This is a genomic window from Microbacterium mcarthurae (genome assembly GCF_046064585.1).
Lineage (GTDB): Bacteria > Actinomycetota > Actinomycetes > Actinomycetales > Microbacteriaceae > Microbacterium > Microbacterium mcarthurae.
Genome location: NZ_JAROCE010000002.1, coordinates 685,154 through 727,966, shown reverse-complemented (window position 1 = coordinate 727,966; position 42,813 = coordinate 685,154). Strand labels below are relative to the sequence as shown.

The 42,813-nt window shown below is 70.8% G+C and carries 37 protein-coding genes and 1 pseudogene (1 of these 38 running past the window's edge); 21 read left to right on the top strand and 17 right to left on the bottom strand.

What is annotated here, in order from left to right; genetic code table 11:
• The first annotated feature begins 214 nt into the window (after positions 1-214).
• The gene (gene purD / locus P5G46_RS10020) at positions 215-1,486 is read left to right on the top strand and encodes a phosphoribosylamine--glycine ligase (protein WP_408905615.1); all 1,272 of its coding nucleotides are present in this window, start codon (positions 215-217) and stop codon (positions 1,484-1,486) included.
• Positions 1,487-1,766: 280 nt separating this feature from the next.
• Here purD and P5G46_RS10015 read toward each other — a convergent pair whose 3' ends face one another.
• From P5G46_RS10015 to P5G46_RS10005, 3 genes are all read right to left on the bottom strand, one after another.
• The gene (locus tag P5G46_RS10015) at positions 1,767-3,305 is read right to left on the bottom strand and encodes a DHA2 family efflux MFS transporter permease subunit (RefSeq protein WP_375094877.1); all 1,539 of its coding nucleotides are present in this window, start codon (positions 3,303-3,305) and stop codon (positions 1,767-1,769) included.
• Entirely contained in the window at positions 3,302-3,919 is a 618-nt protein-coding gene (locus P5G46_RS10010; protein WP_239276019.1) for a PadR family transcriptional regulator, read from the bottom strand. The genes P5G46_RS10015 and P5G46_RS10010 overlap by 4 nt, the downstream gene beginning before the upstream one ends.
• A 351-nt stretch (positions 3,920-4,270) precedes the next feature.
• The gene (locus P5G46_RS10005; protein ID WP_239276018.1) at positions 4,271-5,974 is read right to left on the bottom strand and encodes a BCCT family transporter; all 1,704 of its coding nucleotides are present in this window, start codon (positions 5,972-5,974) and stop codon (positions 4,271-4,273) included.
• Positions 5,975-6,066: 92 nt separating this feature from the next.
• Between P5G46_RS10005 and P5G46_RS10000 the strand changes: the two genes are divergently transcribed.
• The 4 genes from P5G46_RS10000 to nhaA all read left to right on the top strand — a co-directional run bounded on the left by P5G46_RS10000 (position 6,067) and on the right by nhaA (position 10,316).
• Complete coding sequence (locus P5G46_RS10000; protein WP_408905614.1) at positions 6,067-7,023, top strand: phosphoribosylaminoimidazolesuccinocarboxamide synthase; 957 nt, start codon at positions 6,067-6,069, stop codon at positions 7,021-7,023.
• Positions 7,024-7,115: 92 nt separating this feature from the next.
• Positions 7,116-8,453, top strand: coding sequence for a uracil-xanthine permease family protein (locus tag P5G46_RS09995; protein WP_408905613.1), 1,338 nt, complete (start codon positions 7,116-7,118; stop codon positions 8,451-8,453).
• Positions 8,454-8,608: 155 nt separating this feature from the next.
• On the top strand, positions 8,609-8,812 hold the full coding sequence (locus P5G46_RS09990; protein WP_239276015.1) for a hypothetical protein: 204 nt from the start codon (positions 8,609-8,611) through the stop codon (positions 8,810-8,812).
• 160 nt (positions 8,813-8,972) lie between these two features.
• Positions 8,973-10,316, top strand: coding sequence for a Na+/H+ antiporter NhaA (gene nhaA, locus P5G46_RS09985; protein WP_408905612.1), 1,344 nt, complete (start codon positions 8,973-8,975; stop codon positions 10,314-10,316).
• 23 nt (positions 10,317-10,339) lie between these two features.
• On the opposite strand, the gene P5G46_RS09980 is transcribed toward nhaA, so the two are convergent.
• The 6 genes and pseudogenes from P5G46_RS09980 to P5G46_RS09955 all read right to left on the bottom strand — a co-directional run bounded on the left by P5G46_RS09980 (position 10,340) and on the right by P5G46_RS09955 (position 16,971).
• The gene (locus P5G46_RS09980) at positions 10,340-10,918 is read right to left on the bottom strand and encodes a hypothetical protein (protein ID WP_408905611.1); all 579 of its coding nucleotides are present in this window, start codon (positions 10,916-10,918) and stop codon (positions 10,340-10,342) included.
• A gap of 91 nt (positions 10,919-11,009) precedes the next feature.
• Positions 11,010-12,023 carry a LacI family DNA-binding transcriptional regulator gene (locus P5G46_RS09975; RefSeq protein ID WP_408905610.1) on the bottom strand — a complete coding sequence of 338 codons (1,014 nt, stop codon included), beginning with the start codon at positions 12,021-12,023 and terminating at the stop codon, positions 11,010-11,012.
• Positions 12,024-12,149: 126 nt separating this feature from the next.
• Positions 12,150-13,613 (bottom strand): GH1 family beta-glucosidase, encoded by a 1,464-nt coding sequence (locus tag P5G46_RS09970; protein ID WP_408905609.1) that lies wholly within the window; start codon positions 13,611-13,613, stop codon positions 12,150-12,152.
• Positions 13,614-13,642: 29 nt separating this feature from the next.
• Complete coding sequence (locus tag P5G46_RS09965) at positions 13,643-14,548, bottom strand: carbohydrate ABC transporter permease (RefSeq protein ID WP_239276010.1); 906 nt, start codon at positions 14,546-14,548, stop codon at positions 13,643-13,645.
• Positions 14,545-15,601, bottom strand: a pseudogene (locus P5G46_RS09960) (carbohydrate ABC transporter permease). Before P5G46_RS09960 ends, P5G46_RS09965 begins: the two are co-directional and overlap by 4 nt.
• Before the next feature lie 98 nt (positions 15,602-15,699).
• The gene (locus P5G46_RS09955; RefSeq protein WP_408905608.1) at positions 15,700-16,971 is read right to left on the bottom strand and encodes an ABC transporter substrate-binding protein; all 1,272 of its coding nucleotides are present in this window, start codon (positions 16,969-16,971) and stop codon (positions 15,700-15,702) included.
• A gap of 206 nt (positions 16,972-17,177) precedes the next feature.
• Between P5G46_RS09955 and purS the strand changes: the two genes are divergently transcribed.
• The 7 genes from purS to P5G46_RS09920 all read left to right on the top strand — a co-directional run bounded on the left by purS (position 17,178) and on the right by P5G46_RS09920 (position 23,577).
• A complete protein-coding gene (gene purS / locus P5G46_RS09950; protein ID WP_239276007.1) occupies positions 17,178-17,426 on the top strand; it encodes a phosphoribosylformylglycinamidine synthase subunit PurS in 249 nt (82 codons plus the stop codon).
• A complete protein-coding gene (purQ, locus tag P5G46_RS09945; protein WP_239276006.1) occupies positions 17,423-18,130 on the top strand; it encodes a phosphoribosylformylglycinamidine synthase subunit PurQ in 708 nt (235 codons plus the stop codon). Before purS ends, purQ begins: the two co-directional genes overlap by 4 nt.
• Positions 18,131-18,368: 238 nt before the next feature.
• Positions 18,369-19,811 carry a helix-turn-helix transcriptional regulator gene (locus P5G46_RS09940; RefSeq protein ID WP_408905607.1) on the top strand — a complete coding sequence of 481 codons (1,443 nt, stop codon included), beginning with the start codon at positions 18,369-18,371 and terminating at the stop codon, positions 19,809-19,811.
• 25 nt (positions 19,812-19,836) lie between these two features.
• Positions 19,837-20,565 carry a GntR family transcriptional regulator gene (locus P5G46_RS09935; RefSeq protein WP_275438134.1) on the top strand — a complete coding sequence of 243 codons (729 nt, stop codon included), beginning with the start codon at positions 19,837-19,839 and terminating at the stop codon, positions 20,563-20,565.
• A 63-nt stretch (positions 20,566-20,628) separates the two neighbouring features.
• Complete coding sequence (locus tag P5G46_RS09930; protein ID WP_239276004.1) at positions 20,629-21,117, top strand: ureidoglycolate lyase; 489 nt, start codon at positions 20,629-20,631, stop codon at positions 21,115-21,117.
• Positions 21,118-21,119: 2 nt separating this feature from the next.
• Positions 21,120-22,568, top strand: coding sequence for an FAD-dependent oxidoreductase (locus P5G46_RS09925; RefSeq protein ID WP_408905606.1), 1,449 nt, complete (start codon positions 21,120-21,122; stop codon positions 22,566-22,568).
• An 85-nt stretch (positions 22,569-22,653) separates the two neighbouring features.
• Positions 22,654-23,577 carry a 2-hydroxyacid dehydrogenase gene (locus P5G46_RS09920; protein ID WP_239276002.1) on the top strand — a complete coding sequence of 308 codons (924 nt, stop codon included), beginning with the start codon at positions 22,654-22,656 and terminating at the stop codon, positions 23,575-23,577.
• A 4-nt stretch (positions 23,578-23,581) separates the two neighbouring features.
• Here the strand turns inward: P5G46_RS09920 and P5G46_RS09915 are convergent, their stop codons facing one another.
• From P5G46_RS09915 to P5G46_RS09890, 6 genes are all read right to left on the bottom strand, one after another.
• The gene (locus tag P5G46_RS09915) at positions 23,582-24,373 is read right to left on the bottom strand and encodes a lytic transglycosylase domain-containing protein (RefSeq protein WP_408905605.1); all 792 of its coding nucleotides are present in this window, start codon (positions 24,371-24,373) and stop codon (positions 23,582-23,584) included.
• 615 nt (positions 24,374-24,988) lie between these two features.
• Entirely contained in the window at positions 24,989-26,200 is a 1,212-nt protein-coding gene (locus P5G46_RS09910) for an ROK family protein (RefSeq protein ID WP_375094895.1), read from the bottom strand.
• An 84-nt stretch (positions 26,201-26,284) separates the two neighbouring features.
• Positions 26,285-27,505, bottom strand: coding sequence for a multiple monosaccharide ABC transporter permease (gene mmsB / locus P5G46_RS09905; RefSeq protein ID WP_239277677.1), 1,221 nt, complete (start codon positions 27,503-27,505; stop codon positions 26,285-26,287).
• 5 nt (positions 27,506-27,510) lie between these two features.
• On the bottom strand, positions 27,511-29,040 hold the full coding sequence (mmsA, locus tag P5G46_RS09900) for a multiple monosaccharide ABC transporter ATP-binding protein (RefSeq protein ID WP_408905604.1): 1,530 nt from the start codon (positions 29,038-29,040) through the stop codon (positions 27,511-27,513).
• Between the two features lie 99 nt (positions 29,041-29,139).
• Entirely contained in the window at positions 29,140-30,258 is a 1,119-nt protein-coding gene (chvE, locus tag P5G46_RS09895) for a multiple monosaccharide ABC transporter substrate-binding protein (protein WP_239277673.1), read from the bottom strand.
• 247 nt (positions 30,259-30,505) lie between these two features.
• The gene (locus tag P5G46_RS09890) at positions 30,506-31,102 is read right to left on the bottom strand and encodes a nucleotidyltransferase family protein (protein WP_408905603.1); all 597 of its coding nucleotides are present in this window, start codon (positions 31,100-31,102) and stop codon (positions 30,506-30,508) included.
• 51 nt (positions 31,103-31,153) lie between these two features.
• On the opposite strand from P5G46_RS09890, the gene P5G46_RS09885 reads away from it, so the two are divergent.
• From P5G46_RS09885 to P5G46_RS09870, 4 genes are read left to right on the top strand one after another with little or no spacing between them, the layout of a single operon-like run.
• The gene (locus P5G46_RS09885; RefSeq protein WP_408905602.1) at positions 31,154-32,131 is read left to right on the top strand and encodes an XdhC family protein; all 978 of its coding nucleotides are present in this window, start codon (positions 31,154-31,156) and stop codon (positions 32,129-32,131) included.
• Entirely contained in the window at positions 32,128-33,426 is a 1,299-nt protein-coding gene (locus P5G46_RS09880) for an amidohydrolase family protein (protein WP_408905601.1), read from the top strand. The genes P5G46_RS09885 and P5G46_RS09880 overlap by 4 nt, the downstream gene beginning before the upstream one ends.
• On the top strand, positions 33,423-34,049 hold the full coding sequence (locus P5G46_RS09875; protein ID WP_239277662.1) for a helix-turn-helix domain-containing protein: 627 nt from the start codon (positions 33,423-33,425) through the stop codon (positions 34,047-34,049). The genes P5G46_RS09880 and P5G46_RS09875 overlap by 4 nt, the downstream gene beginning before the upstream one ends.
• A complete protein-coding gene (locus P5G46_RS09870) occupies positions 34,046-34,993 on the top strand; it encodes a PDR/VanB family oxidoreductase (protein ID WP_239277659.1) in 948 nt (315 codons plus the stop codon). Before P5G46_RS09875 ends, P5G46_RS09870 begins: the two co-directional genes overlap by 4 nt.
• A gap of 35 nt (positions 34,994-35,028) precedes the next feature.
• Here P5G46_RS09870 and P5G46_RS09865 read toward each other — a convergent pair whose 3' ends face one another.
• Positions 35,029-36,039, bottom strand: a complete 1,011-nt coding sequence (locus P5G46_RS09865) for a glycosyltransferase (RefSeq protein ID WP_239277656.1) — start codon at positions 36,037-36,039, stop codon at positions 35,029-35,031.
• Positions 36,036-37,259 (bottom strand): glycosyltransferase, encoded by a 1,224-nt coding sequence (locus P5G46_RS09860; RefSeq protein ID WP_239277654.1) that lies wholly within the window; start codon positions 37,257-37,259, stop codon positions 36,036-36,038. The genes P5G46_RS09865 and P5G46_RS09860 overlap by 4 nt, the downstream gene beginning before the upstream one ends.
• Positions 37,260-37,508: 249 nt before the next feature.
• On the opposite strand from P5G46_RS09860, the gene P5G46_RS09855 reads away from it, so the two are divergent.
• From P5G46_RS09855 to P5G46_RS09835, 5 genes are all read left to right on the top strand, one after another.
• Positions 37,509-38,693: a glycosyltransferase gene (locus P5G46_RS09855; RefSeq protein WP_408905600.1), complete on the top strand. Its 1,185-nt coding sequence runs from the start codon at positions 37,509-37,511 to the stop codon at positions 38,691-38,693.
• 194 nt (positions 38,694-38,887) lie between these two features.
• Positions 38,888-40,165 carry an amidohydrolase family protein gene (locus P5G46_RS09850; protein ID WP_408905599.1) on the top strand — a complete coding sequence of 426 codons (1,278 nt, stop codon included), beginning with the start codon at positions 38,888-38,890 and terminating at the stop codon, positions 40,163-40,165.
• Between the two features lie 7 nt (positions 40,166-40,172).
• Positions 40,173-40,952, top strand: a complete 780-nt coding sequence (locus tag P5G46_RS09845; RefSeq protein ID WP_408905598.1) for an ABC transporter ATP-binding protein — start codon at positions 40,173-40,175, stop codon at positions 40,950-40,952.
• A complete protein-coding gene (locus P5G46_RS09840; RefSeq protein WP_239277635.1) occupies positions 40,949-41,845 on the top strand; it encodes an ABC transporter permease in 897 nt (298 codons plus the stop codon). The genes P5G46_RS09845 and P5G46_RS09840 overlap by 4 nt, the downstream gene beginning before the upstream one ends.
• 146 nt (positions 41,846-41,991) lie before the next feature.
• Positions 41,992-42,813 carry the 5' portion of an ABC transporter substrate-binding protein gene (locus P5G46_RS09835; RefSeq protein ID WP_239277633.1) on the top strand. It continues 354 nt past the right edge of the window, so only the first 822 of its 1,176 coding nucleotides appear in the window; its start codon is at positions 41,992-41,994; its stop codon lies off the right edge, out of view.

The following is a 42,813-nucleotide window of genomic DNA, read 5'->3' as shown; positions in this document are numbered from 1 at the left end:
TTGTCCAAGACACGCGGGGGGGCCGGGGCTGCTTCCGCGGTTCCGGGACCCACTACGGGGCGGGACGCGGCCGCGGGAGGCGGGCCGCGGCCGCGGGAGGCGGGACGCGGCCGCGGGAGGCGGGACGCGGCCGCGGGAGGCGGGACGCGGCGGCGGGAGGCGGTGCGTTCGGCCCGCGGCGGCGGGCGCGACAGGCGGTCGATAGGCTGGCGGCGTGAGAATCCTGGTCCTCGGTTCGGGCGCGCGCGAGCACGCCATCATCCTCGCCTTGCGCTCCGAAGAGGTCTCGCACGCGATCTACGCCGCCCCGGGCAACGCCGGCATCGCCCGCGACGCGCACGTCGTCGAGCTCAACGCCAACGACCCCGCCGCCGTCACGGAGTTCGCGCAGACCGAGTCGATCGACCTCGTCGTGATCGGCCCCGAGGCTCCCCTCGTGGCGGGCGTCGCCGACGCGCTGCGCGACCGCGGCATCCCGGTCTTCGGTCCGGGCAAGGCGGCGGCGCAGCTCGAGGGTTCGAAGACGTACGCCAAGCGGATCATGGATGCCGCGGGCGTGCCGACCGGACGAGCCGTGCGCGCGCACGATCTCGCCGGGGTCGAGGCGGCGCTCGACGAGCTCGGCGCCCCGCACGTGGTCAAGGCCGACGGGCTCGCCGCGGGCAAGGGCGTCATCGTCACGTCCGACCGCGCCGCCGCCCTCGCGCATGCCGAGGCGTATCTGCCGACCGGTCCCGTTCTCATCGAGGAGTTCCTCGCCGGCCCCGAGGTCTCGTTGTTCTTCCTCAGCGACGGCGACAGCGTCCTGCCCCTCAGCCCCGCGCAGGACTTCAAGCGCCTGCGCGATGGCAACGAGGGCCCGAACACCGGCGGGATGGGGGCGTATTCACCCCTGCCCTGGCTGGCGCAGCGCTTCGGCGGCGAAGAGGAGTTCGTCGACCAGGTCACCCGCGAGATCGCGGAGCCGGTGATCCGACAGATGGATGCCGAGGGCACCCCGTTCATCGGACTGCTGTACGCCGGGCTCATCCTCACCGAGGCGGGTGTGAAGGTCATCGAGTTCAACGCCCGCTTTGGCGACCCCGAGACTCAGGTCGTGTTGCCGCGCCTCATCGACCCTCTGTCGACGCTGCTCATGGCCGCGGCGTCCGGCACCCTGGAGGACCAGCCGCGTCCCGCTTTCGCCGAGGCGACCGCAGTCACCGTGGTGCTGGCGAGCGAGGGGTACCCCGAGGCGCCGATCACCGGCCGCCCCCTCCGCGGTCTCGACGACGCCGAAGAGGTCGACGGGGTGCACCTCGCGCACGCTGCGACCATGCTGCGCGGCGGCGAACTCCACGCAACCGGGGGCCGGGTGCTCAACGTCGTCGCGCTGGGGACGACGTTCCGCGAGGCCCGCACCGCCGCGTACGAGGCCCTCGGTCGCATCGGTCTCGAGGGCGGCCAGTACCGCTCCGACATCGCCGCACGCGTCGTGGAGGACTGACCCCGCCCGTTCTGGCCCGCGAGACGTCATCGCGCCGACGAAACCCCCGCAGACTGCGCGGCGGGCGTCAGCGCAATGAAGTCTCGGCGACCCCGGGGCGCCGGAGAGACGTCATCGCGCCGACGAAACGCCCGCAGACTGCGCGGCGGTCGTCAACGCGATGAAGTCTCGGCAACTCCGGGGGCGCCCGCGAGACGTCATCCCGCCGACGAAACGCCCGCAGCTGTCACGGCAGTCGTCAGCGCAATGAAGTCTCGTCCAACCCCGGGGGCCGGCGGGCTCACTCGCCGGCGGATGCCGGGGCGCCCTGTGCCGCGGCGGGCGCGGCGTCCCGCGGCGAGCCGTGCGGCCGGATCACCGACGGGCGCCGCATGAACAGCACCGCGATCAGCCCCAGGCAGATCACCGCGATCGGCAACAGCAGCGCCTGACCCATGGCGGTGGAGAACCCTTCCACCACCGGGGCCGGGAGCGTTCCGGAACCGAAGCTCTCCGCGGCATCCCCCGCCCCCGGCAGGTTCACCTCGAGGCGCGCCTGCATGAAGGCGGCGATGGATGCCGAACCGACCACCGACCCGACGGTACGGGTCGTGTTGTAGATGCCTGCGCCGGCACCGGCTTGACGAGGCGGCAGGTTGCGGGTCGCGGTGGTTGCGAGCGGACCCCACATGCCGGCGTTTCCCACACCCATCAGCGCGGACGGGATGAGGAACGCCCAGATGGGCGCATCGCCGAAGATGAGCACGGCGTACAGCACCAGCGAACCGCCCACGAGCAGCAGCCCCGGCACGAGCAGGAAGCGCGGGTCGGTGCGGTCGAGCAGCTTTCCAGCGGACGGGGCCAGCGCGCCGGAGAGAATCGCCAGCGGGATCAGCAGCAGCGCCGACTCGGTCGGCGTCAGTCCGCGCGCGAGCTGCAGGTAGAACATCTGTGGGAGCGCCATGCTGGTGACGGTGAAGCCGACCGCGGCGATCGCGAGGTTCGCGATCGAGAAGTTCCGGTCACGGAACAGGTCGAGCGGCACGAGGGGCTCGCTGGTCGTGCGGGCCTGCGTCCACACGAACAGCCCCATCACCAGCACGCCGGCGACGACCATGACCCAGATCCACGCGGCCCAGTCGAAGTGCTCGCCCTCCTGCAGCCCGAAGACGATGAGGAAGAGACCGACGGCGCTGAGGGCGACCCCCAGAAGGTCGAACTTGTGCGTCGACGTGGGCAGCTGCGGCACGAGCACCAGCGCCGCGATGAAGCCGATGATCCCGACGGGGATGTTGATGAAGAAGATCCACTCCCACCCGAGTCCGTCGACGAGCAGACCGCCGGCGAGAGGGCCGACGAGCGTCGCCACCCCGGCGGTGGCTCCCCACAGCCCCATGGCCGCCCCGCGGCGCTGGGGCGGGAACGTGCGGGTGATGACGGCCATGGTCTGCGGCGTCATGAGCGCGGCGCCGAGTCCCTGAACGGCACGCGCGATGATCAGCGTCTCGAGCGAGGTCGCGAGACCGCACGCGAGCGAGGCGAGGGTGAAGATCGCCAGGCCCACGAGGTAGATGTTCTTGGGGCCGAAGCGATCGCCGAGGCGTCCGGTGACCAGGAGCGGGACGGCGTAGGTGAGCAGGTAGGCGCTCGTGACCCACACGACGTTGTCGAGGTTGTTGGTCGAGGGGTCCAGGGCCGCCTTGATGGCCGGGTTGGCCACCGAGACGATCGTCGTGTCGACGAGGATCATGAAGAAGCCGATGACGAGCGCCCAGAGGGCGGGCCACGGGCTGCGTTCGGGCGGAGCGGATGCCACGGATGCGGCGCGGGAGTCGGTCATGCGGGGGTCTCCTTCGAGACGCGGAATCGTTCGGGGTGAGAAGGGCCGTCGACACCCCAGGGGAGGGTGCCGTCGGTAAGGCTCCGGTGCAGCGCGTCCTGCCACGCGAGCTCGGCGTCGAGGAGAGCGGCCTGCCGCTCCACCTCGACCATGTACTGGCGCGCGACGGCGCGCTCGCGCGCCCGGGCGAGCCCCGCACGGTGCTCCGCCAGCGAAGCGACGAGGAGTTCCCGGCGCCGGTCGAGGAGGGCGACGACGTCGTCGCGATCGAGGTTGTGGGCTTCGGCGAGCGCGACCCGGAAATCACTCGGCCGGTCGATCTGCGGCAGCTCCGCCCGCACCCAGGCCTCCACGGCATCCCGGCCCGCGTCGAGCAGCGTGTACGTCGTGCGCTCGGGACGGTTGCCCTCGCGGTCGACGCCCACCTCGGCGATGAGGCCGTCCCGTTCGAGGCGGGCGATCGTGTGGTAGGTCGTACCCTTCTGCAGCGGGACCAGGCGGTCGTCGCGGCGATCGCGCAGCAGTCGCAGCATCTCGTACGGATGCATGTCTCCCTCGCGGAGGGTCGCCAAGAGCATGACCGCGAGCGGCGTGAGACGCGTGCTGTCCGGCATCCACCCCTCCATGGTCCTTGACGACTAGTCCACATGGACTATAACGCATTGCGCGCGCGTCAAGGGCGGTGCGGGAGACGCGAGCGCGCGGCGGGCGCGGCGCCCGGCCGGACCCCCGTTCGGTGTCCACAACACGCGGACAACCCCGCGAAGCATCCGCGTGTCCTGGACACTCAACACCCACACGGGCGCACGCACGGCACCGGCCCGCACGACCCCCGACTCAGTGTCCACAACACGCGGACGACCCCACGAGGCATCCGCGTGTCCTGGACACTCGACACGCCACACCGGCGCACGCACGACACGGGCGCGCGGGCACGCCGCGAGCGCCCGTGTCACGCGGGGGCGTTACGACCCGTCGGCGTCGGTCGCGGACGCGCGGCGCTGCCGCCACCACGCGGGTAACCCGAAGATGCCGCGTTGGTTGGCCTCTTCGACCTCGAGGCCGTAGTGCTCGCCGATCTGGTCGCGGAACCGGGCCCGCTGGACGCGGTCGTACGCCTTGATCTCACGCCGGAACGCCACGACCGTGGCCCAGCAGATGGCGAGCAGCACGAGACTGAAGGGCAGCGCGATACTGATCGCCGCGGTCTGCAGGGCCGTCAGTCCGCCCGCGATCAGCAGCGCGAGCGCGATCACCGACGTCGCGAGCGTGAAGAAGATACGGGTCCACCGCGGGGGCGTCTCCTCCCCGCCCGTGGCGATCATGCTCATCACCAGCGCGCCCGAGTCGGCCGAGGTGATGAAGAAGATCCCGATGAGGATCAGGAATCCGACGGTCAGAATCGCCGAACCGGGCACCGTCTCCAGCAGCTGGAACAGCGCCGTCGAGACATCCACCGTTCCGTCCTCGCCGACGAAGGTCGCCGATCCCGTCAGCTCTGCGTAGATCGCCGATCCACCGAGCACCGTGAACCACAGGATGCCGACGAGCGTGGGCACCAGGATCACGCCGGTGACGAACTCCCGCACCGTGCGTCCGCGGGAGATGCGCGCGATGAAGATGCCGACGAAGGGGGCCCACGAGATCCACCAGCCCCAGTAGAACGCGGTCCACGCGCCCTGCCAGGCCACGCCGGCTTCGCCGGAATACGCGCTCACGGTGAAGGACAGACCGATGAAGTTCTGGATGTAGTTGCCGATGGACTGCACGACGTCGCGCAGGAGGAACTCGGTGGGTCCGACGAACAGCAGGAACAGCATGAGCAAGCCCGCGAGCACGAGGTTGATGTTCGACAGCCACTTCATTCCGCGGCCGACGCCGGACAGCACGGAGAACAGCACGAAACCGGTGATGATGCCAATGAGGATCGCCTGACTGACGATGGTGGTGGGCACCACGTTCAAGAACTCGAGGCCGGCGCTGATCTGGATGACGCCGAGACCGAGCGAGGTCGCGACGCCGAAGAGCGTGCCGACGAGAGCGGCGACGTCGATGGCGTTCCCCCACGCGCCCTGCACGAGCCGCGCCCCCAGGATCGGCTCGAGGGCCCAGCGGATCGTCCGGGGGCGCTTTCGCCGATGGAAGGCGTAGGCCAGCGCGAGTCCCAGCACGACGTAGATCGACCACGCGTGCACGCCCCAGTGGAGGAACGTCTGCGACATGGCTTGCTGCGCGAGCTCGGTCTCGGTTCCCTCCACGCCGGGCCGGGGCGACGCGAAGTGGCTGAGCGGCTCGCTCACCCCGTAGAACACCAGCCCGATACCCATGCCCGCGGCGAAGAGCAGCGCGAACCACGACATCGTCGAGAACTCCGGCTCGTCGTCGTCCGCGCCGAGCTTGATGCGGCCGAAGCGGCTGAAGCCCATGGTCAGCGCGAACACGACGAAGAACGCCGCGATGAGCACGTAGTACCAGTTGAACGCCGAGACGATCGCGGTCTGCAACGTACCGAACGCCGCTTCCGCGGCGGAAGGGAACAGGAGCGCGAACGCGATGAACACGAGCGCGATCGCGGCGGCGGGCCAGAAGACCCACCCGCGGAGGGTGCGGTGCGTGCTTCCGGCGTGCGGATCGACGGATGCCTCGGTGTCGGGTTTCGCCTCGGTCATTCTTCGACGGTACCTACTTGCCGTGGGAGGACAGGGGGGCGGGCGCCGCACGCCCCGATGTGGCAAAATCTGTGTCCTCACGGCCATCGGCCATGCGAACGACCCGCGATAATGAGCGGGTGATCCCCGCTCCCCCTCCCGCCCTCGACGGCTGGCGCCACGTCTACTCGGGCAAGGTCCGCGACCTCTACGTCCCCGCCGACACCGCCGAAGGGGGCCAGCCGGCGCACCTGCTGGTCGTCGCGAGCGACCGGGTCAGCGCCTTCGACCACGTCCTGAGCCCCGGCATCCCCGACAAGGGCGTGCTGCTGACGACACTCAGCCTGTGGTGGTTCGATCAGCTGGCGGGTGCTGACGGGGAACGTGGCATCCCGAACCACCTGGCGGCCGACCACATCCTCGTGGGCGACGAACCGCACGAGCTGATTCCGGATGCCGTGCGCGGACGCGCCATGATCGTGCGGTCGCTCGACATGCAACCGATCGAATGCGTCGTGCGCGGCTACCTCACCGGCTCGGGCTGGGCCGAGTACCAGGCGACGCGCACGGTGTGCGGCATCCCGCTTCCCGAGGGTCTTCGCGACGGCGACCGTCTGCCTGAGCCGCTGTACACGCCGGCGTACAAGGCTCCGATGGGAGAGCACGACGAGAACATCACGTTCGAGCGTTCGGTCGAGCTCGTCGGCGAAGACACTGCGGCTGCGCTGCGCGACGTGTCGCTCGAGATCTACCGGCGGGCTTCCGCGACGGCCGAGGAGCGCGGGCTGATCCTCGCCGACACGAAGTTCGAGTTCGGGTTTGACGCCGAGGGCGTGCTGACGCTGGCCGACGAGGTGCTGACGTCGGACTCGTCGCGCTATTGGGATGCCGAGTCCTGGCGCACGGGCACGACCCCCGCCGCGCGCATGGCGAGCTTCGACAAGCAGATCGTCCGGGACTGGCTGGCCGCCCACTGGGACAAGCAGGGCGAGCCCCCCACCCTCCCCGACGACATCGTGACGCGCACGCGCGCCCGCTACGCCGAACTGCTCGAGCGCCTGACGTCCTGAGGCCCCGGGTTCGCCGGGGCCACACGGCGGCGCACGGCGGCGCGTCGCCCGGCGAGCGCACACGCCCCCACCCCCACCGCGAGGAGAAACACATGTTCCAGTGGAAGCTGCACGGAAACGGGCGCACCGTGGCACCGGGCGCGGTCGTCGCCCCGGGCGAACGACTCAACTGGGGCGCCACGATCGCGATCGGCCTGCAGCACGTCATCGCCATGTTCGGTGCGACGTTCCTCGTGCCCGTGCTCACCGGGTTCCCGGTGTCGACGACGCTGCTGTTCTCGGGCGTCGGGACGCTGCTGTTCCTCCTCGTCACCCGCAACCGGCTCCCCAGCTACCTCGGCTCGTCGTTCGCGTTCATCGCGCCGGTGACCGCGGCGACCGCGACCGCCGGATTCGGTTCGGCTCTCGCGGGCATCGTGGCCGTCGGCATCCTGCTCATGGCCATCGGCTTCGTCGTGCAGTTCGCCGGGCTCGGCTGGGTGGACCGGGTCATGCCGCCCGTCGTCGCGGGGGCGATCGTTGCCCTCATCGGCTTCAACCTGGCGCCCGTCGCGTGGCAGAACTTCCAGGTGCAGCCGGTGCCGGGGACCGTCACCCTCGTCGCGGTGATCCTGTTCAGCGTGCTGTTCCGCGGGTTCCTCGGCCGCATCTCGATCTTCCTGGGGGTCATCGTCGGGTACGTCGCGACGGTGCTGATCCAGGTCGGGACGGGCGAGCAGCTCATCGACTTCGACGCCGTCGAGGCGGCCCCCTGGGTCGGTCTCCCCGAGTTTCAGATCGCCGACTTCGCCTCGCCGCAGACGTGGTCGGTGATCGCGATGTTCCTGCCCGTCGTGCTCGTGCTGGTCGCCGAGAACGTCGGGCACGTGCGCGGCGTGGCGGCGATGACGGATGCCACGGCCAACCGCTCCACCGGGCGCGCGCTCATCGCCGACGGCGCCGCCACCACGCTCGCGGGCGCGTTCGGCGGGTCGGGCACGACGACGTACGGCGAGAACATCGGCGTGATGGCGGCGACGCGCGTCTACTCGACCGCCGTGTACTGGGTGGCCGGTCTGACAGCGATCGTGCTGAGCCTGTCGCCGAAGGTCGGGGCGGTGTTCAACACGATCCCCGCCGGAGTGCTGGGCGGCGTGACGACAGCCCTCTACGGCCTGATCGGCATCATCGGCATCAAGATCTGGGTCGACAACCGCGTCGACTTCTCCCGTCCGGTCAACCAGTACACGGGTGCGGTTGCGCTCGTGCTGGCGATCGCGGGCTTCACGGTGCAGTGGGGCGACTTCCAACTCGGCGCGATCGTGCTGGGCTCGGCCGCCGCCCTGGTCATCTACCACCTCGGGAACGCCATCGCCCGCGCCCGCAAGACCGGCGCCGACGACGGCGGCCCGATCCCCGCGGTGGGCCCCCTGGGCGGCGACCCGTCCTGAGCCGGGGCCCTGGCATCCCCCGAGAACCCCGCACCGACCCACCACACCCGGCGCGCGGCCGCAACCGGGTTCGCCGGTGTTGCCCTCCCGGGTAGCGTCGGCCCACACGGCGACGGCGGCTCGCGCCTCGCCACCGACGACGAGAAAGGGACGCCATGGCATCCGGAAACGACCCCTCGCAGGCCGCAGCAGACGAGAACTCCTACGAAGGCGCCGACGTCGAGGTCTCGCCGTCGGACACCGACGGGGCACCCAAGCCCGGCGGTCTCGGCACCGACGGCACCATCCCCGACACGGAGACCGGTGTGGCCGCAGGCCACTCCGACACCGCGTCGAACTTCAACCCCGAAGAGGACTGACCTCGACACGACGGGACGGGGCGTCCACGACACGGACGATCCGCACGGACGCCCCGCGTCGTGTCGGCACTCACGAGCCGCCCAGTCACGCCCCGGTAGAATGGTCGAGGCGTGTCGGGAAGTCTGGTCGACGATCAGTCGATCGACCCCGAAGGATGCCATGACCGAGAACGACGTCCGCGCGCCGCGCTGGCCGGGCTACGCCGAAGTCCACCGCGTCACGACGCTCCTCCGCCGCGAAGCGGTCGGCGGAATGCTGTTGGTGATCGCCGCGATCGCCGCGATCATCTGGGCGAACTCGCCCGCCTCCGACGCCTACTTCGCCGTGCGCGATTTCCGCTTCGGCTATGAGCCGTGGCACCTCGAGCTGAGCGTGGGCGCCTGGGCGGCTGACGGTCTGCTGGCGATCTTCTTCTTCCTCGTCGGCCTCGAACTCAAGCGCGAGATCGTCGTGGGGAGTCTCCGCCGCTTCAGCACCGCGATCGTTCCGATCACCGCGGCCGCGGCAGGCGTCGCGGTACCGGCGCTCATCTATGTCGTGATCGTGGCGTCGCAGCCGAGCCTGCTGGCCGGATGGGCGATTCCCGCGGCGACCGACATCGCGTTCGCCGTCGCGGTGCTCGCGCTCGTCGGCTCTCATCTGCCGGGTCCGCTGCGCATCTTCCTGCTGACGCTCGCGGTCGTCGACGACCTCATCGCGATCGCGATCATCGCGCTGTTCTACACCAGCGACATCTCGCTCCTGCCCCTCGCGGTCTTCGCCGTGCTCGTTGCGATCTACGGCGTCATCGCCCATCGGGGTCGGGCCTGGTTCGCGCGCCACCGCTGGGCCGCGTGGGTGGTTCTGCTGCCGATCGGTTTCGCCGCGTGGGCGTTCCTCCATGCCTCGGGCGTCCACGCCACGATCGCGGGTGTCGCCCTGGCGTTCACGATCCCGGTCGCCCCTTCGCGCCGACGCCCCGAGACCAACGGCATGGACCTCGCGGAAGAGTTCGAGCATCGCTTCCGCCCCCTCTCGGCGGGTATCGCGGTGCCGATCTTCGCGTTCTTCGCCGCCGGTGTCTCGGTCGGCGGGGGCGAGGGCCTCGCGCGGGCGATCATGGATCCCGTGACGATCGGCGTCGTGGCCGGTCTCGTCCTCGGCAAGCCCATCGGCATCCTGCTGGGTGTCCGCGTGCTGACGCTCGTGACGAAGGTGCGGCTCGACCCCGCGCTGAAGTGGATCGACCTCGCCGGTGTCGGCCTCCTCGCCGGCATCGGGTTCACGGTGTCCCTGCTGATCGCCGAACTGAGCTTCCCCGCGGGCTCGCCGCACACCGACGACGCCAAGATCGCGATCATGGTCGCCTCGCTCCTGGCATCCCTGCTGGCGGCGAGTGTGCTCCTCGTGCGCAACCGTCGCTACAAGCAGCTCGCCCTCGCGGAGGACCTGGATGCCGACGGCGACGACGTCCCCGACGTGTACCAGCAGCCGATCCCGCCGAAGGGGCGCCCCTCGGCGTGATCCCCGCGTCGCGGGAGTGAGCGTCAGGCGAAGATCTGCGCGGCGATGTCGGACAACCACGCGCGCGCGTTGACGTTGACGGTCTCGAGGTAGATCCAGACGTCGTCGCACGCCACGACGACGTCTTCGCTGTCGCCCGCGTCGCCCGGGCGCGTGCAGAAGTGCGCGCCGAAGTCCTGCGCGGCCTGGCATTCGTACCCCTCGGATGCCAGTGCGCTCAGCCCCTCGGACACGTCGGTGTCGGTCGCGGTGCTGACGATCAGCAGGACCGCCGCCTCCTCCTGGATCCAGTTGCACGACAGCACGGCGGTGGCGTTCGCGGGCGCGGGGCGCACGAAGCCGTCGGCGTGCTGCGCGGTCAGACCGCCCACGGTCTCGGCACGGCTGCTCGCGGTGCCGAGCTCGTCGCAGGAGCCCGGGACGTTCGCGGCGAGGCTCTCCGCCGACACGGACGGTGTGGGGGTCGCGTTCGGGGTCGCCACGGTGATCGACGGCGTGGATGCCGCCGTGGCCACCGGCTCCGCCGTCTCCGAGGCGCAGCCGGTGAGACCGGCGACCGCCAGCACCGCCGCCGCGAAGACAGCGCTTCTCCGTCGACGCATGGTCGATCCTTCCGACACCGACGCGGATTCGGGTTCGCCCGGTGTTCCGCTCAGGCTAGCGGTTCACCTCGTCCGTGTCGTCCGACGTGCATCAGGCCGACGCGCGCTCGATGATCTCCGTCGGCAGGATCGCGGTGTTGGTGGTCGCACGCCCGGCGAGCACATCGAGCAGCATCATCGCCATGTGCCGCCCCTGATCATGTGACGGCTGCCGCACCGTCGTCAGGGCCGGGACGAGCGACGTCGCCACCGCGGAGTCGTCGAAACCGATGACCGCGACGTCGCGACCCGGTTCGTACCCGTGCTCGCGGAGCGCCGTGAAGGCCCCCCGCGCCATGAGATCGCTCGCCACGAACACCGCCTCGGGCGCTTCTCCGGATGCCAGGATCCGGCGCATCGCGTCGGCGCCACCGGCTTCGGTGAAGTCGCCGTCCTCCACCGCGACCGGCGTGAGCCCCACGTCGGCGAGCGCGTCGCGGAAGCCCTGCAGGCGGTCGATGCCGGCGGGCATGTCGGCCGGGCCGGCGATGGTCGCGAGGCGGCGGTGTCCGCGGTCGAGGAGATACTGCGTGGCATCCCGCCCGCCGCGGAGGTTGTCGACATCGACGTAGTGGTCGGTGGCCCGCACGCGCGCGGGGCGACCGCCGTAGACCACGGGCACGGCATCCGCGAGTCGATCGACGAACGTGTCGCTGGTGTGGTGGGAGGCCACGATCGCGCCGTCCACGCTGCCGCCGCGCAGATAGCCCAGCGCCTTGGCGCTGGCGTCGTCGCTGGCGATGAGCATGTTCATGACGTAGTCGGACTCGCCGATGACCTCGCCGATCCCGGCGACGATCGATCCGAAGAAGGGGTCGCCGAAGAACCGGTCGGTGTCTTCGGGGATGACGAGGGCGATCGCCCGCGTCTGCCGGCTCGCGAGCGAACGGGCGGCCCGGTTGGGCACGTACTGCAACTCCTCGATCGCGCGACGCACCGCTTCGAGCGCGGCCGGCGAGACCGCGGTCGAACCATTGACCACGCGCGACACGGTCGAGCGCGAGACGCCGGCTCGCGCCGCGACCTCTTCGATGGTGGCGGCACCCCGCGCAGGAGCGAGATCCATCGGTCTCCTCCCGGGTTCAGATGCGACCGTGCGCCGGGTCAGTCACGGCGTGGTTGTGAGCGTACTCCTTCGCGCTGATTCGGACTCGTCGTGAGATCGGGCGATGCCCGGGACGACTGGATCGCGTCAGGCGGGAACGACCGGCGCTGTGACGGACAACGCCCGCTCCGCGATGACGCGGGCGTACGACAGACCCGAGTCCTTCACCGTCCGCTCCTGCGTCGCGTAATCCACGTGGACGATGCCGAATCGCTTCTCGTACCCCCATGCCCACTCGAAGTTGTCGAGCAGCGACCAGTAGAAGTACCCGCGCACGTCGATGCCCTTGTCCAGGGCGTCGAGGATCGCGGCGAGGTGCGCCTCCACGAACTCCACGCGCTCGACGTCGTGCACGCGGGTCTCGCCGCCCTCGATCACGGGCACGTCGTCGTAGGCAGCGCCGTTCTCGGTGACGTAGAGCGCGACCCCGGCCGCCGCCGAGTACTCGTCGCTCACACGACCGAGCAGCTGAGTGAGACCCTCGGGCTGGACCTCCCAGCCCATGGTCGTGCGCGGCAGACCGCGGTCGTGCCAGAACAGGTTCTCGTGCGCCGGGAACGGGGAGGAGGTCGCTCGGACCGTCGGCGCGTCGCCACCCGGGGGGTTCACCCGGGGCGCGGTGCCACCGACGAACTCGCCGTGGTAGTAGTTCACGCCGAGCGTGTCGATCGGTGTCGAGATGACGTCGAGGTCGCCCGGAAGGACGGCCTCCTGCCAGCGCGCCACCGCCGCGGAGTCCACGTCGCGGAAGTCCTGGATGATGTCCGCCGGGTAGCTGCCGCGGAACACGGGGTCGAGGAACCACCGGTTGAACTGCCCGTCGACGCGCCGTGCGGCGTCGAGGTCGGCGGGGTTCGCCGGGTCGACGGCATCCGCCACCGTCAGGTTCAGCGTCAGCCCCAGGTTGAGCGAGGCGTCGCGGGCGCGGAGCTCGCGCACGGTCTGGCCGTGTCCGAGGAGCAGGTGATGGGCGGCGAGCATGCCCTCCGCCTGCGAGTAGTGCCCGGGAGCGTGGGCGCCGGCGGTGTAGCTGAGGAACGACGAGCACCACGGTTCGTTGAGCGTCGTCCACACGTCGACCCGATCGCCGAGGGCGTCGTGCATGTCGAGCGCGTACTCGGTGAAGAGGTCGCTCGTCTCGCGCACGGTCCAGCCGCCGCGGTCCTGCAGGGCCTGGGGAAGGTCCCAGTGGTACAGGGTCAGCCACGGCAGGATGCCGGCATCCAGCAGCTCGTCGACGAGACGCTTGTAGAAGTCGACGCCCTTCGGGTTGAGGGCACCGCCGTCGGGGCGCACGCGCGACCACGACGTCGAGAAGCGATAGGTCTGCAGCCCCAGGCGCTTCATGACCTGCACGTCGTCGCGGTACCGGTGGTAGTGGTCGCACGCGACGTCGCCGTTGTCGGCGTTGTTCACGGCGTCCGGCACGCGGCTGAAGGCGTCCCAGATCGAGGCGGTGCGGCCGTCTTCGAATGCCGCCCCTTCGATCTGGTACGCGGCCGTGGCGGCGCCGAAGAGAAAGCCCTCGGGAAAGGCTCGGGTGTGCGACATGGATCGGGTTCCTTCCGCGGGCGCAAGTGTCATCCCTTGACCGCCCCTTGCATGATGCCACTGACCAGCTGCTTGCCCGCGAAGACGAACAGCAGCAGCAGCGGGATCGTCGACAGCAGCACGCCCGCGAGGACGATCGAGTAGTCGACGAAGTAGTTGGACTGCAGCAGCGAAAGGGCCACCGGCAGCGTCGGATTCTGGCGGTCGAGGACGATGAACGGCCAGAAGAAGTTGTTCCACGCGCTCACGAACGTGAACAGCGCGAGCATCGCCGCGGCCGGCCGCGCCGCGGGCACGCCCACGGTGAGGAAGGTGCGGAACGAGCTGGCACCGTCGACGCGCGCCGCCTCGATGAGCTCGTCCGGCACGGCCTGGCGCAGGTACTGCGTCATCCAGAACACCCCGAAAGCGCTCGTCAGAGCCGGAATGATGATGGCGCCGAGCTGCCCGGTCCAGCCGAGCTCGCTGAACAGGATGTAGAGCGGCACGACACCCAGCTGCGTCGGGACGGCCATCGTCGCCACGACGAAGACGAGGAGCCACGGTCCGCCGCGGAATCGGAGCTTGGCGAACGCCCACCCCGCGAGCGTGGAGAAGAACACGACGGATGCTGCGATGAGCCCGGAGCTGATGATCGAGTTCAGCAGCGCCGGCCAGAAGTTGACCGCGGGGTCGCCGATGACGGCGGCGGCGTTGGCGAAGAAGTTCCCGCCGGGGAGCCACGACCGGTTCGCATCCCGGATCGTCGACGAGTCGCCCGAACCGATGAGGAGCGACCAGTAGAAGGGGAAGATGCTCGCCAGCAGAACGGCACCGAGCGCGGCGTACACGAACCAGCCCGGACGCGAGCCACGCACCGGGCGCGGACGACGCCGCGGCTTGGCGGGGAGATCGGGATCGATGACGGGGACGGGAACGGCGTTGACGGAGCTCATCGTGCCGCCTCCTCTCGTGCGAGCTGCTTCTGCGCGGCGCGCGCCTGGGCGCGGACCTCGCGGCGGGAGCGCGCGTCGCGACGGCCCTCGTCGCGGACGAGGGAGCGCGTGATGAACAAGTTGATGACGCCGATCGCGAGGATGATGAGGAACAGGATCCACGCCAGCGCGGCCGCGCGCCCGAAGTTCCACTCGCCCCACCCGACGTTGTAGAGCCACAGCGTGACGGTGAGCCACTGATTGTCGGCCGCCGGTTCCGTACTGGTCGTACATGCGCGGCTCGTCGAAGATCTGCAGGCCGCCGATCGTCGAGGTGATGATGACGAAGATCAGGGTGGGCTTGAGGCTCGGCAGCGTGATGGAGAAGAACTGTCGAAGCTTCCCGGCGCCGTCGACGGTGGCCGCTTCGTAGTACTCGCGCGGCACCGCCTGCATCGCGGCGAGGAGGATCAGGGTGTTGTACCCGGTCCAGCGGAAGTTGACCATCGTGGCGATCGCGATGTGGCTGGCGAACGCGTCGGAGTGCCACGGCACGGCCGGGAGTCCGAGGTTCTGGAGCGTCGTGTTCACCACGCCGTACTGGTCACCGAACATGTTGCTGAAGATGAGGGCGACGGCCACGGGAGCCATGACGTAGGGGATCAGCACGCTCATGCGCCAGAACGTCTTCGCGCGGATGTTCTGGTCGAGCATCGCCGCGATGAAGATCGCGAGGATCAGCTGCGGGACGCTGGAGAGCAGAAAGATGCTGAAGGTGTTGCGCAGGGCGATCCAGAACTTGGGCTGGCTGAGCACCCAGGCGTACTGGTCGAAGCCGATGAACTCGCCCGAGTTGCGGACGAGATCCCAGTCCATGAACGAGATGACCGCGGTGTACGCGATCGGGAACAGGCCCGTGATCGCGAACAGGATGAAGAACGGCGAGATGTAGAGGTAGGGCGAGAGCTTCAGGTCCCACGCGCTGCGGCGCTGGCTGAAGCCGACGCGCCGCGGCTCGCGCGCGCGCGCCTCCGGCGCCGCGCCCCGCGTGGGTCGTTCGAGTGTGCTTGTCACGGTCTGTTCTCCTGTTCTGACGCGTGAGGTGCCAGAAACTGTCGCTTCGCGAGGTCGCGAAGCGACGTTTCTTGGCACCTCACGCGGGAATGGATCGGTCAGGACAGGGCGTCGACCTCGGTCGCCCACTGCTGCCACGAGGACGCGGCATCCTGGGTTCCGTCTTCGACGCGCGTCAGGGCCTTCTGCATCGCGTCGTTGATCTGGAAGTAGAAGGTGCCCTTGTACGGCGACACCTCCACGGCCTGCGCCCGCTCGGAGAGCATCTCGCCGACCGGTGCGTCGTTGAAGTACGCGTTGGTGCTGCTGAGCAGGGCGTCGGCTTCGAGCGCCTCGGTCTGGCTCGGGAACGTGCCGGCGTTCTCAAACGCCTTGACCTGGGTCTCGGGGTCGGTCAGCCAGTCGGCGAGCTCCTGCGCGGCCTCGACGTTCGCGCCGTTAGCGGGGACGGTCAGGTACGACCCACCCCAGTTGCCGGCACCGCCGGGGAAGACGTTGGCGATGTCCCAGCCGGTGACGTCGGGGGCGTTGCCCTCGATGACGCCGAGCATCCATCCCGGGCACAGCATCGTGGCGAAAGCGCCGTTCGACAGGCCGGCGAACCAGTCGTCGGACCACTGGCCGAGGTGCGCCGACTGCGTGGCGCTGGCCTGGAGCACCTCGTCGTAGATCTCCTTGACCTCGGGGTTGCTCGTGGCGATGATCTCGCCCGTGTCGGGGTCCTCGTAAGCCGCCTCGACCTGGTTGATCGCACCCTGGTAGGTGCCGCCCGCGGAGTCGAAGAAGGCCTTGCCGGTGGCGGCGACGTACTGGTCGCCGACCGCGAAGTAGGTGGACCAGTCGCCCTGCAGGAGCTGGGCGACCTCTTCGCGGTCGGTGGGCAGGCCCGCCGCGGCGAACAGGTCGGAGCGGTAGCAGACACCCTCGGGTCCGATGTCGGTGCCGTAGCCGACGAGGTTGCCCTCGGGGCTCGTGGCGGCCTCGACCTTGTAGTCGAGCCAACGGCTCTTCAGGTCTTCCGGCACGGGAGCGAGGAGATCGGCGTACTCCATGACCTCGGGCAGCCAGTCGACCTCGATCGCCTCGATGTCGGCGAGGCCGGTCTTGCCGAGCTTCTGGAAGTAGTTCTCGCGGGCCTCGTTGCTGGTCGCGGCCTTGTTGTGGACGATCTTCACGTTCGGGTGCGCGTCCATGTACTCCTGCAGGAGCGCGTCGGTGTAGCCGAAGTCGTTGAAGGTGGCGATGGGGAGCGTGATCTCGCCGTCGCCTGAGGCGGAGCCCCCGCCGCCGGAGCATCCGGCGAGCACGAGGGCGGAGGTGGAGGCGACGGCCGCGACGACGGCGGCACGGCGCAGGGCACGTGATTTCACAGAACACTCCTTCGTGATGGTGGACCGGTGTGCTCCTGTGCGCGGCGCCCCTCGACCTCTGAATCGTGGGAGCGCTCTCACCAGTCGGGTCGACAGTATGGGATCGCTCCCACGGTGTCAAGAGAGCGCTCCCACACGATGTGGGAAGGAGCCCGGACCGGCCCCGTAGAATGGCATCCACTGCCCTTCCGACACCTGGAGCTGGAATGCCCACCATCGTCGTCGACGTCATGCCCAAGGCCGAGCTTCTCGACCCGCAGGGAAAGGCCGTCGCCGGTGCACTGTCGCGACTGGGCGAGAGCCGGTTCTCGGATGTGCGGATCGGCAAGCGCTTCGAGCTCACCGTCGACGGCGAGGTCGATGAGGCCACGCTCGCCCGCGCCCGCGAGCTCGCCGACGAGATGCTGTCGAATGCCGTCATCGAAGACGTCGTCAACATCGAGGTCGTCGAGTGACCGCTCGCATCGGGGTCATCACCTTCCCCGGATCGCTCGACGATCGCGACGCTCAGCGCGCCATCCGCCTCGCCGGCGGCGAGCCCGTCGCGCTGTGGCACGGCGAGCACGACCTCCAGGGCGTCGACGCCCTGGTCCTCCCCGGAGGCTTCAGCTACGGCGACTACCTGCGCGCCGGTGCGATCGCCGCATTCGCGCCGATCATGTCCGAGGTGAAGGATGCCGCGGCCAAGGGCATGCCGATCCTCGGCATCTGCAACGGCTTCCAGATGCTCGTCGAGGCCCACCTGCTGCCCGGTGGCTTGATCCGCAACGCCCACCAGCAGTTCATCCGTCGCGACCAGCGCTTGCGCGTCGAGAACGCCGCGACCGCGTGGACGACCTCCTTCGCCGAGGGCGACGAGATCGTCATCCCCCTCAAGAACGCTGATGGCGGGTACATCGCGGATGCCGAGACCCTGGCCCGCGTCAACGGTGAAGGCCTCGTGGCCTTCCGCTATCTCGGCGTGAACCCGAACGGCTCGCTCGACGACATCGCCGGCCTCACCAACGAGCGCGGGAACGTCGTCGGACTCATGCCGCACCCCGAGCACGCCGTAGAACCGGGATTCGGTCCCGGCACCGTCGCGGCCATGCGTTCGGGCGTCGACGGGCTCGGATTCTTCACCTCGGCGATCTCCGCCGTCGTCACCGCCGCCGCCTGATACGGCCGCCAGCCCGGCAGGAGCCTCCCGGCGTGGGGGACCCCGGTGCAGATAAACGTACCGCCGCGGTTGCGATTGGCTTATCCTCCCTGTGGGGGCTCGGCAATGGGGACGTTGCCTCCGCGGCCGGACGTGAACCCGAATGAGCGTCTGACCGCCCGTCCGGGGTGCTTGTCATTCCACGACGTGACCTCCTGGCGCCCGAACCAGGAGGTCGGGGTCGTGCCGCGGAGGTCACATGAGCGATTCCGATGGTTCCATCGAGCCCAGCGCAGCGCTGCGCGCTGCCGCCGCGCACACGTGGGCGCGGCTCGAGCCGGGGCGCGGTCAACCGCTCGGGCGACACCTGTCTCTGCTGGCGGAGGCCGAGCCCGGACCCGCCCCCGCGCTGTGGACGGACGCGCGCGCAATGCTTCTGTCCGCCATGCTCGTCGCGCGCGCCCGCCACGACGCCCTCGGCGACGGGGTGGAGCTGGTCTCGCGGTACTTCGACTCGGGACGTCTCATCCGGCCCGCGGCGCTCTCGGGAGCCGCACGGTCGGGACTCTTCGCCGCCGCCGCCGAGTACTGTGCAGCGGTCGGCTGGCCGCAGGTCGGCGGACATTACGCCGCGGAGGCACTGCTGTTCGCGGAGACGCCCGGGCAGAGGTACCGCGCGCTCAGCGTTCAGGCGCTCAGTCTGGGCCTCAACGCCGAGTACCCCGCAGCGTCGCGCGCGATCGACGAAGGGCGGCAGCTCTTTCGGACGCAGAGGTGGGGGCGGGAAGACACGTCGCACTGCCTGTTGCTCGGTGACGGGATGTTCGCGGTAAGCCGTGCGGATTCCGTGCAGCTGCGAATCATCGCCGACGAGCTCGAGCACGCGCAGCCCCTCGACCCGTACTGGCTGTACAGCGCCCGAATGCTCCGGGTGGGGGCATCGTTCCTGGAGCGCGATATCGCTGCAGGGCTGGCCGAGACACGGGAGATGCTGCACGGATCGATGCGCAGCCGCAGCTTCCGCATCGCACGGGATCTGGCCCTGGGGCTGCACGCCGACATGTTGACCACGTTCGGCGAGTTCGAGGAGGCGCTGGCCGTCCTCTCCCACGCGGTCACCCACCCGGGGCATGTCGTCTGTTTCCCCATGCAGCGCGCGGGAACCCTCCTGCAGATGGGTCGGGAACGCGAGGTCGTCGAGTCCACGAACGCCTGCGTCGCTCTGCACGATGAGCATTGCCTGCGCACGCTCACGCCGTTGCTGACGCGGCGCGCCGTCGCCTTCCTCCGGCTCGGAAGCGAGAAACGCGCGGTCCAGAGCATGGAGGCAGCAGTCCTTCTGATTCAGCGCACAGGTCGTTCGGTGACCCCGTTCCTCATGATCCCGTTCGGCGACACCGAACGGCTCTTCGACCTCGTCTCGGCCCGCAACGCCGATCTTGCACCGGCCATCGCGCTGATCCGTCAAGCACTGCCGGACCTCGCGGCCCGCTCGACAGCCGCCGGGCACCTCGCTGCCCTCACCTCGACGGAACGTGAACTCGCCCACCTGCTCACCTCGACCCTGGGTCTGCCGGAGATCGCGCGTGCCCGCAACGTCTCGCTCAACACGGTCAAGACGCAGGTCCGCTCGATCTACGGCAAGCTGGGGGTGTCGAGCCGGGAGCACGCCGTCGAGATACTGCGGCGGTCGCACGAGTGAGTCGAGCCGACGCGAGCGAGGGGCCATGCGCAAGACAGACCAGGATGGCGTCATCGATCGGATCCTCGCCCTGTGGAGCGATGCCGGCCAGACGTTGCCCTCCGAGCCTCGGCTCGCGGAGCTGACCGGAGCCAGCCGCGCGTCGGTACGCGAGGCACTGGTCCGGCTCGAGGAACGCGGGTATGTGCACCGCACGCAGGGCACGCGCACGTCCCCGAACCGGCGCCTCCCCCAAGCCGGACGCCGCATCGACGAACAATTCGACCACTCCCTGTCCATCCGCTCGGCCGGGTACGAACCACGCCTCGAGCTCGCGGCATCCGGTGTCCGTGTCCTGGAGGCGGGTAACCCGAGCCGGTTCGACGATCTCCCGGACGGGACGCGGGTGTTCCGCACGGTCAAGGTGTGGAGTGTCGACGGGGCGCCCTATGCGCTGGCCGAGGACCTTATCCCCCTCGACCGCGACGTCGAGCTCGACCCGCAGCGGCCGGTGTTCGAGCTGGCCGAGGAAGCCAACGGCATCCGGGTGGCGTGGGAGACGATGTGGGTGGATGCGGTGGCTCTGGATGCCGAGCGAGCGGCGCTGCTGGCGGCCGCCCCGGGCGCGCCGGTGGTCGAGATGACCTACTGCGGGTACGGCACGGGCGACGGCGTCGGGTATTGGTCACGCGAAGTGCAGGTGTCGGCTCCCCCGGGTCTGCGGAACGCGCTCATCCGCAGGGTGCGGCACGATCGGGGCGTTTCCGAGGCGTAACAGGACCGTGAACATGTCAGACAAGTTGCGCGAACGCCCGCCCTGCGGGCATATCGTCGGGGCATGACCGAGCCACTCGCCACGCATTCCCTGCCCGTCGAGACCGTCACGGCCGAGACGTTCGCCCCGTTCGGCGTGATCCTCCGGCCCATGGCCGACGGCACCCCCTTCACCGCCGAGGAGGCCGTGCTCGACGTGTCCGGCGGCATCCCCCGGTTCTACTTGATGTCTCTCGACGACAAGGCGCCCGAGTTCACCCGCGTCACGAGACACCTCGAAACGACACAGACCCTCATGGCCGTGGGCGATGTCGAGTGGACCATCGCCGTCGCCCCGCCGGGCATCGACGAACCCCGTCTCGACGACCTGCGCGCGTTCCGCATCCCGCCCCGCACCGCCATCACGATGCGAAAGGGCACGTGGCACGCGGGACCGTTCTTCGCCGAGCCGAGCATGGACTTCGTCAACCTCGAACTCGACGACACGAACGTGTCGGACCACCACAACTTCCGCCTCGACGACGCCTACGGCGTGCGCGTCGTCGTCGCCTGATCATGCGGCAACCGCTCCCCGACGCGGCCGCGCGCCTGGCCGTCCTCGAACGCGACGCCGCGCGTCAGGAGGCACTCAGCGCCGGCGACGGCCGCGCGTGGGTCGGCGAACGCGACGGTGAGCACCCGGTCGTCATCGTGGGGGCCGGTCAAGCGGGCCTCGTCCTCGCGCGCGGACTGCGGCGCCGCGGGATCGACGACCTCGTCGTGCTCGACACCGCCCCGGCCGACGCTACCGGGCCATGGTCGACGTACGCGCGCATGCACACGCTCCGCACCCCGAAGGACATCGCCTGGCCCACGTGGGGCGTGCCCGCGGTCAGCCCGCGCGCGTGGTTCGAGGCCGTGTACGGCGAGACCGCGTGGGAGGAGATCGCCTTCTTCCCGACCGTCGCATGGCAGGGTTTCCTGCAGTGGTACCGCGCGGTGTGCGGTATCGAGGTCATCGGGTCGACGGCGGTCACGGCGATCACCCCGACGGATGCCGAGGGCCCCCTGCGGGTCGACCTGGACGGCCCCGACGGCTCGTGGACGCTGCTGGCTCGGCACGTCGTGCTCGCCACGGGCATCGAGGGTGCCGGTGGTCGCCACGTCCCCGCCCTGTTGTCCGAGCTGCCGCGGGACCGGGTGCACCACACCCACGACGCGATCGACTTCGCCGCGCTCGCCGGGAAACGGATCGGCGTCCTCGGGGCGGGAACCGGAGCGTTCGACAATGCCGCGACGGCACTCGAGAACGGCGCTCTGTCGGTCGACGTGCACATGCGGCGTCCCGCCATGCCGCAGGTGAGCCCCTACCGGTGGATGGAGTTCGCGGGGCTCATCGAGAACTACGGGTCGTTCACGGACGCGCAGAAGTGGGCCTTCAACGTCCATCTCTCGGCGGTGGACCAGCCCGCGACGCAGAACGCGATCTGGCGCGCGCACGCCTTCGACGGCTTCCGGTTCCTGACGTCGTCGCCCTGGCACCGCGCCGAATGGGACGAGCGCGAGATCGTCGTGACGACGCCGCATGGCATCCATCGGTACGACGTCGTGATCGCCGCGACGGGGATCGTCGCGGACCTCTCGCGGCGCCCGGAGCTGGCGACGGTGGCCCCGGATGCCATGGTGTGGAGCGACGTGCTCACCCCCGCGCAAGTGTCAGAGAACCCCGGTCTCGCGCGGTTCCCCTACCTCGACGACGACTTCGGCCTCGTCAGCCGAGGCGGATCCGGCGGGTCGGCGTTGTCGCGCATCCACCTTTTCAACCACGGCGCCCGGATCAGTCAGGGGATGCTGAGCCACCAGATCCCCGGGCTCGTCGGGGGTGCGACCAAGCTTGCGGCGGCGCTGTCACGTCGGCTGTTCGCCCGCGACGCGGAGGACCTGCTGGCGGAGTACCTCGCCTACGACATCCCCGTCGGGGTGCACATCGGCCGCCGCCCAGAATCCGCGGCCGTCGCCGGATAGGGGCGCAGGACCGCCCGATCACCGCTGCGGGTCCGCATCGCGCCCGGCGGCCCCGCACCGCGACCGCGCGACTAGCGTGGACCGGGTGACTGCCTCCCTCGTCGTGTCCGTCCCGACCGCGCAGCTGCGCGATGACCTGCTGCCCCTGCCCGAGGGGGTGGAGGTGCTGGTGTGGGACATGACCGACGCGGCACCGCGCCCGCACATCGACATCGTGGTGCCACCGTACATGTCGATGAACGGGGTCGTCGCTCGACTTTCCGAGGTCTCCACCCGACTCGTGCAGGGACAGTCGATCGGCTACGACGACGTCGAAGGGCGCCTCCCGGAGGGCATCGTCTTCGCCAATGCCGCGAGCGTCCACGAGACCGCCACCGCCGAACTCGCCGTCGCTCTCACCCTGGCCGCGCAGCGCTCGCTGCCCGATTTCGTGCGCGCGCAGGACCGCGCCGAGTGGAAGGGTCACGGCACGCCCGGGCTCGCCGATGCGCGCGTCGCGCTGCTCGGCTTCGGGGGCGTCGGCCGGGCGATCGCGGCCCGCCTGAAGCCGTTCGAGGTCGACATCCGCGCGGTCGCCTCGCACGGCCGCCTCCAGGACGACGTCGAGGTCTTCCCGCTCGGGAAGCTGCGGGAGGTGCTGGCCGAGACCGATGTTCTCATCGTGTCGCTGCCCGGCGGCGACAGCACCCAGGGCCTCGTCGACGACGACGCGCTCTCCGCGCTGCCCGACGGCGCCCTGGTCGTGAACGTCGGCCGCGGCCCCGTCGTCGACACGGACGCACTCGTCGATCACGTGCAGCGCGGGCGGCTGCGCGCCGCGCTGGATGTGACCGATCCCGAACCGCTCCCCGCCGACCACCCGCTCTGGAGGCTCGAGGGCGTGCTGATCGCACCCCACGTGGGCGGTGCGACCGACGCCATGCGGCCCCGCATCGCACGTCTGGTCCGCCGCCAAATCGATCACCTGCGCGCGGGGGAAGACCCCGAGAACGTCGTGCTCGGCGGCTGAGGCCTCACCCCGCGGCGCGAGCCGCGTACGCGTTCGCCGCCGCCGCGACGTCGTCGACGTAGCTGTCGAGGTGGTTGTAGGAGAACACCGCCCGTCGCCACCCGGTCGCGCTCGACATCTCGCCGGAAGCGCAGAGGTAACGTGCGGCGGCGAGGGCCGCGTCATCGATCTGGTTCGGGTCGTTCGTGCCGTCACCGTTTCCGTCGGCACCCCACCGCTGCCACGTCGCGGGAATGAACTGCAAGGGCCCCACGGCGCGATCCCAGATGGCATCCCCGTCCCATTCGCCTCCGTCCGTGTCGGCGATCGCGGCGCTCGCCCTGCCGTCGAGGGGGATGCCACGGATCGCGGGCTGCGGATACCCGGCGTCGTCCAGATGCCCGCCGGAGTGCGTGCCGTGCGCGGATTCGATCGCGCCGATCCCGGCGAGGGTGTTCCATCCGAGGCCGCAACCCGGCTGCTCGACCCGCAGCGTGAGAGCCGCCGCGGCGTAAGCGCGGAGAGCCCGCTCCCGGATGCCGGTCGCGGCCGCCGTGCGGGTGGTCCACGCCGGATCCGCGGCAACGACCGTGACGCGAGGCGCGGGAGCGGCTGTGGGCGTGGGCATGGGGTCGAGTGCGGGGACATTCGACTCGACCGCCGGCGCTTGCGCGGCCGCCCTGCTCTCGAGCGAGCGTTCACGCCCGACGGCCTGCGACGACACGACGAGAACCACGGCGATGCCGACGAACAGCACGGCCGCGACGGCGGCGAGTATCGAGGACCACGAGCGAGCGCGGTCGGCGTCGAGAGGCACGCGGACCCTTCCCGGGCGCCCGCCCGGGCAGCGCGCGCCCGCGTGACGATAGCCCCCGCCGACGACGACCGGGTGAACGAGCGGCGTCGATTCGGCATCCGCGCCTGCTCCTCCGCCGGCCTGCGCCCGCGACGCCCCGCCCCCGCCCCGGCCCCGGCCCGGTCCGTGACCGCGGCGCCCCGCTCCCGCCCCCGCCCCGCTTCAGTGTCCACAACACGCGGACGCAACACCCCGGCATCCGCGTGTCCTGGACACTCAACGCTCAGACGGCGCCCCGGCGCCCCGCCCACGCCCGAGCGACCCGCCGCACCGCGCCGCCCCCGCTCCCGCCCCGCCCCGCCCCCGGCCCCGCCTCGCTTCAGTGTCCACAACACGCGGACGCGACCCCACCGCATCCGCGTGTCCTGGACACTCAACGTCCAGACGGCGCCCCGGCGCCCCGCCGCTCCGGCGCCCCGCCGCTCCGGCGCCCCGCCCCGCCGCTCCGGCGCCCCGCCGCAACGCCCCCTCCCGCCCCCGGCCCCGCCTCGGTTCAGTGTCCACAACACGCGGACGCAACACCCCGGCATCGGCGTGTCGTGGACACTCAACGCCCCGACCGCGCGCGGCCCGGGGTCAGCCGCGGAAGCCCGCGGGGTTGGCCAGGAGGTCCGCGAAGGCCAGTTCCGCGGGGCCGATGAGCATGAGGCGGGAGCGCAGATGCGCGCGTTCCAGGCGGATCGCCCGGCCCTCGGCGCCGAGCGGGTGAACGCGCACCGCCTCGGCCAACCGCTCACGACTCACCGAGAGCAACGCACCGAGATAGCCCGACAGCACGACGGTCTCGGGGCTGAAGGCGTTGACGAAGTTGGTCAGGGCGAGCGAGAGCACCTCCACCTGACGCGTGACCTCGGACAGCACTCGCGGATCGCGGGCGACTCCGAGCTCGACGTCGAGCTCGTCCTCGTCGAGCTTGCGGCGTCCGAGCAGCGGCTCGAGAAGGTCGAGGCGGACCTCTGCTTCGAGGCATCCCCGGCGCCCGCACACGCACGCGCGACCGCGCGGATCGATCACGGTGTGGCCCAGTTCGCCGGCGTAGCCGGAGGTTCCGCGCAGCAGGGTGCCGTCGATGATGAGCCCCCCGCCGATGCTGTGCATCGCGCCGCCGAGGTAGAGCAGGTTGGACACGCCCACGCCGACGCCGAACCGCGACTCGGCGAGCGCCCCGATGCTCGCGTCGTTGCCGGCCGTCACCGCGAGACCGAGCTCGTCGCTCAGGCGCGCCGCCACGGGGTCGCGCTTCCACCCGAGCGTCGGCGACACCAGCACGGAACCGTTCGCGTTGACCAGACCGGGTACGGCAAGGCCCGCCCCGACGACGCGGTAATGGCGGTCGATGTCGGCGCGCATCGCCTCGACCGACGACGCCACGATCTGCACGAAGCGGCGGGGAGACGGAGCGCTCGCGGTGTCGTGTCGCAAGCGGGCGTGGACGACACCACCGAGTCCGACCAGGGCCACGGTGACGGCGTGCGGCTCGGCGCGCACGCTCAGCGCCGAGACGTGATCTTCGGGCTCGATGTCGAGTGTCGGGCGCCCGACCCTCCCGGTGCGCTCCCCCGCGGCGACCTCGCGCACGAGCCCCAACTCTGTCAGTTCCATGACCAGACCGGTCACCGTCGATCGGTTCAACCCGATCGCGGCCCCCAGCTGCGCGCGTGAGAGCGCTCCCCGCAGATGCAGGAGCGACAGCACGGACGCGAGGTTCTGCTGCCGGATCAGGTCGTTCGTCGTACGACCGGAGGGCGGTGCGAGCGGCGTCGCTGGCTCGAACACGGCAGGGGTCATGAGGGAGGCACCTCCCCTATTCTCGCATCACCCGGGGGTTCACCATGGAGTGGGGGCACGGACGGATGCCGCGCCCCCACCCCGTCAGACACCGCCGTTGCGTCGCTTGTTGAAGATGTCGAACGCCACCGCCAGCAGCAGCACGATGCCCTTGATGGCCATCTGCCACGCCGCGTCGACGCTCAGGATGGACAGCCCCATGTTGAGCACGCCCATCACCAGGCCGCCGACGACCGCCCCTACGACCGTCCCGATACCGCCCTGGACGGCGGCGCCACCGATGAACACCGCGGCGATGGCATCCAGTTCGTAGTTCTGACCGGCGGATGCCACGGCGCTTCCGGCGCGCGCGGTGCTCACCACCGCGGCCAGCCCCGCGAGCACACCCATGTTGACGAAGATGAAGAAGGTGACCCACTTCGTCTTCACGCCGCTCATCACCGCGGCGAAGAGGTTGCCGCCCATCGCGTAGACGTGGCGACCGAAGGTCGTGCGGTTCAGGACGAACGTGTAGGCCAGAACCAGCACCGCCAGGATGATCAGGACGATCGGGGTCCCGTTGTACGTGGCGAGGGTGAACGCGACGGCCAGGATCGCCACGACCGCGACGGCGTTCTTCAGCCAGAACGACCACGCGACCTCGCGGGGCAGTTCGAGGCGACGCAGGGTCGCGCGAGTGCGGAGCTGCTGCGCGACGAGGGCCACGCACGCGAGGGCGCCGAGCAGCAGGGTCAGGCTGTCCCAGTTGCCCAGGTAGCCGAGCACGGGCGGGAGCCAGCCGGCACCGATCGCGGTGAAACCGTCGGGCAGGCCGCTGATGGTTCCACCGGTGAGCAGCACGAGCGTGAGACCACGGAACAGGAGCATGCCGGCGAGGGTCACGATGAACGCCGGGATGCCGATGAACGCCACCCAGAATCCCTGCCAGGCGCCGATCACCGCACCCACGACGAGGGAGAGCAGCACCGCGATGTACCAGGGCAGCCCCCATTGGTTCATCGCGATCGCCGCGATGGCTCCGACCATGGCCACGACCGACCCGACCGACAGATCGATGTGGCCGGCGATGATGACCATGACCATGCCGATCGCGAGGATCAGGACGTAGGCGTTCTGCTGGATGAGATTGTTGACGTTGCCGGGGAGGAGCAAGCGCCCGCCGGTGAGCACCTGGAACAGCACGATGATGATGACCAGAGCGGCGAGGATGCCGAACTGGCGGAAGTTGATGCGGGCCAGCAGGCCGCGGCGGCGGGGTCCGGGTTGCGTCGGAGCCTCGACGGTCTGGGTGGATGCGGTGGCCATTGCTGTCAGTTCCTTCCGGCGGTCATGTGCCGCATGAGCGTCTCTTGCGTGGCGTCGTCACGGCTGACCTCGGCCGTGATGCGCCCCTCGGAGATGGTGTAGATGCGGTCGGAGAGCCCGATGACCTCGGGCAGCTCCGACGAGATGACGATGACGGCCTTCCCCTGGGCCGCGAGTTCGTTGATGATGCCGTAGATCTCGTACTTGGCCCCGACGTCGATGCCGCGGGTGGGCTCGTCGAGGATCAGCACGTCGGGACCGGTGAACATCCACTTGGACAGGACGACCTTCTGCTGGTTCCCCCCGGACAGGCGCCCCGTGATCGCGGCGACGCTGGGCGCCTTGATGTTCATCTTGTAGCGGTAGGAATCGGCGACCTTGTACTCGCGATACCGGTCGACCACCCCGAGGCGCGCGAGACGCGACAGTGCGGAGGCCGACACGTTGACCTGGATGTCGCCGATGAGGTTGAGACCGTAGCGCTTGCGGTCCTCGGTGGCGTAGGCGATGCCGTGCTTGATCGCCGCGTCGACCGTGCGCACGTCGATCTGCTGGCCGTTCTTGTACACCTCGCCGGAGATCCCGGTGCCGTACATGCGACCGAAGATGCTCATCGCCAGCTCGGTGCGGCCCGCGCCCATGAGGCCCGCGAAGCCCACGATCTCGCCCGCCCGCACCATGAACGACGCGTCGTCGATGACCACGCGCTCCGTGTCGACCGGGTGGTGCACGGTCCAGTGCTCGACGCGGAACAGCTCGTCGCCGATGTCGGGCTCGCGCGGGGGGAACAGGCTGTTGAGATCGCGTCCCACCATGGCGCGGATGATCCGGCTCTCGTCCGTGTCGGGATCGTCGCGCAGCATCGTCTCGATGGTGCGACCGTCGCGGATGATCGTGATGCGGTCGGCGATGCGCAGCACCTCCTTCAGCTTGTGGCTGATGATGATGCAGGTGATCCCCTGGTCGCGCAGCTGGTCGATGAGGTCGAGCAGGTGCGCGGAGTCGTCGTCGTTGAGGGCGGCGGTGGGCTCGTCGAGGATGAGGAGCTTCACTTCCTTGGCCAGCGCCTTGGCGATCTCGACCAGCTGCTGCTTGCCGACGCCGAGTTCGTAGATCTTCGTGGCCGGGTTCTCCCGCAGACCCACGCGCGTGAGCAGCTCGGCGGCGGCGGTGTTGGTGGCGTTCCAGTCGATGACGCCGCGCTTGGCCTTCTCGTTGCCGAGGAAGATGTTCTCGGCGATCGAGAGGTACGGGCTGAGCGCCAGCTCCTGGTGGATGATGACGATGCCGGCGGCCTCGCTGTCGTTGATCGACCGGAAGGCGACGGGCTCGCCCTCGAGGGTGATCGTGCCCTCGAAACTTCCCGCCGGGTAGACCCCGCTCAGCACCTTCATAAGCGTCGACTTGCCCGCACCGTTCTCGCCGCAGATCGCGTGCACTTCTCCGCGGTGCACGTCGATCGAGACGTCGGCGAGGGCCGGAACGCCGTTGAACGACTTGGAGATCCCCGACATGCGCAGGATCGGTTCGGTCATGGTGTCTCCCTCCGTCGCCGTGCGGCGACAGGTCGTGGCGTCGCCCCGAGGCGACGGAGAGCGGCGGGGCGGGCGAACCCGCCCCGCCGCAGAGGTGGATCAGAGCCCGACGTCGGAGGCCTTGAGGAAGCCCGAGTCGATGAGCTTGGTCTGCACGTCGTCCTTGACGACGACCTCAGGCGTGAGCAGGTAGGAGGGCACGACCTTCTTGCCGTTGTCGTAGGTCTCGGTGTCGTTGACCTCGACCTCCTCACCCGCGGTGATCTGCTCGATCATCGTGAAGACGCGGTCACCGAGCGCGCGGGTGTCCTTCCAGACCGTCATGGCCTGCAGACCCTCGAGGATCGCCTTGACGTTGGCCTTGTCGGCATCCTGACCCGTGATGATCGGGTAGTCCGCGCCGGCGGTGTAGCCGGCGGACTTGAGGGATGCCTCGATGCCGATCGCGAGGCTGTCGTTGGGCGACAGGACCACGTTCACCTTCTTGCCGTCGCCGTAGAACGACGAGAGGCGGTTGTCCATCTCGGCCTGCGCCTTGTCGGACGCCCAGCCCTGGATGCCGATGCTGGCCCACGCGTCGTCGTTAGCGGGCGCCTTGCCGCTGGGGACGACGAGCTGGCCCTTCTCGACGTACGGCTGGAGCACGTCCCAGGCGCCGGCGAAGAAGAACTTGGCGTTGTTGTCGTCGGGGCTGCCGGCGAAGGGCTCGAGATTGAACGGCCCGGCGCCGCTCGCGAGGTCGAGCTGCTCCTCGATGAACTGGCCCTGCAGGGTGCCGACCTTGTAGTTGTCGAAGGTGGCGTAGTAGTCGACGTTCTCGCTGCCGTTGATGAGACGGTCGTAAGCGATCACGGTGGCGTTCTGCGACTTCGCCTCCTCGAGCACGGGGCCGAGCGTCGAACCGTCGATCGCGGCGATCACGAGGATCTTCGCGCCGCCCGAGATCTGGTTCTGGATCTGGCTGATCTGCTGGTCGGTCTTGTTGTCGGCGTACTGCAGGTCGACGGTGCAACCGGCGTCCTGGAGCTTCTTCTGGAGCTGCTCGCCGTCGTTGATCCAGCGCTCGAGGCTGCGGGTGGGCATCGCGATGCCCACGTTGCACTCGCTGGTGCCGCCGGCGGCGTCTCCGCCCCCGTCCGCGGGCCGCGTCGAGCTACAGGCTCCGAGGCCGACGGCCAGCGCCGCAATGGCCGCACCGGTCAGGATTTTCTTCAGCATTGTGATCTGCGTTCCTCTCTGAACTGCAGGGACCCCCGTGGCCGCATCCGCCGCCCCCCGGCGTCGGATCGGGTACGTCCTCGTCCCGGCTTCCTGGTTCCGTCGCAATTATGACGGCTCCGTGAACATATCCCCGGCCCGCGGGATTTGTCCAGATGCGAGGCCGTGGTCGAATGCAACGAACGAGTAACGGAACGACGGCACGGCGGGGGATGCCGGACCGGTCGGTGTCGCGCGAATCGCCCCGCTACGGCACGTCGCGGTCGGCACCGGACCACAGATCACCGCACTCGACGGCCTCGGCGCGGTGCGCGCGGAGGTAGGGGCCCGCCCCGACATCGCCGCGGACCGCGCCGGTCAGCGCATCCCAATGCTCCCGCCCGAGGAGCGCCGGATGCCCCGGGGCCCCCGCGTACGTCGCGTACGCCAGGGCGACGCTGCGTGCGCGGTCGACGAGTCGCGTCACGGCGGCGGCGGGCAACTCGGGGGTGTCGACCGGCACCACCACGACGGCAGGAGCGGCAGTGGATGCCACGGCCGCAAGGCCCGCGCGCAACGACGCCGACACCCCGTCGGACCAGGATGCGGCGAGCGTGACGCTCGCCCCCGCGGGGACGAGGGGAGCCGCCTCGTCGGCCGCGGCTCCCAGCACGACGACGACGGGATCACAGCCGCCATCGCGCAGGGCCCGCACGGCCCGATGGATCCATGGCACGCCGTCCCGGTCGCGCGCGAGAGCCTTGGGGCCCCCGAAGCGGCGGCCCGCCCCGGCCGCCAGCACGAGCCCGGCCGGCCGAGCGTCTGCCCGCCCGTCGACGGGGGCGGAGACGGGCTCGGCGGGCATGGTCACGACAGCGTAGCGTGCGCGAAACACGGCGCGGATACGGTCGCGAGCATGCTCGAACTGGCCGCCGACCTGCTGCCCCTGGTGGACGCGGGCGTGCCCGTCGCCGCGGTCACGGTCACCCGCGTCGTGCGCAGCGCTCCGCGCGGGGTGGGCGCGACTCTCGCCGTGACCTCCGACGCGCGCGTCGTCGGGTCGCTCTCCGGCGGGTGCGTCGAAGGCGACGCGGTCATGCTGGGGCTAGACGCTCTGCGATCGGGCGAGGTGCGGCGCGGGAGCTTCGGCTTCACCGGGCCGGACGACGCGGTCGTCGCGGCGGGACTGGCCTGCGGCGGGGCCATCGAGGTGGTCGCGTATCCCATCGACGGCGCCGACCCGCGGGTCCGCGAGGCGCTGTGCGCGGCGGCGGCCGGCCGCGAGAGCTCGATCGACCTCGCCCTGGACGACGGCGCGGTGCTCGCACTGCGTCGCCCCGCCCGGCCGCGTCTGATCGTCCTAGGCGCCGGTGAGCACGCCGCCGCCCTGTGTCGCGTGGGGGCGGCCTCGGGCTTCGCGGTCACGGTGTGCGACGCGTGGGCCCTCCTGGTCACCGCCGCGCGATTCCCGGAGGCATCCGAACTCGTCGTCGCCCCGCCGCACGAGTACCTGGCGTCGCTCGAGGCCCCCGACGAAGGCACGGCCGTGTGCGTGCTCACGCATGACGAGCGCCTGGACGTTCCGGCTCTGCGCGCTGCGCTGCGTCTTCCGGTCGGCTTCGTGGGTGCGATGGGGTCGCGGGCGACGGTCGCCCGCCGCGCCGCTCTGCTGATGCAGGCGGGCGTGACCGAGGCCGAGCTGGCCCGGCTGCACTCCCCCCTCGGACTCGACCTGGGGGCACGGACCCCCGAGGAGACCGCGCTGTCCGTCATCGCCGAGATCGTCGCCGCGCGTACCGGCGCCGACGCGCGGCCGCTGCGCGCGAGCGACGGACCCCTGCACGCGGCGAGCGCGACAGCCTGCTCCCTCCCCGTGCCGGAGGCCGTTCGATGACGGCTCTCGTCGTCCGCGGCGCCCACGCCGTCGTCGAGGCCGAGGGGCGTGTCCGCAGCGGTGACGTCGTGTGCGTGGACGGCGTCGTCATCGACGCTCCCGCCCCCGCCGGCGCGACGGTGCTCGACGCGCACGGGTGCGTCGTGACGCCCGGTCTCGTCAACGCCCACCACCACTTGCTGCAGACGGCGTTCCGGACGCTTCCGGGCACCCGCGGCATCCCGATGCGCGAGTGGCTCCCGGCGATGGCGACCGCGTACGCGACGGCGGGAGTGGACCCCGAACTCACCGGGATCGCCGCGCGCGCGGGGCTCGCCGAGGCCCTGCTGAGCGGCGTCACCGCGGTCGCCGACCACCACCTCACCTGGCCGGACGATGCCGACACGGTGGCCATGGCGCAGGCCGCCGCCGCCGCGGCCGCCGATCTCGGCGTGCGACTGGCGTTCGTGCGCGGTGCTGCGCGGGACGATCCGGAGCGCGCCGCGCTGTCGGCCGAGGCCATCGCCGCCGCGCTCGTGGACGGCTGCCCGGACGGGGTCACCGCCGACGGCATGCTGCAGGTGGCCGTGGGGCCGGCCGGGGTGCACAGCGACCCGCGCGAGACGTTCGCCCTGCTGGCCGAGGTCGCCGCTCGGCGCGGGCTGCGTCGGCGCACGCAGGCCAACGAGGTGGTCGATGTCGAGGTCGCGCAGCAGCGCTACGGCCGCCGCCCGCTCGACCTGCTGGAGGAGTGGGGCTGGCTCGCCCCGGATGTGACCCTCGCGCACCTGTGCGGGGTCACCGACGGCGAGATCGCGCGTCTGGCGGCAGCGGGCGTGACCGCGACACACGCGCCCGGATGCGATGTGCCCATGGGCTGGGGCGTGGCCCCGGTCGCGAAGCTACGGGATGCCGGCATCCCGGTGGGGCTCGGAACGAGCGGCGGGGGCAGCAACGACGCCGGCCACCTGCTCGCGGATGCGCGCCTCGCGATGCAGGTGTCGGCCCTCGTGGGGTCGCAGCTCGCGGCGTCCGCGGTCCTGGCGATGGCCACTGCGGGGTCGGCGGACGGTCTCGGGCGCCCCGAGCTCGGCAGGCTCACGCCGGGGTCTGCCGCCGACCTGTGCCTCTGGGACGTCTCGGGCGTCGCCGACGCCGGAGTGGACGATCGCGTCGCGGGCCTGCTGTGGGCGTCACCGGGGCGCCGTCCGCGGACCGTCGTCGTGGCCGGTCGCGTCGTGGTCGAGGACGGATGCCTCCGGTCCGCCGACGAGGCGGAGATCACCGCCCGATTGTTCGAGAGGGTGGGACGATGACCACTATGGCGCCCGCACTTCCCGCCGACGATCCCGCGACCGGTGACGAGCGCCTCGGCGCCCACCTCCGCGGTCTGCGCAAGGCCCGCGGGCTCACGCTGACCCAGCTGGCCGAAGCGGCAGCCCTGTCGCATCCGTTCCTGAGTCAGCTCGAACGGGGGCTCGCGCGCCCCAGCATGGCGAGCCTCGAGCGGCTCGCGCGCGCGCTGGGCACGAGCCGGGTCGAGCTCATCGCCGCCTCCGAACCCCCGCGCCCGGACGAGAGCACTCACCCGACCATCGTGCGCGCGGACGAGGGGCTCGTCGGCCCCTACGCCGAGGGCAGCGCACGTCTGCTCGCGGAGGGTCCGCGACGCTTCGAGCCGTTGGAGTTCACCGGCGCGAACGCCGAGCCCGGAGACCACTACGTCCACGAGGAGGACGAGTTCCTCACCGTGCTGGAGGGATCGATCGTCGTCTCCCTCGGCCCGTTCGGCGAGACCACGCTCGAGGTGGGCGACTCGGTGTACTGCCGCTCGGGCACACCGCACCGCTGGCATTCGCCCGGCGGTGCGCCGTACCGGCTGCTGATCGTGAAGGAACGGGTGCACGGCACCCCCGACCCCGGCGAAGGAGAGACATGAGCGGGGGCCTGACGTTCGAGGTGAGCGTGCGCGCGCGTCGCGAGGCTGCGGACGGCATCGTCGTCCTCGATCTCGAACGCGCCGGCGGAGCACTCCCGCACTGGTCACCGGGGGCGCACATCGATGTCGTGCTCCCCGGCGGCGTCGAACGCCAGTACTCGCTGTGTGGCTCACCCAGCGATCGCGCGACGTGGCGGATCGGCGTCCTCCGCGAGCGCGAGGGATCCGTGTGGCTGCACGAGAACGCCCACCCCGGGGCCGCGCTGCGCGTGCGGGGCCCCGCGAACCACTTCCTGTTCGCGCCGACCGCCGGGCGCTCGTACGTCTTCGTCGCGGGCGGCATCGGGATCACGCCGATCGTGCCGATGATCGAGGCCGCCGAGGCGGCGGGCTCGGCCTGGACCCTGCTGTACGCGGGCCGCTCGCGCCGCACCATGGCGTTCGCCGACGAACTCGCCGACCGCTACGGGGGCCGCGTCGAGGTGTTCGCGGCCGACGAGGGGCGTCGCCTCGACCTGGAGGCGCGCCTGGGCACTCCGGTGGCGCGGGGGGTCGTCTACGCGTGCGGGCCCGCCCGGCTGCTGGAGGCTCTGGATGCCGCGATGTCGGGCTGGCCGCGCGGGAGCCTGCACGTCGAGCGGTTCGAGGCGAAGGTGCTCGGACCGCCGGTGTGGACGGAGCCGTTCGAGGTCGACCTCATGATGTCGGGCCTGACGGTGACCGTGCCGCCGGAGAAGTCCGTCCTCGACGTCGTCGAGGAGTACGGCGCCGTTGTGCCGTCCAGCTGCCGCGTCGGCACGTGCGGAACGTGCGAGGTTCCGGTGATCGATGGGGAGGTGGAGCACCGCGACTCGGTCCTCTCGCCGGAGGAGCAGGAGGCGAACCGCACCATGATGCTGTGCGTGTCGCGCGCCGCGTGCCCGCGGATCACGCTGGAGCTGTGACCCGGCGGCTCGCCCGATCCATCACCCGATCCCGGCTAGAAATTCACCCGCCTGCCCAGGCGGTGGGACAGGGCGTCACGGACGGCGCGGTGGATCACGCGCATCGGACGCCACCGCCGCGTCGCGACCGCACACGCCAGGCAGAGGGCGAGGAACAGGGCCGCGTTCACCGCGCGCGGGACACTCCACCGTCGCCCGGTCGCCAGCTCGCGATGCACGCGATTGCGGAGGAAGTAGTACAACAACGCCGGATTGGTCGACAGGAACATCGCCCGCACCTGGAATCCCGGCGGCATCCACCGTTCGCCCCGGGGATCGACGACGACCGCGTCACGGACGTGGACGAGCCGACCGCCCCGCGCGGGGATGCGCGCGGTGTACTCGAGGTCGTCGCCGTAGAGCACGAAGTCGGCGCGCGGCTGACCGATCCGCCGCAGCACCTCGGCCCGCGCGAGAAGTCCCCCGTACGGGGCGTACGACAGATCGTCGCCCGCGGCGACGGCGTGAGGACGCCGCAGACCGATCCGTTCCAGGAAGCGGCGGGCGAACAGGCCCGCCTCGACGCCCGCGAACGAGATCGACTCCCGGGGGCTCTCCCTCACCCGCTCCTCCGCTGCGACGTCGGCGATCGTCGCGGCGTCGGCGCCCGGGACGCGCAGTGGCGCGACCGCGGTGAGATCATGGCCGGCGTCGCGCAGCGCGCGATCGGTCGAGAGCAGGCGCTCCAGGGCACCCGGCTCGGGCAGGTTGTCGTCGTCGAGCAGCCACACGTAGTCCGCTCCCGTGGCCGATGCCCGGGCGATCGCGGCGCCGAAGGCCGGCGCGGATCCCTCGTTGCGCGGCATCCTGTGCACGACGACGCGTCCGGCGCTCTCGGCGGCGACGCGGTCGAGCGCCGCGGAGGACGGGGGCGCGGAACCGTTGTCGACGATCAGCACCGTGTCGACGCCGGCGTCGATCATCCGCTCGACCACCGCGAGACAGGACTCGTGCCGCGAGCCGTAGGTGACCGTCGCTCCGGCGACGGTGGGGCGGGGATCGATCACGGGAGCGGCCTTTCGTAGACGTCGGCGAGCGCGCGCAGGAACGCCTCGCGCGAGAACTCGTCGGCCGCGGCATCCCTCGTCCGTGCGGCCTGATCTCGTGCGGCGGCGGGATCGTCCAGCACACCGACGAGTGCGGTGGCCAGATCTTCCGCGTCGTCCTCGACGGCGAACGCGCGGATGCGGCCGCCCACGATGCCCTCGACGCCGATCGCGGTCGACACCACCGGGATGCCGCGGAGCATGGCCTCGACGGTCTTGAACTTCACGCCGGCTCCGGCGCGCAGCGGCACCAGGACGACGTCGGCGGCTTCGTACACCGGGTCGAGCGAGTCCACGCGACCGGTGACGACGAAAGCGTCCGGCGCCTCCGCGGCGAGCCATCGCATGGCATCCGTCGGGTGCGCGCCGGCGAAGACGAACCGAGCGCGAGGACACGCCGCGAGTACGCGGGGCGCGATGTCGGTCATCGTCCACACGGCAGCGTCGGCGTTGACCGACCGGTCGAACGCCCCCACGAACAGCACGGTGGGCGCAGGATCGCCGGAGCGAGGACGGGGGGAGACACCGTCGGCGAGAGGCGGACGGACGACGACCGCGCGGACCGGTGCCACAGCGACCCGGCGCACGAGCGCGGCATCCTTCGCGCTGAAGGAGACGACGACATCGGCACGGCGATAGATGCGTCGCTCGTCGCGGCGGACACTCGCGTACCGCCACCGGGCGAGGAGGACGCGCGGATGCCAGCCTGTTCCGGCGGCGGCGAGGAAGCGCGCGTAGTTCTGGAGCACCACGTCGTGGGCGATGACGACGTGACGCGCCGACGCGCGACGGCGATGCACGCCGAACCACCCGGACTCGGTCCACTGGTACTCGACCGCGTCCGCGGCGGCCACGGCCGCGCGCGCTGCGGCGCTGCGGCGCAGCGCCCGGCGGCGGCGGGAGACCGGACGCACGGGGAAGAGGCGCTGCTCCTGGCGCTCGATCGTGGCGCGCAGCCGGCGGAGCGGTCCACGGCCGAGGCCATCGACGGGGACGAGCACGACGTCGGCGACCCCGGCGAGCGCGTCGGACGCGGTGCGGTTCTCGGGGTCGGCGAACGAGACGACCGTAACATCGTGCCCCCGATCCCGCAGCGCGCGCAGGTGCCGCAGAAGGTACTGGCCGCCCGCGTGCGGGATCCCCTCGTATGGCACGACCGGCGACAGGCTGACGATCCGCATGCACCCTCCACTCGTGCCGCGCGGTCGGCACACGATTCCCAGCCTGACCGCCGCGGGGCGCGGGCGTCCCGGCCTCCCGGGCTCCCCCGCCTGGGTGAAGTCCGGCCCCGACAGTCGCGATGCGGCGAGTGAACGACAGACCAGGCGGACGGAACCCTGGCACGCGGGAGAGACGCGTGCTCGGGGCGCGGTTTACCGTGTGTCGCGGCGGCGGTCTCGGTCCGCTCGAAAGGAGAAGGACGAACCGCCGTGAGAATCACCCACCTCCACAGCACGCTCCTCACCCCGTGGGGCGGCGCCGAGGCCTACCTCTTCGCCCTCGCGGCGGCGCAACGCGCGCGCGGCCACGACGTCGAGATCGTCACCGCCATCGCCGACGACGACAGTGCGGCACGCGTGTCCGCGGCGGGGATCTCCCTCTCCATCCGACCCACCTGGCGCCCGTACGCGCCGGACCGGCGCGGGTCGTCCGCGTTCGCCCGCATGACGTTCCACACGCTGGACCTCGTACACAGCGTGCTGCTTCCCCGCGCGTATCGGGACGTGCAGCGCGATCGCGACGTCGTCCACGTGCACCGATTCCAGGGGGTCGGGGCCAGCGTGCTGCGCGCCCGCGACGCCCCCGTCGTGCACACGACGCACGACTACTGTCTCGTCGACACCTCCTCCACGACGCAGCGCGCCGGCGGGCTCCCGCCGCGGCTCGGGTTCGCGCAGCGCGTCCGGGCGTGGATGGTGTCCCTGTCGGCACGGCGCTCCACCGTGATCGTGTTTCCGAGCGAACGGACGCGTCGGCGCCACGAGACGCTCGGCTTCCGGCACGGGGGTGCGGCGGTTCTCGTCGTCCCGCACGGGTGGCCCGCGCCCACGGTCCCCGCGGAGGCTGTGGAACCACCGCAACGACCCCGGCTGGTGTTCCTCGGCAAGCTGCAGCGCGCGAAAGGCATCGAGTTGCTGTTGCGAGCGTGGCGGTTGGCGGGCCTCGACGCCGACCTCGTGGTCGCCGGGGACGGCCCCGAACGCGCGGCCGTCGAGGCGGCCGCCTCCGACGGCGTCCACTACGTCGGGTGGGTGGATGCCGAGGACAAGGGTGCCCTGATCCGCTCCGCGACGGCCCTCGTCTTCCCCTCGCTCTGGCCCGAGACGTTCGGTCTCGTCGTCGCCGAGAGCCTTCTGCTCGGACGCCCCGTGGTCGCAACGCCCGCGGCCGCGGGAGATCTCGTGGTCCACGGCGCGAACGGTCTGGTGGCAGCGGATGCCACTCCGGCGGCATTCGCGGAGGCGCTCCGCCGCCTCGTCATCGATGCCGACCTCCGCCGAACGGTCACGTCGGGGGCGGCGGACAGCGCCGCAGCGCTCGGCTTCGATCGTCACGTCGAACGGATCGACACGGTCTACCGCGAAGCGCGCGACGCCTCCTTGCCGCACGTCTGACACTGGGCGCCCCCTCCGGCCGGGGGCGGTCGCGCAGGTTTGTCACGAGGGTCACGAGCGGGAAATACGTCGGAAACGACCGGTTCCTAGCATCGGAACAACCTCAGATGTTGGTCACACCAACACTGGGACGCCGCTCCCGACGGCACGCCTCGATGATGCGGCATCCCTTCTCACACCTCTCGGAGGTCCCCGTGTCCGCCGCTCCACCCGTGTCGATCACCGCCATCCGCAACGCGCGGCTGGCCTCGGGCGCGCTCGTCGACATCGCGATCGACGGCGAGACGGTGGTCGCCGTGGTGCCGGCCGGGAGCCCGCTCCCCGACACCGGCGGCGACGGCCTCGACCTGGATGGCTACGTCGTCACGGCCGCGGGCGCCGAACCTCACGCCCACCTCGACAAGTCGCAGTCGTGGGATGCCATCCAGCCCCCGTTCGGCAACCTCGAGCGCGCCATCGAGAGCTGGCACGCCTTCGCGATGACGCTCGACGAGGACGACACTCTCGACCGCGCGCGTTCCACGGCCCTGCGGATGCTGGCATCCGGGATCACCGCCGTCCGCACGCACGTCGACCTCCTCCGCGGCGCCGACGCCCTCACCGGAGTCCGAGCGCTGGTGCGGCTGCGGGAAGAGCTCGCGGGCCTCATGGACATCGAGCTCGTGGCGCTCGGCGGCCCCACGGTGCCGGACGCGGTCTTCGACGCGGCGCTGGACGCGGGCATCGACCTCGTCGGCGGCGCCCCCCATCTCGCGGACGATCCGATCGCCGACCTCGAGCGCCTCGTCGCGCTCGCGCAGCGCCGCGATGTCGGCATCGACCTGCACACCGACGAGAGCCTCGCGGGAGCCGACACGCTCGCGGCCTACGCGCGGGCCGTGACCGGCTGGCACCGTCCCCGCACGGCGGGGCACTGCGTGCGCCTGAGCATGATGCCGACCGAAGACCTCGTCGCCCTCGCCGCCGACGTGCGCGACGCCGACATCGGCATCATCGCCCTCCCCATCACCAACCTCTACCTGCAGGGGTGGGATGCCGACCACGCGGTGCCCCGTGGAATCGCGCCGATCGGCCGCCTCAAGGCCGCCGGGGTGCGCGTCGCCGCCGGCGCCGACAATGTGCGCGACCCGTTCAACCCCGTCGGCCGCTGCGACCATCTCGAGACCGCGTCACTGCTGGTGGCGGCGGGACACCTCGCTCCGCACGAGGCGGTGGATGCCGTGACCACCGGCGCGCGGGACGTCCTGGGCCTCCCGCTCGCCGGGCCCGTCCCCGGCGCCCGTGCCGACCTCGTCGCCGTCCGCGCGGACTCGCTCGGCGAGGCCGTCGCGTTCGCCTCGGCCGACCGCGTCGTCCTGCACCGCGGCCGACTCGTCTCCCGCACCACCGTCTCGACCCGCATCGCCGCCCCCGCCCCGCCCGCCGACGCACCCGCACCGGCGATCCCGACCCTCGTCCCGACCGGAAAGTGAGCGTTCCGTGACCCTCGCCTCCCCCTCCCCGGCAGCCACGCTCGCGGACCCCGCCGCGCCGCTGCTGGACTTCCGGAACGTCGCCATGACGTTCCCCAACGGCACCACCGCTCTTTCGGGCGTCGACCTCGTCGTGCAGCGCGGCGAGTTCGTCAGCGTCGTCGGCCCCTCCGGCTGCGGCAAATCGACGCTGCTGCGCATCGCCTCGGGCCTCGAGTCCGCGAGCGAAGGCACCGCGACCGTCAACACCGACCGCATCGGCTACGTCTTCCAGGACGCGACGCTCCTGCCCTGGCGCGACGTGCGGTCCAACGTCGAGCTGCTCGCCGAACTCAACTGGCAACCCAAGCGGGTGCGCGCACCGAAGGCGCAATGGGCCATCGACCTCGTCGGCCTGAACGGCTTCGAGAAGCACCTGCCGAAGCAGATGTCGGGCGGCATGAAGATGCGCGCCTCGCTCGCCCGCTCCCTCACGCTCGACCCCGAGCTGTTCCTCTTCGACGAGCCGTTCGGCGCGCTCGACGAGATCACCCGCGAACGACTGAACGACGAGCTGCTGAAGATCTTCGTCGAGCAGAAGTTCGGCGGTCTCTTCATCACCCACTCGGTCTCCGAAGCGGTCTACCTCTCCACCAAAGTCGTCGTCATGTCGGGCCGCCCCGGCCACCTCGTCGACACGTTCGAGGTCCCCTTCGACATGCCGCGCGACCCCGAGATCCGCTACACGGGCGAGTTCGCCCGACTCGTCGGCGAGGTCTCCCACGCCCTCCGGGAAGGACACTCATGAGCACCACCTCTGCAGAGCCGGTCGTCTCCGAGACGTCCGAGCCACTGGCATCCACCCCCACCCCGCCGATCGCCGCACCGCCGAGGGCGTCACGACGTCCGCGGGGACCGATCGCCCGCGCCCTCCTCCTGGCCGGCCCACCGCTCGGTGTCCTCGTCGTGCTCCTCGGGGTCTGGTACGTCATCTCGGGCGTGCTGAACGCCACCGGCAAGGGGTTCCTCCTGCCGATGCCGCACGAGATGTTCACGAAGGGCTTCTTCGACCCCCAGGTGAGCGTCGACATCTGGACCGCCCTGTTCCGCACCACCGGTGTCGCCCTGACCGGACTCGCGATCGCCATGGTGATCGGCATCGGGTGGGCCATCGCGATGTCACTGGCCCGGTGGGTCGAGCGCAGCACGTACGCCTACGCGGTGATCCTGCAGTGCATCCCGATCCTCGCCCTCGTGCCCCTGGTGGGCTTCTGGTTCGGATACGAATTCCTGGCCCGCGTCATCGTCTGCGTGTTGATCGCCCTCTTCCCGATGGTCTCCAACACCCTCTTCGGCCTGCAGTCGGTCGACAAGTCGCAGCGCGAACTGTTCCGCCTGCAGAAAGCCAACAAGTGGACGGTGCTCACCAAGCTGACCCTGCCCGCGGCGCTCCCCTCGATCTTCGTCGGCATGCGCACCTCGGCCGGGCTCTCGGTGATCGGCGCGATCGTCGGCGACTACTTCTTCCGCCGCGGCGAGCCGGGCATCGGCTCGCTCATCTCCAACTACCAGTCCCGACTCCAGAGCGCCGAGTTGTTCGCCTCGATCCTCGCGGCGTGCCTCCTCGGCGTGGCCATCTTCGCCTTCTTCGGCTGGCTGTCGAAGGTCGCCGTCGGCCGCTGGTACGAAGCCACGAACTGACCGCCGCGGGCCGCGGCCCGCACCCACCGCACAGACCCCGGATGCCACGGCACCGCGCCCTCCAGCGCGCCCGCGGCCGTGGCATCCGCCCCTCCCGCACCACCTCCGTACCCGAGTGCTCCACCCGTCACAGAAAGCGAAACAGCATGAAGAGCAGCACCCTCGTCCGCGGAACCGCCGTCACCGGCGCGTTCGCGATCGCCCTCACGCTCACCTCGTGCGCCGGCAGCGCCGCGGAGACCGCCCCGAGCGCCGACCTGACCGTCGGCTCGGTCGACCTGTCGGCCGACTGCCCCGCGACCGTCGTCGTCCAGACCGACTGGAACCCCGAGGCCGAGCACGGCCACCTCTACGAGATGATCAAGGACGACTTCACCGTCGACGCCAACACGAAGGCGGTCACCGGACCGCTCATGTCGGACGGCGAATACACCGGTGTGAACCTCGAGATCCGTGCCGGTGGCCCGGCGATCGGCTTCCAGACCGTCTCGGCGCAGATGTACCAGGACGACGCCATCACCCTCGGCTACGTCAGCACCGACGAGGCCATCCAGCTCTCGAGCACCACCCCCACCAAGGCCGTCATGGCGCCGCTGGACATCAGCCCGACCATGGTCATGTGGGACCCCGAGACGTACCCCGACGTCACGACCATCGAGGACGTCAAGCCCGCCCTCGAGTCGAACGGCGGCGTGTGGCGGTACTTCGACGGCTCGGCGTACATCGAGTACCTCAAGAGCGCCGGTCTCGCGAGCCCCGAAGTGCTCGACGGCTCGTACGACGGCACCCCGTCGAACTTCGTCGCCGCCGGCGGCAAGGACATGCAGCAGGGCTTCGCCTCGGCTGAGCCGTACGTCTACCAGAACGAGGTCTCGGCCTGGGGCAAGCCCGTCGAGTTCGCCCTCATCCACGACTCGGGGTGGCAGACCTACCAGTCGTCGATGTCGGTGAAGGCCGACCAGTTCGAA

Excerpts from the sequence above, each read along its gene's own strand:
- P5G46_RS09930 (WP_239276004.1), top strand. The coding sequence starts at position 20,629 with ATGACCGAGCCACTCGCCACGCATTCCCTGCCCGTCGAGACCGTCACG.
- P5G46_RS10005 (WP_239276018.1), bottom strand. The coding sequence starts at position 5,974 with ATGACCGAGGCGAAACCCGACACCGAGGCATCCGTCGATCCGCACGCC.
- P5G46_RS09890 (WP_408905603.1), bottom strand. The coding sequence starts at position 31,102 with ATGCCCGCCGAGCCCGTCTCCGCCCCCGTCGACGGGCGGGCAGACGCT.
- P5G46_RS09840 (WP_239277635.1), top strand. The coding sequence starts at position 40,949 with ATGAGCACCACCTCTGCAGAGCCGGTCGTCTCCGAGACGTCCGAGCCA.
- P5G46_RS09880 (WP_408905601.1), top strand. The coding sequence starts at position 32,128 with ATGACGGCTCTCGTCGTCCGCGGCGCCCACGCCGTCGTCGAGGCCGAG.
- P5G46_RS10010 (WP_239276019.1), bottom strand. The coding sequence starts at position 3,919 with ATGCCGGACAGCACGCGTCTCACGCCGCTCGCGGTCATGCTCTTGGCG.
- P5G46_RS09980 (WP_408905611.1), bottom strand. The coding sequence starts at position 10,918 with ATGCGTCGACGGAGAAGCGCTGTCTTCGCGGCGGCGGTGCTGGCGGTC.
- P5G46_RS09875 (WP_239277662.1), top strand. The coding sequence starts at position 33,423 with ATGACCACTATGGCGCCCGCACTTCCCGCCGACGATCCCGCGACCGGT.
- P5G46_RS09885 (WP_408905602.1), top strand. The coding sequence starts at position 31,154 with ATGCTCGAACTGGCCGCCGACCTGCTGCCCCTGGTGGACGCGGGCGTG.
- mmsA (WP_408905604.1), bottom strand. The coding sequence starts at position 29,040 with ATGACCGAACCGATCCTGCGCATGTCGGGGATCTCCAAGTCGTTCAAC.
- P5G46_RS09925 (WP_408905606.1), top strand. The coding sequence starts at position 21,120 with ATGCGGCAACCGCTCCCCGACGCGGCCGCGCGCCTGGCCGTCCTCGAA.
- P5G46_RS09995 (WP_408905613.1), top strand. The coding sequence starts at position 7,116 with ATGTTCCAGTGGAAGCTGCACGGAAACGGGCGCACCGTGGCACCGGGC.
- P5G46_RS09975 (WP_408905610.1), bottom strand. The coding sequence starts at position 12,023 with ATGGATCTCGCTCCTGCGCGGGGTGCCGCCACCATCGAAGAGGTCGCG.
- P5G46_RS10015 (WP_375094877.1), bottom strand. The coding sequence starts at position 3,305 with ATGACCGACTCCCGCGCCGCATCCGTGGCATCCGCTCCGCCCGAACGC.
- P5G46_RS09860 (WP_239277654.1), bottom strand. The coding sequence starts at position 37,259 with ATGCGGATCGTCAGCCTGTCGCCGGTCGTGCCATACGAGGGGATCCCG.
- chvE (WP_239277673.1), bottom strand. The coding sequence starts at position 30,258 with ATGCTGAAGAAAATCCTGACCGGTGCGGCCATTGCGGCGCTGGCCGTC.
- P5G46_RS09940 (WP_408905607.1), top strand. The coding sequence starts at position 18,369 with ATGAGCGATTCCGATGGTTCCATCGAGCCCAGCGCAGCGCTGCGCGCT.
- purS (WP_239276007.1), top strand. The coding sequence starts at position 17,178 with ATGCCCACCATCGTCGTCGACGTCATGCCCAAGGCCGAGCTTCTCGAC.
- P5G46_RS10000 (WP_408905614.1), top strand. The coding sequence starts at position 6,067 with ATGCGAACGACCCGCGATAATGAGCGGGTGATCCCCGCTCCCCCTCCC.
- P5G46_RS09990 (WP_239276015.1), top strand. The coding sequence starts at position 8,609 with ATGGCATCCGGAAACGACCCCTCGCAGGCCGCAGCAGACGAGAACTCC.
- P5G46_RS09965 (WP_239276010.1), bottom strand. The coding sequence starts at position 14,548 with ATGAGCTCCGTCAACGCCGTTCCCGTCCCCGTCATCGATCCCGATCTC.
- P5G46_RS09935 (WP_275438134.1), top strand. The coding sequence starts at position 19,837 with ATGCGCAAGACAGACCAGGATGGCGTCATCGATCGGATCCTCGCCCTG.
- P5G46_RS09870 (WP_239277659.1), top strand. The coding sequence starts at position 34,046 with ATGAGCGGGGGCCTGACGTTCGAGGTGAGCGTGCGCGCGCGTCGCGAG.
- P5G46_RS09970 (WP_408905609.1), bottom strand. The coding sequence starts at position 13,613 with ATGTCGCACACCCGAGCCTTTCCCGAGGGCTTTCTCTTCGGCGCCGCC.
- P5G46_RS09910 (WP_375094895.1), bottom strand. The coding sequence starts at position 26,200 with ATGACCCCTGCCGTGTTCGAGCCAGCGACGCCGCTCGCACCGCCCTCC.
- nhaA (WP_408905612.1), top strand. The coding sequence starts at position 8,973 with ATGACCGAGAACGACGTCCGCGCGCCGCGCTGGCCGGGCTACGCCGAA.
- mmsB (WP_239277677.1), bottom strand. The coding sequence starts at position 27,505 with ATGGCCACCGCATCCACCCAGACCGTCGAGGCTCCGACGCAACCCGGA.